This window comes from Metalysinibacillus jejuensis, assembly GCF_003057615.1.
Lineage (GTDB): Bacteria > Bacillota > Bacilli > Bacillales_A > Planococcaceae > Metalysinibacillus > Metalysinibacillus jejuensis.
In genome coordinates, this window is record NZ_QAFW01000016.1 from 1 (window position 1) to 48,781 (window position 48,781).

A 48,781-nucleotide genomic window follows, 5' to 3' on the forward strand; every position below is an offset into this window, starting at 1 on the left:
AATACCTGGTAAAGCTTTTAATGGAACTGCCGAATTTACCAATTCACCAGCAACCTGAATTATTACAAGAGTACATGCCTTGGTCGGCCAAAATTCAAGCAACATGCGCCAAGATCAAAGCAGCATACAAGCCAGCTTTCTGAAAAAATCGTCAGAAAGCTGGCCATTTGTCGTGCGTGCCGTCAGGTGCGCTTATTTTTTTGAATTCGGGCTTACAGTTAACGTCTAATAAGTAAAGGAGGTGCGAGGTGTGGAGAAAACCGTTATGCGAGCGATAGAAGGCAATGAAAAAGCCTTTCGCCAATTACTCTATCAACATGAGGACCAAATGTATCGCATGGCCTATATTTATGTGCAACATGAACAAGATGCCTTAGATGTCGTACAGGAATCGGCGTTGAAGGCGCATCAAAAATTAACAACGCTACAAGCACCAGCGCACTTTACGACATGGTTGACTCGGATTGTGATTAACACGGCTCATGATTTTTTACGCAAACGTGGACGTATGACATATGTTGACTATGATGACTTACCTGAGCCAGTACATATTGAGGAGCCTACGCAATTAATTTTAGCTGACGTTTTACGCGTGCTATCACCTCAAGAAAAAGACGTCATCATTTTACGCTTTTACTATGATTATACAATTAGTCAAACCGCCGAAATGTTAAGTTTAAAACTAGGCACAACAAAAACAATTTTGTACCGCGCATTGCAAAAATTACGCAACGAAATGGAGGCGAGCGAATGAAGGACTTTAAACGACAAGTAGATGAAATCCCTGTGCCAAGGGCTGTACGTGGACGTATTAATCAGAGTATCGCGCCAAATAAAATGGCTAATCCCTTATGGTTAGTTGTGGTTGCTGCCCTGTTTTTTAGTATGATTGCCCTGCCTACTGCGCCAACAAGTGCTAGTCATAACACAACAACTACATTACAAGGAGGTTTAGCAGTTATTGTGGCCATTGCTTTAGTAGTAGCGTGGTGGCGCAAGCGTATCGTTTATGCCATCGCCGGGTTACTTGTAGTCGTTATTATTTATAATGTGAGTGTGTTTCAAGCAGCCCAAATTAAGCCGACCTTACTCGCAGATAGCACATTACAAACGGCTTATGTAGAAGTAAATAAACAAGACCATTTTGATGTGTATAGCTTAAATATTGGTTTGCTGCCCATTGCCGAACGTGCCACAATCCGTCAAATAGAACAGCACGCCTATACTGTAGTATATGAAATTACATTTACGCAACCACCTGCTGTTAATAAAAAATATGTAGCGCTTGCTACATCACAAGGGTTACTACCTTTTACTAAACCTTATGCCAAAACAACCGTCAAGGCATTGACGATGCAAGGTTTATTTCAGCGGGAGCTTTCGCTAAAAGTAGATGAGCCTGTTACATTGACGGCTATTGCGAGCGATGCCCCGCTTTATATTGATGGTAAGCAAGTGGCGTTGCCATATACACTTCCTGTAGATCAGACCGTTGTGCTACGTCTTGCGCATACAAAGCAGGTAGACCGTATTGTGCTTACAACGGACCAAGGGAAAATTATTTGGGATTATTATGAGGAGGCAAATTATGAATAGCTTAACTATTGGTTTACTGCTAATGGCACTACCACATCCGCTTGCACAACTCATTGCCTGTTTTGTATTACTTCGAACTAATACGTTAGCGGTTTGGGTTGTGCTGATGTCTGTTAGTTTAAGCCTCGTGAGCTATGCATTGCCGAGCTATAGTGGTGGCTTTGTGCTACTCGGTGCGCTATGGCTACTGTATGCTAGTGCTGTTAAGATCAAATCTCAAAAAGTAGGGTGGCTCCACGGCTTATTTATCGTCAATATTGTGCTTTACAGTTTCACCCTTAATGGTGGGCTTGATATGCGCGCACTATTAATCATGATTACGCTCCTCATTATTATTTGGCAAGTAACAGTGCTACCACCGGTGTTCTTTACATTTATTTTACTGATGGGTATTGCTATTCAAACCTTCGCATTTTACAGAATATATACAAGCTTTCCTACGCCATATGTTTATGAAGTTACGTATATGACGAAAAGTGAGTTACCTGTTACTTTTGTGACGCAAGACGAAACACTTACTCAAGTTAGCTTGTCAGACAAGGCGCAAAGTGTTGACCAACAAGTAGTGGAGCATACGGTCTCTAAACCTTACTTATCACTCGATACGGTTTCATTTGATGCTGAGGCTACGGCTCCTGCATCGAGTGGCGGCGAAATTCTTTGGCAAAATAATGGCCAAGAAGTCATGCATTACATTGTATCGCCAACATTTTTACCAACAACAGCACGCTTAGCTTTTGACGATGGTAGTGTCCGTTATTTATCTTTTGACCATACAATAACGCAACTAGAGGACGAAAAATTTACGAAACAGGGGGCATCATTTGCGGATGGTGCAACAAATATAAGTGTGAAAACAACAGAGGCATTAACTTTAGGCAAATTTCAATCGTATCGTAATTTAGTTGCACTTGAGCGACTTGTCATAGATGGTGTGCCTTATGACGAAGCGGACCTACCGCTTGATGTACCAAAAGGGGCAAACTTGTTTATTACAACGCATATGAAGCCATTGCCAAAAACAATAGCACCACGCGCAAAATTGGCTTTTGGCTTTGGTAGTTACCAGTTTATCGTACTAGTACAAATTGAGGATGTGCTTGAGACGTTAAAGAAAGGTGTAAGTAAGCATAACAACGCACAGTATGATAAAATAAATGCAAACATTAAGCGAACTGTGAGTTGAAGTATAATGGGAAAAACTTATGCTGTAGTCGATATCGAGACGACGGGGCATTCCTCTAAAAATGGCGACCGCATGATGCAATTTGCGGTCGTTTTTGTGCGTGATTGGCAAGTAGTAGACCGGTTTACGACCTTTATCCACCCAGAGCGAAGTATTCCGCTCTTTATTCAAGATTTAACGCATATTACAGAAGAAGATATTAAAGATGCGCAGCCTTTTCATAAGCATGCTAAAGAAATTTATGCAATGCTAGAAGGTTGTGTTTTTGTAGCACATAACACGGATTTTGATTTGCCCTTTTTGCAAGCCGAGTTTAAACGTGTAGGTCTACCGCACTGGCAAGGTGAAAAAATTGATACAGTTGAGCTTGCTAAAATTTTGTATCCGAGCGCACTTAGCTATAAATTAGGGGATCTTGCACAGGAGCTAGGTATTACACTTCAACAAGCTCACCGGGCAGATGAGGATGCCTTAGCGACAGCTGAACTGCTCATTGCGTGCTATCGAAAATTAGAAAAATTACCCGCTGCTACCTTAGCAGCCATGCACCGCTTAAGCTTTGGCGCTAAAACAGCGATTGCCCAACTTTTTTTTGGTGTATTAGCTTGGAAACGCACACAGTTAGCTGATGAAGCATTCATGACTTATGGGAAATTAGCTGTAAAAAAACTTGTACCTGCTATCAAAAAGGCACAAATCATAGCCTATCCTAATACGGTAGAAGACAAGGAGCAATTATTACGCGCTACTTGGCCAAACTTTGAAAAGCGACCAGCGCAGTTTCAAATGATGGATGAAGTGTATGAAGCTTTGCAACAGCAACAGGAAGTAGTAATCGAAGCGTCTACCGGTATCGGAAAAACATTAGCCTATTTATTACCAGCTATTAATTATGCGGTAAGTCACGGTAAACAAGTGGCGATTAGCGTTTATACCTCCCATTTGTTAGAGCAATTGTTTACAGAAGAACTACCAAAAGTTGAACAAATTTTAGGCACAGAAGTCGCAGTGGCGATGGTGAAAGGTAAGCGCAATTATATCGACTTGCGAAAAGTAGATACTATGCTTACTTATACGAATCCAAGTTATGATGAAACGTTGACACTTCTCCAAGTACTCGTATGGTTAACGGAAACGATGACAGGTGACACGACCGAAATAAATGTTACCGGCGGCGGTCAACAAGTAGTAAATAAGCTCTGTAAAGACCAAGATAGTAAAGTAACAAAGCCATTTGATTATTATCACTATGCACTTGAGCAATGTGCGCACGCGACAATTATTGTTACGAATCATGCCATGGTACTGGCACATACGACGCATTCTGCAATTTTTTCCAATGTAGACGGTTGGATTTTTGATGAAGCGCATCAATTGATTCAGGCTGCCATGCATCGAGAGACACAGCTGTTTTCCTATACCCATAGTAAATATATTTTTGGACAAATTGGTAATTATGAAGATGAAGGGGTATTTCGGGCACTTTACGAAGCATCGCGTAAACATGAGCGTGTTTCCCCATTTTTGCTACACGAAACTGAGCGACTTTTCACACGTATGGTGACTCAGTTTGATGACGTTACGAATCGTTTAGCTAAGCAAGCGCTTGAGCAATTTATAAAAAAAGAGGCAAAACAGACGGTTTTTCTTGAACAAATCACGATGCCAGCGACGGATTATGAGCGTGTGGCAAGTACGATGTATGCATGGTTAAGCCGTGCGCATGAAGTGACAAAACAGTTTCGTAACGAGCTTGTGCAGTTAAATTCACGTGAACAGCAAATTTTAGCGAATTGGTGCTACTTTGTCGAACAAACTGAGCAGATGCTTAAGCAGTGGACAAGCTTATTTTTAACGCAAGTTCCAGCTAAAGCAGCTTGGCTAGAATTAGATCGTCGTAGCGTACCTAGCAGCTTACGTATTATGCAGTATCCGTTAGAAGTAGCGCCCGTGATTCAGCATGCCATGCAACAGCTCGGAAATTGTGCACGAATTTTCACATCAGGTACGATGACGGTGCCTAAGCAGCCGACCTTTATTACCGAACAACTGGGCTTGCCAGCAACGACTAAAATGTGTCAATTGCAAGCACCGAAAAGTTACTATGAAGGGGCAAGTACATTTATCGTCACTGATATGCCAGATATTCAACAAGTGTCTCAACAAGCGTATATTGAGATGGTCGCTTACGCTGTTACACGTACGGTACGAGCGACAGAAGGACGTTGCTTTGTGTTGTTTACTTCACAACAAATGTTGCGCGATACGGTAGAGTTGATACAAGAAAGTGAATTACTTCACGACTATATGTTATTTGCACAAGGCATGACGAGTGGCAGTCGGATGCGCATTTTAAAATCTTTCCAAAAATTTCAACGTGCTGTGCTATTTGGCACGAATAGTTTTTGGGAAGGTGTAGACGTACCTGGGGACGCTTTAGCTGCGGTTATTGTTGTACGTTTACCGTTTTCAGCACCGGAAGCTCCTCTTTTTAAAGCGCAAGCTAATCGTTTGACATCACAAGGGCGTAATGCATTTTATGAACTTTCTTTACCTGAAGCTATCCTACGCTTTAAGCAAGGCTTTGGCCGGTTAATTCGTTCTTCACAAGACAAAGGTGCTTTTATTGTGTTAGATCGCAGAATTGAAACGAAGGCATATGGCCAAGCATTTTTAGACGCATTACCAGCAATTACGGTGCATAAAGTTACATTAACGGATATGGTGTTACAGCTTGAAAATTGGTATAATAGTAACGATGAAAAATAGCGCTTACTTGCTGTTTGGCTAGGAAGGAGATCTACCATGAAAAAACGCGTAATCGTTACGCTAACAACTAGTATTATTGTAGTATTAGCTATCGGTACAATGCTTATCGTTAGTGCTCAATCTAGCTACCGCACGATGGAAAAGAAAGCGACGAACTTAGCATTACAACAAGGGTTAGTAAATGGTGTGACCAATGCCTATGTATATAATGGTTCCTTAGCTTATATTACCGTGCTTGGCATCGACGAAGAAAATGAGAGAAAAGCGGTATTTGTCCCAGCAAGCTTTAAGAAAAAAGCCATTCAAGAAGTGTGGCTCGCAGATGGTATTTCTAAAAGTGAAGCGATAATGCAGTTACAAGAGCAAGCTAAAGTAAAAAGTGTACTCCACACTAAGCTAGGCTACGAGGAGCCCGGCGCTGTTTGGGAGATTACATATATAGACAACAAAGATGATTTAAACTATATGTATTATGAACAGAAAAATGGAGAAGAATGGAAACACATTACAGTAACTAAGGAGAATGATGACTTGTGAAAAATGTATTAGCAGAGCGTGTTAAAACGTTAACACCATCAACAACTTTAGCGATTACAGCTAAAGCGAAAGCCTTAAAAGCAGAAGGTATTGATGTAATTGGATTAGGTGCAGGAGAGCCAGACTTTAATACACCACGCAATATTTTAGATGCGGCAATCGATTCAATGGAAAAAGGATTAACGAAATATACACCGGCAGGCGGTTTACCAGTCTTAAAACAAGCGATTATCGATAAATTACAACGCGATAATAATTTAACGTATGCCCAAAATGAAGTAATGGTTGGCGTAGGGGCTAAGCATGTTTTATACACATTATTCCAAGTTCTTTTAAATGAAGGTGACGAAGTAATTATTCCGATTCCTTATTGGGTATCTTACCCAGAGCAAGTAAAAATCGCAGGTGGTGTACCTGTATACGTAGAGGCAACAGCGGCACAAAATTATAAAATGACACCTGAGCAACTGCGCAATGCGATTACGCCAAAAACCAAAGCGGTTATTATTAACTCACCAAGTAACCCTACTGGTATGATTTACTCAAAAGAAGAGTTAACAGCGCTAGCAGCAGTCGCTGTCGAAAAAGATATTTTAATCGTCTCAGATGAAATTTATGAAAAATTAGTGTACGGTGGCGTTAAGCATTTTTCAATTGCTGAAGTTTCTGAAGAAGTGAAAGCACGTACAATCGTTGTCAATGGTGTAGCAAAATCACATTCTATGACAGGCTGGCGTATTGGTTATGGTGCAGGCGATGCAGCAATTATTAAAGCGATGACAGACTTAGCATCACACTCTACATCTAATGCAACAACAACGGCTCAATATGCAGCCATTGAAGCTTATAATGGCCCGCAAGATGCAGTAGAAGAAATGCGACAAGCATTCGAAGCACGCTTAGAGAAGGTATTTCCACAAGTAGAGGCAATCCCTGGCTTTAGCGTAATTCGTCCACAAGGGGCATTTTATTTATTACCTGATGTAACAGAAGCGGCACAAAAAACAGGCTTTGCTTCAGTGGATGAGTTTGCAAGTGCATTATTAGCAGAAGCAAATGTTGCGGTAATCCCAGGTTCAGGATTTGGTGCACCGCGTACAATTCGCTTGTCATATGCAACGTCTCTTGATTTAATTGAAGAGGCGATTCGTCGCATCGATACTTTTGTGAAAGCGAAATGGCAAGACTAACGTTTTCAAGCAACTTAGGAGGACAACATGAAAAAAATTATGATTCAAGATATGCCTAACCATATCGGCGAAACAGTTAAACTTGGCGCATGGTTAGCTAATAAACGTTCAAGTGGTAAAATTGCATTTTTACAATTACGTGATGGCTCAGGCTTTGTGCAAGGTATTGTAGTAAAAGCTGAAGCAGGCGAGGAGCTTTTTGCTAAGGCAAAAGGTTTAACGCAAGAAACATCAATGTATGTGATTGGTGAAGTAACAAAGGATGAGCGCTCAACATTTGGTTGTGAGCTACAAGTGAAGGATATCGAAATCATTCATGAAGCTGATAACTTCCCAATCACACCAAAAGAGCATGGTACAGAGTTTTTAATGGACAATCGTCACCTATGGTTACGTTCGCGTAAACAACATGCGATTATGAAAATCCGTAATGAAATTATCCGTGCAACGTACAACTTCTTTAACGAAAATCACTTTGTAAAAGTTGACCCACCAATCCTAACAGGCTCAGCGCCTGAAGGTACGTCGGAGTTATTCCATACAAAATATTTTGATGAAGATGCGTACTTATCACAATCAGGTCAACTGTATATGGAAGCAGCAGCAATGGCATTAGGTAAAGTATTCTCATTTGGGCCAACCTTCCGTGCAGAAAAATCAAAAACACGTCGTCACTTAATCGAGTTTTGGATGATTGAGCCAGAGATGGCGTTTGTTGAGCATGATGAAAGCTTAGAAGTACAAGAACAGTATGTATCCTACATCGTGCAATCTGTACTTAAAAATTGCCAAATCGAGCTAGAGCGCTTAGGTCGCGATACAGCGAAGCTTGAAAAAATTAAAGCACCATTCCCACGTATTTCATATGATGAGGCAATCGAGTTTTTACACAAAGAGGGCTTTGATGATATTAAGTGGGGCGATGACTTCGGCTCACCGCACGAAACAGCCATTGCTGAGCATTATGATATGCCTGTATTTATTATATGCTACCCAACAGCAATTAAACCATTTTATATGCAGCCGCACCCAGACCGTGATGATGTCGTGCTATGTGCCGACTTAATTGCGCCAGAAGGCTACGGCGAAATTATTGGTGGTTCAGAGCGTATTCATGATTATGAGTTAATGAAGCAACGCATTAAAGAGTATGATCTTGATGAAGATGCCTATGCTTGGTATTTAGATTTACGTAAACAAGGCTCAGTGCCTCACTCAGGCTTCGGCTTAGGGTTAGAGCGTACGGTAGCTTGGATTAGTGGTGCAGAGCATGTGCGTGAGAGTATTCCATTCCCACGCTTACTTAACCGCTTATATCCATAAATAAAAAGGATGTCGTCTTGTGCGGCATCCTCTTTTCATTAAAGGAGTTTTCGTATGGCAAATGAACAAACATTTCGGGTTTGGTTAGAGCAACAACATGTGCTAATTCCGCAACTGTTATTTCAACACTATAAAGCGATTGATATGACAGATGAAGAAGCGCTTATTATTATGCACTTGCTAGCATTTCAAACAGAGGGCAATAACTTTCCTACCCCGCAAGAATTAATGCATCGCTCTACGTTAACAACGAATGCGATTTCAACAATTTTACAGCGCTTAATGCAAAAAGGTTTGCTTGAAATTGCGCAGATGACAGACGCTAACGGTATTATTTATGAAACTTTTTCAGTATATCCTCTGTGGGAACGTTTAACAGAGCGTGTGCAACTTGATGCACATGAGGTCGTAAAACAACAAGAAAGCAATGAAGAAGGCATGTTATTTAGCATGTTTGAGACGGAATTTGGACGATTGTTTTCTCCAATTGAAATTGAAACGATTAGTAAGTGGTTAGATGAAGATGGCCATTCGGTGGCGCTCATTAAACAAGCTTTAAAAGAGGCAGTACTTGCAGGTAAAATGAGTTTAAAATATATTGATCGTATTTTGTATGAATGGCAAAAGAAAAACATTCAAACACCGCAACAAGCCCAAGCGCAAACCTCGCAGTTTAGAGAGAAAACACAAGCGCCAATGCATGCGTCATCTAGCGCATCAAACTTTAATGATGACGTGCCGTTTTATAATTGGTTAGAAGAGAGAGAGTGAGAGGGATAGTATGCTAACGCTTAAACAATGGCAATTTTGTTTAACAGAGATGGATAAGATGTTTCCGGAAGCTCATTGTGAACTTGTTCATCGTAATCCTTTTGAATTGACAATTGCTACTTTATTATCCGCACAGTGTACGGACAAGCTAGTGAACCGCGTGACTGCAACATTGTTTGAGAAGTATAAGACACCAGAAGATTATTTAGCTGTGTCGATTGAGGAGTTACAACAAGATATTCGTTCGATTGGGTTATATCGCAATAAAGCGAAAAACATTCAAGCACTGTCGCAAAAACTACTAGATGAATTTGATGGGCAAGTGCCGGCTACACGTGAAGGTTTAGAAAGTTTACCAGGTGTAGGGCGTAAAACAGCGAATGTAGTATTATCTGTCGCATTTGGTGTACCAGCATTAGCTGTGGATACTCATGTAGAGCGTGTATCTAAACGCTTAGGCATATGTCGCTGGAAGGATAGTGTGTTACAAGTAGAAGAAACTTTAATGAAAAAAACACCTATGGATGAATGGTCGAAAACGCATCATCAACTTATATTTTTTGGACGTTACCACTGTAAAGCACAAAACCCAGGCTGTGACCATTGTCCATTATTTACAGTGTGCCGTGAAGGACAAAAACGTTTTCGTAAAGGCTTGGTGAAGCGCAGTGAGTAATTTATCAGAGCACGCTGTAAACATATGGTATGACGAATGGCTTTCTTTACAAAAGGTCATTCATACCCTTCATAGCGCACGAGATAAAGGTGTAAAGGTGCCGATGGAAGAGGCGATTGCCCATTATGAATCATTTGTCACAGAGGAATTACTACCGACAAATGGCGCTGAACGTTTAGCTTTTATTAAAGCAAGACCCGCACAATACGCTTGCTATCGACAACTTGATGAGTTGTATAAGGAAACAAAAAAGCGTATTGCTCGCGTACGTATTCAGCGTAACAAGTAAAAATAGTTTACCTTTCGCGTGATTATTACTATAATCGAGAAGAGTTGAATTTGAGGAGGTCTTTTTTGTGAAAAAGCTAGTAGCTATCGGAGGCGTCGTAGTCGTCTTACTTATTGCGATTATCGTATTAACACAGATGTCTAATAAAGAGAAATTAGCAAGCGATGATAATCCATATGGCGATAAAAAATTGCAACAACCAACGATTGACTTATTAAAAGATGAAAACTATCAACATATTACATTACCAGAAGATTTAAAAGCTAAAATTGATAGTGGTGAAGAAGTAAATGCTTATTTCTTTAGCCCAACTTGTACGCATTGCCGTGCATTAACACCAAATTTAATGCCAATTTTAGATGAGTTAGGTATCGAAGTAAACCAAATTAACTTGCTTGAATATGATGAGTGGGATAATTATGGTATTACCGCTACACCGACATTTATTCACTTTGACGGTGGCGCAGAGGTCAATCGTTTCGAAGGGAATTTACCTGAGGAAGACTTGCGAGCTTTCTTAGCGCCTTATGCTAAAAAATAAGCGATACAATGCCGCCCAGTGCGGCATTTTTTTGTTATACTTACGTAAAAGGGGAGTGACATTGTGCACAAAATGAATGATTATTTTTATCAAGGTGCGATGATGGAGTGCTTTACTGAAGCAAAGCGAGTACTGGCTACATCAGAAGATTTAGACGAGCGTGCCTTAGCTGAAAAATACGTAGCATTATTTACCGAATATGAATATGAGAAGTACCCTAAAATTACACATTATTTAGAGCGTCAAGAAATTGAACGTGCAGATGAAAGCTATGAAGTATTAGACGAAGTACAAGAAATTCGTTCGCACAAAGAGGAAGCAGCGTTCACCGCGCGTGTTACAGCACTTGAACAACGTGCAAAGACAGGGAATAGTGAAGAGCGAGCGACGAGTTTTGCGGTGCAAGGTGAGTTATTTATTTTAGCGCATCATTACCGAGAAGCGGTTCATTGTTTTGAACAAGCGATAGCGGCTAATCCAAATAAAGGGCTTTACTGGGGATTGACAGGGCAAGCGATGCATCGTTTTGGCTTCATGCCATTTGACGCACTAGGTTTTTTAGAGCAAGCGATTAAATTAGATGCTACAAATGCACGTTGGCATTGGAATCAGGCGCTCGTATTGATGCAACTAGCAAAAGATTTGCAAGAACCAGCCTTTTTAGCGAATGCAGCAATAACGCTAGAGCATGCTTTAACGTTATGCCGCGAAGAACAATTATCGTTACGAGCGGCGATTCAAACAACATATGATGAAATGGAAAACTATGTGTTTTCGTAAATGAGCAAGGAAGTGACATAATGGAAGATCGTCAAAAACAAATTGCAGCATGGGTAGAGCAAGGCTTTTACCAGCTTGTGAAGGATGCTGAGGTTGAGAATTTCGAAAAAATTATTCAAGCAGCGATTGATGATAAACAGAAAGATGGTACTACAGAAATGTTTTGTGATCGACTGATGTTAAATTTAGCGTATTATGAACGCAACGCTGCTGTTTGGTATACTACATTTAAGATGGTATTAATAGGTCAACTTGATTTTTCTACTGCTGTAATTGAAACGGAGCTTTTAACAGGACAAATGCAAGCGCGCCAAGAGGTAGAAGAACAACGAGAAGTGCTTATTCCTATCTTTCATGAAGAGTATGAAAAAAAAGCATTAACACCAGAAATTATTATGTATGACTATGCGTACATGTCAATTGCGCACGCTTTACGCGTGGATTTTCTAACGGTTTGTACGATGCAAGAGCAACGTGAGCTATTGCGCGAAGGTGACGCTACAGAAACATTACGCGTAATTGATGGCTATGTTCAGTACTATGCGGATCAATTTGCACGTCAATTAACATTAACGATATAAGGGGAGTTATTTTGTGAATACACCATTTAGCTTTACACATTATCCACCAAAAAACGAACAAGCAAATAAACAATACCCAGCGCTATTTTTACTGCACGGTATGGGCAGTAATGAGCAAGATTTGCTACAACTAATTGATGATTATCCGGCGCATATTTTTGCGATACGTGGGCCAATTGCCCATGGTGATGGTTTTGCCTTTTTTGCCATTGGAGAAGAAGAACAACCTGTACGAGCGATTTTTGATAAAGTAATTATTGCATTTAGCCAATTTGTAGAACAAGCACTTCAGCACTATACTATTGACCCGATGCAAGTGTATGTTATTGGCTTTAATCAAGGGGCCGCATTAGCATTAACTTGTCCATTTGTCTTAGGTAATCAAGTGACAGCAGTAGCGGCATTAAGTGGCTTCTTACCAAAGTTTGTCCAAGAGGATTATGTGAAAAAAGATATTTCACAAGTAGCCTACTTTATTTCACATGGCATCTATGACTATATTTATCCATTAAAAGAAGCGCAAGAAGCTACGGTGTTTTTAGAAGCATGTGATGCTTCTGTGACGTTAATGACCTATGAAGATGGGCATGGTGTGACTGCTCAAAATCGTGAAGATTTAAATCGCTTCATAACACAAATTATGGCTTAACGACGTTAAATTTCACAAATAAAACACATCGTTTTCACAACTGTGAGCGGTTGCGTATTCATTTTCTCAACGAGCAATGTTATTATAGAAGACGTACGCTTTTCAAATCCAATGATTGAACATGAGCAGCGCATAATTTTACTTATTTGCATACAATGTGATAAAGAAAAGAGTAGAATAGGAAGGCAGCGATGGTTGCCTGAGAAAGTTGGATTGATGAAAACAAATGGAAAAGGAATTAACGTATATGCAAGAGAATGGAAAAACGACGATTGAGCCACAACTCCAACCAAAAATGACTGAAGTGTTAGCCCAAACGGTGAAAACAGGTATTATTAAGTCTAACTTAATTCCCATGTGGGCGGGTTTAGCGCTAGCACTTTATCATACGCAAGCTAACATTATGGATTATATCGTTTCTATTATTTTAGCGACGATTGGCAGTGCAGCAGTAATTGGCTCAGCAGGTGCATTTAATAATATTTATGACCGAGATATTGATGCCATTATGCCACGCACTCAATCCCGTCCTACTGTGACCGGACAAATGCCTGTAAAAACAACGGCGATTTTAGCTATTGTTTTGTTAATTGTCGGTGTACTTACCCTTTACTTTGCTTCACCACTTGCAGCATTTTTAGGTTTTTTAGGTGTATTTTTATATGTTGGTCCTTATACAATTTGGACAAAACGTTATACAGTTTATAATACAGAAATCGGTAGTTTGTCAGGTGCTATGCCACCTTTAATCGGCTGGGCCGTAGTTTCCACGAATTTAACACATCCCGCGATTTTAGGTTTATTCGGTGTAATGGTAATTTGGCAAATGCCACACTTTTACGCTATTGCGATTCGTAAGCATGCAGATTATAAAGCAGCAAGTATTCCGATGCTTCCTGTTGCAAAGGGTATGAAACGTACGTATTATCAGACTAACTTTTATTTAATTATTTTAATACTACTAAGTTTTTTATTCGGTTCATTGAGTATTGGCATTATGTTAGTGGCACTACTGCTTAGTATCGCATGGCTAATTATGAGTATTTATGGTTATCATACGAATACTGATCAAGTAAAGTGGGCAACTAAGATGTTTGTCTTTTCTTTGTTACACATGACTATTTTATTTTCAACGATTATTATTTATTGCCTTGTTGGTGTCATTTTTAAACTATATTAATAAAAAGCTGTGTGGCGTTGTTACGCTACACAGCTTTTTGCATGTATGGAGTAAATTTTTTTATTCGTCCAATCGAGCGCGTGCAATTGACCACCAAAGACCGCACCTCCATCAATACCAATAATATTATTGGTACCTTGATAAACGGTAGTGTTAGTCTTATCTTGATGCAGGCGGTACGTAGGAGTATGACCAAATACGATTGTTTTAGTACCTTGATAACCTTTATGAAAGTCGTCACGAATCCATAAAAGCGTAGCAATCGGTGTTTCTTCTATTGGTAAATGAGGATCAACACCAGCATGTACAAAAATAACATCATCAAAAGCTTTATAATAATGCATACGCTCAATAGCTTGTAAATGATGACGTAAAATATGGTCAGAAGGAAGTTGGTGGAGTAGAGGTAATTGTTCCGTGTTAAAATCTTCTACGCGTAAATTGTAGCTTTGCAATGTTTCCACGCCCCCACACACATCAATCCAATGATGCCAAGGTTTAGTATGGGTTGCCGTAAAGGCACGAAGCATGATGGCCTCATGGTTACCCATCAGTAATGTAGCTCGGTGTTGGTCTTGCATTGCAATGACGGCTTCTAACACTTGCTTTGATTTCGGACCACGGTCAACATAGTCGCCCATAAAAACAATATGGTCAGAGGGTTGGAGTTGCAGTTTATCTAATAATGCGACTAACATAGCATATTGCCCGTGAATATCACTAACCGCTAAAATACGTCCCATTTTATCAAATCCTTTAATTGTAATACTTATATTATAGAAGAAAAGAAGTGAAAAAGAAAAGAAATGCCACTGTTCAATCGTGACATTTCTTAACGTATTATTGATCTTTATTTTTTTTAGCTTCGAACTTTTGTTCTAACTCTTCCACTTTATTAGTTACTGCTTCTTTAGCGTCGGCTAATTTATGTTGTGCCGCACCTTTTAATTTGTCAAATTTGCCTTCAGCTTGTTTACTAACATCGCCAGTAGCTTTACCGTATTGTTCTTTTACTTCACCTTTTACTTCATTACCTGTACCTTTAAGATCATCTGTAAATTTGTTTGACATATTCATGTCCTCCTTTATTTCTTTGTCTAATTATCTATCCCCACCTGACAAAGTCTTAAACATCTTTTACTATAGTTAAAGGATTTTTTTTCGTAACGATACAACCCATCCACATAATCACGAGACCTAGGAAGACGATAGTTCCCGCAAATAATAATGCAGCATTATAACTATTATAATATGCAGCTAACTTGCCGGCAGCGATAGGACCAATAATTTGGCCGAATGCATAAAATGTAGTAAGCAATGAGACGACCGGTCCGCTTTTAGTAGGGAAAAGCTGACGAGCATAGCCAGTTGTCATCGTAACGATACCTACGAATGTCATACCGAATAAAAAGGCAGATAAAAAAACACTGAAAATGGATTGTGAGAAGACAGGCAATAAAATGCCGAAAACTTGTAATAAGTAAGCGATGGATAAAATTTTTATAGGAGAGTATTTAGTAATTAACATGCTCCATACAGGTGCTGAAGGAATAGCTGCTAAGCCAGCAATGACCCAACTTATTGAAGAGTACGACTGTAGAGCAGGTATCCCATGAATAATATCAACTAAAAATGTACCGGTAATAATATAGCCAAGACCTTCTAAGCCATAAGCCGCAATAAACCAAGGCATAAAGCCTTTTGTTAACTTAGGTGCTTGATCATCTGCAGGTGCTTTTTCGATATTATGAACGACTAACTTACGCCATAACACACCTGTAGTGACAACACAAAGTAGTGATAGCAGTCCTAATCCTAGCCATGCTCCTTTCCATGAGTAACTCGCCTCTAAAAAAGGTACAAACAAGCCAGAAAACGCAATGCCAAGACCTATGCCACCAAATAAGTAGCCTGACCAGCTAGCTAAAAAGTGTTGTGCTAAATAATCCATAACGATACTGGATGTTAAAACGAAAACTAAGCCTCCTGTCACCCCTGCCACGAAGCGAAGCAATAACCAAATACTGTAGTAGTCAATGATACCCATTAATACGATAGAGACTACATTTATTAACACCGTAATAAGCAGAAAACCTTTACGATTTTTTGTAATAAAGCCTGCCCAAAGTGCACCTACAAAATAACCGACATAGTTACTTGATGCTAAAAAACCTGCAGTTTCTACAGAAAAACCTACGTCTTTACGCATGAAAGGCAAAATAGGCGTAAAAGCAAACCGGCTAATGCCCATTGCTACAACGAGTAAAAGCACACCACCAACTACCACCCCAATGTGATTTTTTTTCATAACCATACCCCTTTGTTATTGTTAAAAAATATTTTATTTATTTATCATAGAGGTAATATTCGGAAAATTCAATACAAAACAAGAAATAGTCAACTTAAAACAGCATTTGAATGAATTAAAGACGAAAAAATAAAGAAAGTGATGAAAAGCTTTTCATAAAAGACACAATTTAGACATAATTATTACGGTATATGGTATTGTGTGAATAATTAATGAAATATTCAAACAAATGATTGCTAATTTAATAATGCAGTGCTAACGTAACTTCACGAGTATATGAGGGAGCGAGAACTATGACGACAATTGATACGAAATTAGTGCAACTAGGTAACCAGACAGATGTACGAACTGGAGCGGTCAGTTCGCCAATTTATTTATCGACAGCTTATAAGCATGATGGCTTAGGAGAATCAACGGGGTTTGATTATACACGTACAAAAAATCCAACTCGAACTGTTTTAGAGGAAGGTGTTGCTAATTTAGAAGAGGGGGATGCAGCATTTGCATGTAGTTCAGGAATGGCTGCCATTCAACTTGTTATGAGCTTGCTGAAGTCAGGAGAAGGTGTAATAGTACCTACTGACTTGTACGGCGGCACATATCGCCTCTTTGAACACCTTAAACAAAATTACGATATCACGGTAATTTATGATGATTTCTTAAATATTGACACAGTCGCTGCAAAAATTACGCCTACTGTTAAAATGATTTTTTTAGAAACGCCGACAAACCCACTTATGCATTGTTATAATATTGAAGATTTCGCCAAATTGGCAAAACAAAAAGGTTGTTTATTAGTAGTCGATAATACATTTTTAACACCTTATTTTCAACGTCCTTTAACACAAGGCGCGGATATTGTTATCCATAGTGCAACAAAATACTTAGGGGGGCATAACGATGTGTTAGCTGGTTTAGCCATAAGTAAAGGCCAAGCGCTAAGCGAGCGATTAGCTTTCTTACATAATACGAGCGGTTATGCGTTATCAGCACTAGATAGTTGGTTAGTAATGAGAGGTATGAAGACATTACATTTACGTATGCGTCAACATGATGCCAACGCTAAAGCGGTAGCGAACTATTTACAAAATCATCCTAAAGTGACAGATGTCTTGTATGCGGGGCAAGGTGGGATGCTGGCGTTTCGCTTGCAAGATGAGCAACAGATTGATCCATTTTTACGTCAATTAAAACTAATTATTTATGCGGAAAGCTTGGGCGGTGTTGAAAGTTTTATTACGTATCCCGCTACTCAAACACATGCCGATGTGCCTTATGAAGAGCGTGTTGCACGTGGTGTATGCAATCGTTTATTACGCTTTTCCGTAGGGGTAGAAGAAGTTAAAGATTTAATTACAGACATTGAACAAGCATTAGCGACGCTATAACATCATATAAAAAGGTCTTCAGAATATGCACATTCTGAAGACCTTTTGTATTAAAAGTTACGTTTAATCCATTCGTCTGCTTGTAGCCACGAATTAACGCGCACGACTTGCTTAGGCGTACTATCACGGTTGTACGGTGTGTCGAACAAAATCACTGGAATATCTAATGATTCAGCTAACATTACAGCATTATCATGCTTATCTTCAAAGAATACTTCGACCTTAGCATCTTTAGCAGCTTGAAGTTTATTGTGACTACCAATTAATTCAATGCGGTCATAAGGGACTTGCTGTTTCATAAACCATTCTGTCGTGACATCCACTAACACATCATGGCGAGCAGAAATATAAATTAATTCGTATTTTTTATACCAATGATTAAGTACTTGCTTAGCGTCGGGATAAATATCTGACACTTCGTACATATAACGTTCGTTTTGTAAAAACCAATTTGCAAACTCTTGACGGTCTACCGGGTGAGGGAAGGCTGAGAGAAAATCGTACTCTTTAATGTCTTCAAGCGTTAATGCTACATTATACGCTTTATTAATATGCGGCAATAACGTATCAGGTGTCGTTACGGTACCATCGATATCAATACCAAAACGCGGTTTACGCATTCGCTTGTTCCTCATCGCGCTTTGCTTCCATTTCAGCGGCAAGCTTATCGATTTCTTTTTTCAGTTCTTCTACCATTGTTTCCTCAGGCACTTTACGAACTGTTTTACCCTTCATGAATAATAGACCTTCGCCACGTGCACCTGCGATACCAATATCAGCTTCACGCGCTTCACCAGGACCGTTTACTGCACAACCAAGTACAGCTACTTTAAGAGGTACATTTAATTTTGAGATATATTCTTCAACTTCATTAGCAATAGCAATTAAATCAATTTCAATGCGACCACATGTTGGGCAAGAAATTAACGTTGCCATATTTGATGCTAAGCCGAATGATTTTAATAATTCACGTGCTACTTTAATTTCTTCTACTGGATCAGCAGATAATGAAATACGCAGTGTGTTACCGATACCTTTTGATAAAATTGCGCCAAGTCCTGCAGCAGATTTAATCGTACCTGCAAATAGTGTACCTGACTCCGTAATACCTAAGTGTAGTGGGTAATCAAATGCTTGTGCCGCTTTTTCATAGGCTTCAATCGCTAAGTTAACGTCAGAGGCTTTCATAGATACGATAATATCATGGAAGTCTAAATCCTCTAAAATTTTAATATGGTGTAGTGCTGACTCTACCATACCATCAGCAGTTGGGTAGCCATATTTATCTAAAATATGACGCTCTAGTGAACCAGCGTTAACGCCAATACGAATTGGTACACCTTTAGCTTTAGCCGCATTCACAACCGCTTCAACTTTTTCACGACGACCAATGTTACCTGGATTAATACGTACTTTATCAACGCCTGCTTCAATCGCTTTTAAAGCAAGCTTATAATCAAAATGAATATCTGCTACTAGTGGAATAGTAATGCGTTTTTTAATTTCTGCTAAGGCATCAGCCGCACGCTCATCAGGTACAGCAACGCGTACGATTTGACAGCCCGCTTCTTCTAAACGACGGATTTCCGCAACGGTAGCTTTTACGTCATGCGTTTTTGTCGTTGTCATACTTTGAATGAATAATTCATTACTACCACCAATCGTTAAATTACCAACACGTACAGGACGTGTTTTTGAACGGTGAACAATTTCACTCATTTTTAGTCTCTCCTTTTTCGACCATACATGGTCATCACTCAAACTATTTTAGCAGTGTCACAAATTTAGGACAAGGCAGAACCGCTAAAAGTTGCTATTTTGTCGCAGGCGGTAGCTGCGGGTATTTCGTTAAACCAATAATAATAAATAACATTGTAATAAAAATGGCGATACTTGTAGAAACGAGCGTTGGCAACGGTACAAATTCGAATACCATTGTGAGCAACGTAGCCCATGTGATGGCAAATGTTGCTGTACGCCAAACGTTACGGTATTCTCCTCTTCGCTTCATCGTATGCATGAATAGTGTACCTGCTAATGCATAGAGGCTAATGCGAGCAAACATCAATAATGTATTAACGATAAATAATAAGATGAAAGCTACAGGGTATAGCAAAAAGCGAATGTCCTCCACATATTCCATCAAACCACTCATATCGAGTGTGCTATCAGCTACGCCAGTAGTAAAACGTGCAAATGAAAAAACCGTTAGCAACGTTATTAATAGGAAAGCATATTGCAGTACTTTGCCGATTGGCATGAAGCGTACGGCTCCTAATTTTTTAGGGCTCGTTAAGCTCATAATAAAAAGTTGTGTATGGGTCATCTGATTCTCCTCCAACGGTCATTTTACCATGACTTTTCACGCATTTTGAAACCTTTTGCTTTAACGGGCGTAAAAAGAGGGAAAAGACTTCTAAGGAATGAGGGGGAAACGCTATGACAATCATCGTATGGACACTCATTATTGCGCTGTTTGTAATCGCTTATATTGGGCTAATATATCCGATTATTCCGTCGGTACTATTTATCTTTGCAGGGTTTATCGTATACGGCTTGTTTTTCACCTTTAGTGCGCTACCATGGTGGTTTTGGTTAGGGCAAGTGCTACTTGTTATCGTGCTCTTTGCTGCTGACACAATCGCTAGCCTAGTTGGTGTTAAAGCGTTTGGCGGAACAAAGGCAGGTATGTGGGGAAGTACGATTGGGCTAATAGTGGGTCCCTTTATCATTCCATTTTTCGGGATTTTAATCTTTCCGTTTGCCTTTGCAGTAGCGGCAGAGTTATTGGTTACAAAGAGTACTTTCAAAGAAGCGGTGTACAGTGGTTTTGGCTCACTTGTAGGCTTCTTTACATCTATTGTAACGAAGGGTATCATTCAAACGATTATGATCGTTATTTTTATAATTCTAGTCGTATAACTTCAGTCAAAAGGCTGAATTGTAACAGAATGATGCTTTTTCATTGAATGGTTTGACCAACTTTGATAATCTAAAGTTGTAGCAATTATTACTTACATTCCAAGGAGGAACTTAAACATGGCACATGAACTACCAAAATTAACTTATGCGTACGACGCATTAGAACCGCATATCGATGCGAAAACAATGGAAATTCACCACACTAAACACCATAACACGTATGTAACGAACTTAAATGCAGCAATCGAAGGAACTGAATTTGAAGGTAAAGAGCTTATCGCTTTAATCTCTGACATCGATGCACTTCCAGCAGATAAACAAACTGCAGTACGTAACAACGGTGGCGGTCATGCTAACCATACATTATTCTGGGAAGTTATCGCTCCAGGTGGCGCTAATGCACCAACAGGTGAACTAGCACAAGCAATTGATAAAAAATTCGGTAGCTTTGACGCTTTCAAAGAAGAGTTTGCTAAAGCAGCAACAACTCGCTTTGGTTCTGGTTGGGCATGGTTAGTAGTAGATAACGGCGAAATCGCTGTAATTTCTACACCAAACCAAGACTCTCCTTACATGGAAGGCAAAACACCAGTATTAGGTTTAGACGTTTGGGAACATGCTTATTACTTAAACTACCAAAACCGTCGCCCTGACTATATTGCAGCTTTCTGGAATATCGTAAACTGGGACGTTGTAGCAGAGAAATTCGCTGCAGCTAAATAATTTAGATGATATAACCGCCATTCTCTTCTTGAGAGTGGCGGTTTTTTTATGCAACTTTTTCAATAGGCGAGCCGTTATAATAGTGAAACTTCACTTTTAGGGTGGTATACTTACATGTATGTGTAGAAATGAAGTAGGAGGGCGTTTAATGCGTAGTAATGAGCCGAGCAGAAAAACAAAAGAACAGAAGGCAAAGCAACAATCCACAATTAACTTTCGCATGAACGTTATTTTTTTCTGTATTTTTTTAATTTTTTCCACGTTAATTTTCCGTTTAGGCTATTTGCAAATCGTCAAAGGTGAGTATTATGTCAATATGGTAGAGAGTACTGAAGAAGTACCTGTAAACACGAGTGTGCCACGCGGTAGAATTTTCGATCGTAACGGTCGCGTGCTCGTTGATAACGACCCACAAAATGCGATTACGTATACAAAGATGCAGACGACTAAGCAAGAAGAGATGCTAGAAGTCGCGGAGCAATTAGCCATGTTAATTGAACAGCCGACAAAAAAAGTAACGCTTCGTGATAAACAAGATTTTTGGATTTTACGCAATCCTGACGCAGCAGCGGAAAAAGTACCCGCGAAAGAGCGTGAAAAAATACGTGCACAGTTTGGAGATGCGGGTGAAAAAGAGTTTACAAAAGCAGTCGACGACTTAACACGTGAGCGTATTACCGATGAAGACTTAAAAAGTTTAGAGGGGCACGAAATGGAAGTGCTCGCGATTTATCGTGAAATGGTATCCGGTTATAATTTATCACCACAAATTATTAAAAGTGAAGATGTAACGGATGAGGAGTTTGCTCGTGTCTCAGAGCGACTTTCCGAACTACCTGGTGTCAACACCACAACAGATTGGAAGCGTGTCAAATTGTCCCCTCTAGCGATTTTAGGGCGTACAACAACACCAGAGCGCGGCATACCTAATGATCAACTTAACTACTTCTTAGCGCGAGATTATTCGCGTAATGATCGCGTTGGGGATAGTTTCGTTGAAGCCCAATATGAAGAACTACTGCAAGGTAAAAAAGCGGTTGTAAAAAACGTTACAGATAAATCTGGCAAAGTAGTAGATACCGCGACCGTTTACGAGGGCGAGCCAGGTAAAGACTTGGTTTTAACGATTGATAGTGAGTTAGAAGACCGCCTTGGTAAAATTGTTGAGACCGAACTACGCAAGCAAAAAACACGATATGGCTCACATTTATTAGACCGTACTTTCTTAGTAATGATGAATCCTAAAAATGGTGAGTTACTATCAGTTATTGGTCGTCAAATTGAAGATGGCGAAATGCAAGACATATCTTATGGTGCATATACCATGGCGTATGAAGCAGGTTCTACTATTAAAGGTGCTACTGTTTTAGGTGGCTATCAAGAAGGCGCTTTCCAAATTGGAGAAGGCATCGTTGACCAACCGCTTTTCATCGGTGGACAAAAACGTAGTTCTTTAGCTAATACTAACGGTTATAATAATCGTTGGATGAATGATATTGCAGCACTTGAAAGCTCATCAAACGTGTATATGTTCTATGTAGCAATGCGCATTGGTGGTATTCGTAACTATTATCCACGTATGAACTTTAACATTGCAGATGATACGTATCAAAAAATGCGTAATATTTATCATCAATTTGGCTTAGGTGTAAAAACAGGCATTGATTTACCAAATGAGCAAGTTGGTGTTAAGGGTAGTGATAACCTGCAAGAAAAAGGTAAGGCGATGGACTTTGCAATCGGTCAGTACGATACGTATACGCCAATGCAGTTAGCCCAGTATGTATCAGTCATTGCCAATGATGGCTACCGTGTAAAGCCACATATTCTGAAGGAAGTACGTGAACCTTCTCTTGATGGTAAAGTATTTGGCGAATTATTAGAAGAGCGTACACCGCAAGTTATTAATCGTGTTAATAATTCTTTGGCAGAAATCAATCAAGTTAAAGCGGGCTTCAGAGCGGTATATGCTGGTTCTCATGGTACAGCGCGTTCATTTTTTGCAGACGCTAAGTATCAAGCAGCAGGTAAAACGGGTACAGCTGAGACGCAGTACTATGGCAATAAAGAACAGTACCGTGGTTCATATACGCTAAACTTAACACATGTTGGTTTTGCGCCATATGATAATCCAGAGGTAGCGTATGCCGTTGTTATGCCATATATGACAACGAGCACGTATGGGTACGATCAAGCAGCGAGTGATATTGCACGTAAGGCGCTGGATGCTTACTTTGAGATTAAAGCAAAACATAATAAAGCAGGCGACTTTACACCTGATATAACGAAGAAAATTCAACCTGCTTGGTCAGAAGAAGTTATTCGTGAAGGTGAAGAGAAATAAGTGATAGAGGGATCATACGAGATGCGTATGATCCCTTTTTTATTTACAAAGCCCAACATTCATTTACATTCTCTTAACATTTTATTTATATGCTATCAATAATGCAGACGTATAGTGAGGATTGTAAGGTAAAACTTTAATTATATGTCATGGAGGCAATGAACAATGAAAAAATGGAAGTACTTAACGATGACAGCCGTATTAGGCTCAGCACTAATGCTAGGTGCATGTGGTGGCGGTAATACAGCAAATGAAGGCGGCACTACAGCAGATAAAGAAACAGAACAAACGGATACAGAGAAACAACTACAAGGCTCTGTAGCAGGGGATGGTTCTTCTACAGTAGCACCGATCGTAGAGGCAGTTGTTGAAGAGTATGCAGGCGCTCAACCTGATGTGAAAGTGTCTGTTGGTATTTCAGGTACAGGTGGCGGTTTTGAAAAATTCATCGCTGGGGAAACTGATTTTTCAAATGCTTCACGTAACATTAAAGATGAAGAAAAACAAAAATTAGATGATGCAGGAGTAGCTTTTACAGAGCTAGCATTAGCCTATGATGGCTTGTCTGTAGTAATTCACCCAGATAATGATTGGGCTAAAGATTTAACAGTAGAACAACTTAAAAAGTTATGGATTGAAGACGGCACCGAGAAAAAATGGTCTGATATTGATCCATCATGGCCTGAAGATAAAGTAATTTTCTATTCACCAGGTACAGATTCAGGTACTTATGATTACTTTGATGAAGTAATTTTAGATGGTGAAGATTTAGTGAAAACAGCTACATTATCAGAGGACGATAATATGTTAGTACAAGGTGTAGCGGGTGATAAAAATGCCATTGGCTTCTTCGGCTATGCGTACTACTTAGAAAATAAAGATAAGTTAGGTATTGTTAAAGTGAATGGTGTAGAACCAACGGCAGAAACAATTGAATCTCAAGAGTATTCACCATTATCACGTCCATTATTTACGTATGTAAAAAATGAAGCAATGAAAGATAATGAAGCAGCTTATGACTTCATTCATTACTTATTAGAAAATGCTGGCGAAATGGCTGGCGCTGTAGGCTATGTGAGCTTACCACAAGAAAAATATGATGAAGAAATCGCTAAGCTAGAAGCATTAAAATAAGCAACACTTAGATGGGGGTGTGATATTCACGCCCCTACTTATGTATGAAGTAGGAGGAGTTATTTATGAGTTTGCATAAACCTAGCGACCCTAGTGTGCAACAAATGATTGCCGATACGCAAGGTAAAGGTATGAAGCGATTAATTGAAAAGCTAATGCCAATTTTATTATTTACAGCTGCAACATTGTCAGTACTTACTACATTTGCTATCGTATTCACTTTAATTTTTGAGACATTTGAATTTTTTCAGAGAGTATCAATTACTGACTATTTATTCGGCACAGAGTGGTTACCTTTCTCTAGTAAAGAGCCAATGTTCGGCATATTGCCTCTAATTGTTGGTACGTTAAAAGTCACTTTCATCGCTATTATTGTAGCTGTACCTTTAGGTATTGCCTCAGCTGTTTATTTGAGTGAGTATGCGAGCGATAATGCGCGTCGTGTGATTAAACCTATTTTAGAAGTATTAGCAGGCGTACCTACAATTGTATATGGTTTCTTTGCACTTACTTTTGTTACACCCGTACTTCAACAATTGATACCGTCGCTGAAAGTATTCAACGCCTTAAGCCCAGGTATCGTCGTTGGTATTATGATTTTACCAATGATTACGTCACTCTCAGAAGATGCAATGTCGAGTGTGCCTCAGTCGATGCGTGAGGGGGCTTTAGGTTTAGGCTCTACAAAATTAGAAGTATCATTAAAGGTCGTATTACCTGCTGCTTTATCAGGTATTACTGCTTCGGTTGTATTAGCGGTATCACGTGCTATTGGAGAGACGATGATCGTATCACTTGCGGCAGGTTCTACACCGAAATTTGATTTTGGTGTGACAGATTCTGTGCAAACGATGACGGCTTATATCGTACAAGTTGCAACAGGTGACGCAGGTTATGGTACAACGATTTATTATTCAATTTATGCAGTTGGCTTTACCTTATTTATTTTTACACTCGTAATGAATTTATTAGCCCATTACATTTCAAAACGCTTTAGAGAGGAGTATTAACAATGAAATATATTGACGATACACTCGTAATGAAGCGTATGTCAAAGCGCTTATTATACAATAAGATTTGGAAATTTTTATTTTTTCTAGCTACTACATTTGCCTTAATTACACTAGCTGTACTTTTATACCGCATTGTAACGCAAGGTGCCGGGTATTTAACGGCAGATTTTTTAACTAATTTTGCATCGCGCTTTCCAGCGAAAGCAGGTATTAAAGCGGCATTAATAGGATCACTATGGCTAATGGCAGTAGTTGCCCCGGTATCTATCATTTTGGGTGTAGGTACAGCGATTTACTTAGAGGAATATGCAAAGAAAAATAAACTAAACGACTTTATTCGTATGAATATTTCAAACCTTGCAGGCGTACCATCTATCGTTTTTGGTTTATTAGGCTTAACAATTTTCGTGCGTACATTTGGCTTTGGTAAAAGTGTATTAGCAGCAGGTTTAACGATGAGCCTACTCATTCTCCCAGTTATTATTGTTGCTGCACAAGAAGCCATTCGTGCTGTCCCGAATGAACAACGTGAAGCTTCTTATGGCATGGGGGCTACAAAATGGCAGACGATTGTACGTGTTGTATTACCTGCGGCTATACCAGGCATTTTAACGGGTAGTATTTTAGCTCTTTCTCGCGCTATCGGTGAAACAGCGCCACTCGTTGTTATCGGTATTCCTGTTATTTTACAGTTCTTACCTACTAGCGTCTTTAGTGAGTTTACTGCGCTTCCTATGCAAATTTATGATTGGGCAAAGCGTCCGCAAGAGGAATTCCAGTATGTTGCAGCAGCAGGTATTATCGTTTTAATGGCTGTATTAATTTTTATGAACTCAATTGCCGTATTTATTCGAAATAAATTCCAAAAACGTTATTAAGAGGTGACCAAAATGGTTATAGCAAAAGAAGCACCTGTTAAAGAAACGATTGTCACAAGAGACAACGTCATTGCACCGGTGCAAAAAAACATTGTATATGAAACAAGAGGGTTAGATCTTTGGTATGGTGAACATCATGGTCTAAAAAATATTAATTTAGATATTTATGAAAATGAAGTAACAGCTATTATAGGTCCTTCAGGCTGTGGTAAATCTACGTACTTAAAAACATTGAATCGCATGGTAGAATTAGTGCCAATTGTGCGCACTTCAGGCGAAATTTTATACCGTGAGCGTAATATTTTATCAAAAGACTACGCAGTAGAAGAGTTGCGTACGCATGTGGGCATGGTGTTCCAAAAACCGAATCCGTTCCCGAAATCTATTTACGATAATATTGCCTATGGGCCACGTATTCACGGCATAAAAAACAAAAAAATATTAGATGAGATTGTAGAGAAGTCTTTACGTGGCGCAGCTATTTGGGATGAAGTAAAAGACCGCTTAAATCAAAATGCTTACGGGCTGTCAGGTGGGCAACAACAGCGTATTTGTATTGCACGCTGTTTAGCAATTGAACCGGATGTTATTTTAATGGATGAGCCAACAAGTGCGTTAGACCCTATTTCTACATTAAAAGTAGAAGAGCTCGTTCAAGAATTAAAAGAAAAATATTCGATTGTTATCGTAACGCACAATATGCAACAAGCGGCACGTATTTCTAATCGTACAGCCTTTTTCTTAAATGGTGAAGTTATTGAATATGACGAAACCGATAATATTTTCCAAAACCCTTCTGACCAACGTACAGAAGATTACATTTCAGGCCGATTCGGATAAGGAGCTGTTACTATGTCAGTGAGAGAAAGATTTGATTTAGATATTCAAGCGGTACAAGATCAGTTAGTGGCGTTATGCACGATGAGCATTGCAGCGTTAGAGCGTTCATTTCAAGCATTGCTAGATCAAGATTTAGATGTAGCGCTTGAAATAATTGAAGATGATAATGATATTAATCATTTAGAAGAAGAGATTAATGATCGTGTTATTTTATTAATTGCTAAGCAACAACCTGTTGCTACAGACTTACGACGTTTAATGGTCATTATTAAGGCTGCTTCAGATATGGAGCGAGTAGGCGATTATGCGGTTAATATTGCGAAAGAAACGATACGCATTGGACGAGAACCGATTATTTTCCCTATGACAAACTTTAAGTCGATGTGTCAAAAAGCCATAGAAATGTTACAAGGCATTGTGAAAGCATTTGTTGAAGAAAACACGATACTCGCAAAAGAAGTGGCGGATTTAGACGACTATGTGGATGACTTATACGGTGCAACCGTAGAACTATTAATTCGTGCTGGCGCAGAGCACCCTGATAAGACGAAGCAAATATCACATCTTAGCTTCATTTGTCGCTATTTAGAGCGTTCAGCTGATCATGCTACTAATATTGCAGAACATTTATTTTATTTAGTAAAAGGACGACATTATGAATTAAATACGTAAAAGCAAAAGGCTCTCTGAGACATTCCTTCTCAGAGAGCCTTTTTGATCTATGCGCGTCATAAAGTAGATTAGTTCGTAATCATAATAGCGATATCTTCTAGTGTCATTGTATCTGTAATATTATAGACACCGACTTGGATAGAACGTGCGTATTTTTCGCTAGCTAATAAAATGGCCATATCCTCTTTATTTTCAACGATGCCAGCACTTTGTAAATCCGCTGCAATAGAAGTGGGCGTAGCGCCGCTATAAACTTTAAGTTGATAAATTACATCACCTGTAGCTTGTGGCTTAGGCTCGCTTGGTTCGGGTTTTTTCTGTTCAACTTTGGGCTCAACTTCTTTTTTTGTAGGCGTTGCGACTTGGGCTTTGTCTGGTTTATCCGCTACCGGTGTTTTTTCTGCTTTAACCGGCGTTTCTTGTTGAGGTTTTGCTTTAGTATTTTGGTCATCACTTATCATAATTTGATCATAAAAAAAGGCAAATACGCCTGCTAGGAAGAGCCCAATACCAAATGCGCGTAAAGTGCTTTTTCTCATTTGTTACCTCCTGCAGCAAGTACATAACGTACTTGTTCTTCAGTTAATGTAGAGCGCGCACTAATTTCAGGTATGGATAGGCCTTGTTTATTCAACGCAATTACCTGGCTTTTTAAAATATCATGAATAGGTTTTTCTGGTGCTTTAGCAACCGGTGTTGTTTTAGTAGTAGGTTTTTTCACTTGAAATTGGGGTTCAAGAAATAACTCTTCCTCCACAATTTTTAAGCGCTTTTTTAAAGCATTCGTTTCTTGAAAAACACTGATAGATAACTCATCAAATTGCTTTTCAAGCTGTTTATTACTGTCTTTTATAAAGAAGGAAATAACAATTACACCTAGCCCTAAACTCATTAAAATAATAGGTAAGGTCATGCACGATCACCTCATAGATAATAGTATGTTATAGCTATTTTAGCATACGTCAACTTAATATGAAATGATACTAGATTTTTTTGCGGATTATGTTATAATTGAAAAGTCGTATGAAACATGCTCATAAAATTAAAATTTAACATATAGAGTGGGAGGGTTAATAATGCGCGTAAATATTACTTTAGCTTGCACAGACTGCGGCGAACGTAACTATATTTCAAAGAAAAACAAGCGTAACAATCCAGAGCGTCTTGAACTTAAAAAATATTGCTCTCGCGAGAAGAAATACACTCTTCACCGTGAAACAAAGTAATCGCTCTATTAGCCAAAGCCCTCGGTGGTTTTGGCTTTTATTTATTTTGGGGGTGTTTAAATGAAGCAACAACTACGTAAAGAAGTTTTAGCTAATCTACAAAAAATGACCTATCGTACTTATGTAAATGATTCACACGAGCTTGGGCATAAGTTGTTAAGCTTACCTATTATAATGGAAGCAACTACAATTGCGGTTACGGTATCGCGTCGTCCTGAAGTGGATACAATAGCAATCATTGAAGCACTTTGGCAACTCGGTAAAACGGTAGTTGTACCAAAATGTGAAACGCCTACTAAAACGATGAAATTTTACATATTAGAAGACTTTACGCAATTGGAGACGGTGTATATGGATTTACGTGAACCTAATCCTGTCGTTTGCGAGGAAATAACGCCAGACATTATCGATATTGTCATTGTACCAGGTGTCGTATTTTCCCCTCAAGGTTATCGGATTGGCTTTGGCGGAGGCTACTATGATCGGTTTTTAGCAATGTATCCACTACCTACTGTAGCATTAGCTTTTGATTGCCAGGTGCGTGACAAGGTGCCAAGAGATGTGTATGATATACCTATTGATACGCTAATAACCAACACCGCAGTAGTAAACTGTGTGCAAGAGAGGGATAGCCAATGAAAACGATGGCAGATATTTATGATTTGTTAAAAGAGTATGGTACGTTTATTTATACGCGTGACCCACTTGGAGATTTAGCATTAATGGAAGATGAAATTAAAGAATTATATAAAGCACAAGTGCTAGATATTAAGGACTATCAAATGGCGCTACTACTCATTCGTCAGCGTGAAACGAAAGAACGTAGTAAAATGCAACAAGACGATGCGTAAGACACCTTCACAATACGAGGTGTCTTTCTTTAATTTTGTGAAAAGCTACTCACTTTTACACAAATGAAACTTTACGCTTACAAAAACGTATACTATTAATATAGGCGATACATTTTCAATTTGACGTAAAGTTTGTTAAGCTGATAGATAATTATTGCGTATTTTTGTAAAAAAGTTTACGATAGATTTTGTTTCACATGATTGCACTCGCAAACAATAGAGAAAGGATGTCGAGAATGGAGTCAAAAAAATGGCCAAAGCATTCGCTTTTAATTCTTGCCATACTAGCAACGTGGATTAAAACGGTAGTGGTATACTACACGAGTTTTGATATGAAAATCGAAAACCCGATGCAGCACTTAATTTTAATTATCAATCCACTTAGCTTTTTATTATTTATTTATGGGATTTCATTATTTTTCAAAACAACTAAAGGACGAAATCGATATATTATAACTGTCGCTACTTTATTATCTGTTGTATTATACGGTAATGCAGCGTTTTACCGTTTCTTTAGCGATTTCGTAACGCTACCGGTACTTATGCAAACGAGCAACTTTGGTGACTTAGGTAATTCAGCGCTTGAGACGATTCAATTAACGGATATTTTCTTTTTTGCTGATGTCATCGTATTAATCGTTGCGATGAAGCTAGCACCAAAAATGCAAGAGAGCATGCTTAAAGTAAATGTAGAGTTCCGTCGCGCATACTTTGTGCTTGCTGTTGCGATGTTGTTTTTAAACTTAGGCTTAGCAGAAACCGAGCGTCCTCAACTATTAACACGTAGTTTTGACCGCGAATTATTAGTGAAAAACATTGGTACGTATAACTACCATTTATATGATATTTATATTCAGTCAAAATCTTCAGCACAGCGAGCACTCGCAGATGGTAGTGAATTAGTTGAAGTAAACAACTATATTCGTTCTAATCAGGCAGCTGTTAACCCTGAAATGTTTGGTAAATACCAAGGACGTAACGTGATTGCTGTATCATTAGAGTCATTGCAAAACTTTGTCATTAATAATGAAATGAACGGCGAAGTTGTTACACCATTTTTAAATTCATTAACACAAGATAAAGATACATTTTATTTTAATGAGTTTTACCATCAAACGGGATTAGGTAAAACGTCAGACTCTGAATTTATTTTCGAAAACTCATTATTCGGCTTAGGCCGCGGTGCCGTCTTCTTTACACATGGTGGTAATACGTACAACTCACTTGCTAACCGTTTAAATGAGAATGGTTACTTTACGAATGTACAACACCCTAATAATAAATCATTTTGGAACCGTGATATGATGTACAAGTCGTTAAATATTGATAAGTTTTATGATGTCAATTCTTATGAAATTGGCGAAGGAGAAGCGGTAAACTGGGGTATGAAAGATATTCCGTTTATGGAGCAGTCAGCGAAGCATATCGGTGAAATGCCACAACCGTTTTATTCACGCTTAATTACATTAACTAACCACTATCCATTTTATTTAGATGAAGAAGATAAAATGATTAACGAGTATGATTCCAACTCTGGCACATTAAATCGTTACTTCCAAACCGTGCGTTATATGGATGAAGCCGTTAAAGTATTTTTCGAACAATTAAAAGAACAAGGTGTTTATGACAATTCAATTATCGTCATGTATGGTGATCACTATGGTATTTCTGAGAACCATAATAAGGCAATGTCTATGTATTTAGATAAAGAGTCTATTACACCTTACGATAGTGCATTGTTACAAGCGGTGCCACTGTTTATTCATATTCCAGGTGCTGGTGATGGTAAGGTAATGGATGAGGTTGCAGGTCAAATTGATTTACGCCCAACTATCTTACATCTACTTGGTATTGAAACATCAAAAGATTTACAATTAGGTGCTGATTTATTCTCACCTGAGCATGAAGACTTTGTTATTTTCCGTGACGGTCGCTTTATTACAGACGAGTATGTCTATGCAGGGGAAGTTTGTTATGACCGTGCAACAGGTGAACCATTAGATAACATTGAATCTTGTCAGCCATTTATTGACCGTGCGTCTCTCGAATTAAAAAATTCAGATGCGATTATTAATGGCGACTTAATGCGTTTTTATGATGAAAAAACAGGTAACTTAAAAGAATCATCGGTACGACAGTAAAGTACAAAAATGCGAGACGATTATCACATCGTCTCGCATTTTTATTTGGCCATAATAAAAAGAGCGCCCACCGAAGCGGACACTCTTTTTATGCTGATTTTATAATGTTGGTGGGTAACCTTGTTCGATGATTGTCATTACTGTGAACCAACCGAACACAGCAGCACTTGCCAAGTTGAAAATAATGCTTAAAACATTTTTCTCTTTAATTGCTTGGAAAGTACCCACTACTGATAAAATCGCTACTAAACCAAAAATAACCATTAATAAGTTCATGAATAGCACTCCTTTCGACAATACTATGTATTATCGTAAAAAATATTCCTTCTTTATTGTAAATGGTAATATAGCTTTTGTCGAGAGCTAAAATATGGCATTGTATGAACATTTATGGTCAAATAGCGTATACTAATAAAGAGGTGATGAGATTGTTAAGTGTAAGAAGTTATGCATTAGGTCCAGTACAGACTAACTGTTACATCGTAGCAAATAAGGCGAAAGAGTGTTTAATATTTGATCCAGGAGAAGAAGCCGCTCAAGTAATTAAAGCCATACGGAGCAATGGTTTAAAACCTTTAGCTATTTTGTTAACACATGCACATTTTGATCATATCGGTGCCGTAGATGCTTTACGTGAGGCGTTTGAGTTACCTTTATGGTTACATCATAAAGAAGTGAGTTGGCTAAGTGATCCTGCTAAAAATGGCTCTGGAAAATATGCGATGTTGCCTAACTATACGGTAGCACCACCAGCTTCAGAAACAATTATTGATGAGGAAGGTGAGATGAAGATTGGCGATTTTACTTTCCGTGTCGCATTTACACCGGGGCACTCACCAGGGAGCATCAGTTATATTTTTGAAGAAGACGGCTTTGCGATTGTCGGTGATACATTGTTTGAGCAAAGCATAGGTCGCACTGACTTATACGGGGGCTCTGCGGAGGTATTGTTAGCTTCTATCCATGATAAATTATTAACGCTACCAGAGGCTACCGTCATTTACCCAGGGCATGGTAGACCTACAACACCCCAAGATGAAATGGAGAGCAATCCATTTTTAAATGGTTTTTAAACGCAAAAAAACTGCTGTCATACGTGACAGCAGTTTTTTTATCAGTGACCTCCACCAGGTACGTGAAGGAAAGTTGTGTAGTACGTGAAGCCTGCGAAGAAAATCGTTAAATATGCTCCGAAAATGTACATATACATACGCTCTGATAATTTTAAGAAACCTAATAAAATAAATAGACCAGTATTACCTAAGAATAATAGCGAAATTTCATTCATACCACCAAGGTAGAACATAACTGCAAAGATCCCTGTCCAGAAACCTAGCATTTTATACACGTTATCCATTCATAATTCCCTCCTTTTACAAAAAGACAAAATAATCTCTACTTCATTATAAGTGAATAGAGCTATAGATGTAAACCGCAACTTCAATTAACTTGTGACAAACAGAAGGATTTTGCTTGAAAATCTACTGAAAAACAAATTATCTTAAAGCAAAATGAAGCAAAATTGTATTTTCGATATGAAAAACCTAGCAAAATGCAACTTTACTCAACCCTCTTTTCAATTGCACGAGTACCGTTTATACTGCAAATAAGTTCAAAAAGAAAGGAGTTTATACAATGGTAGTTGAGTCAGTCATTGAAAAGAAGTGTGATCAATTATTACAAAAAGCAATTTCATTTCGAGCATCTGATATACAGCTCACACCGTTAGAATCAAGTTATTATTTGTACTTTAAACGGAATAATTACCGCATTGAAGTAGGAGAAATTACGGTTGACTTAGGAGATCGTATGATTTCATATTTTAAATTTCTATCCTCTTTAGACATTAGTGAGAAAAGAAAGCCTCAAAGCGGTGCATTTAAGCAGCAGTTTAACGATCAAACCTATGCATTTCGTGTCTCCACTTTACCCGCGATTCAAATGAAAGAAAGTTTAATTATCCGCTTATTACTCCAAAACCAATCCACAGCACTTCAACAACTTAGCTATTTCTCTCACAGCGCTGAAACACTCTTACAACTTACCCAGATCGAGCAAGGTATTATTATTTTAACAGGAGCTACAGGCTCCGGAAAAACGACCTCCCTCTATGCTTTAATTCATCATAGCGCGCACCAATTAAAGCGCAATGTTATTTCACTTGAAGATCCTGTTGAGAGTGATCAACAAAACATTTTGCAAATTCAAGTGAATGAACGAGCAGGTGTAACATATGCTACAGGGCTGAAAGCGATTTTGCGTCACTCACCAGATGTTATTATGGTCGGTGAAATTCGCGATGCAGAAACAGCGAAAGTAGCGATAGAGGCGGCACTTACGGGGCACTTAGTATTAACGACAGTACACGCTAAAGATACAGTAGGGTGTTTGTATCGTATGCTTTCTTTAGGTATCTCTTTTGAAGACTTACGTCAAAGTGTTGCGGGTATCGTAGCCCAACAACTTGTTTCGGTAGGCGAGAGCCGCAGTGCCATCTATGAAATTTTACAAGGTGATCATCTTGCTGACGCTTTTCGTGCGATACGAACAGGGGACTGGTATAGTTTGCCGGCGGAATACTCGTTAGCCCGACAAAAGTTGATGATAGCACAACGAGAGTCACGCAAATGAAGAAGTGGCTAGCCCAGCAAAAGTTTAATCATGCCGTCCGTGTCCGGGATAAAGTTAATTTTATGAAAAAGTTAAGTGAATTAGTAGCGGAAGGCTATCAATTTTCGGAAGCCGTTATTTTACTATTACCTCATCATGTGCAAGATGTGCAGTTAGCGACAACACAAGTGATGGAGCAGCTGCGAGAAGGACACGGCGTAGTAACCATTATGGCAATTTTTCAAGTGCCAGCGCATCACTTGATCACATTAACGATAGCGGAAGAAAATGGAGAAATGATTGCAGCTTTTGCCCGAATTGCAGAACGTATGGCTATTGAAGAGCATTTAAAGCGTAAGTTTCAACAAGCTTTACTTTACCCCGTGACATTACTTACTTTATTGTTTCTTATGTTTCTTGTTTTTCGTACAGCTTTTTTTCCTCGCATTACGGCTATTACCGCTCAGCGTCAAAGTAATACGAGCTCCCCCGTGTATGAATACCTTCTGTATTTACCTGACTTCTTCCTTTTCCTTTTTCTTACTATAATCATTGCCATTACAGTAGCGAAAATTTATATTAGAAAACAACCTATAGCACGTCAGTTATCTTTGCAACGTAAAATTTTTGTTTGGCGCACCGTGCAACAAACCCATCTAACGAAGCAGTTTGCTCATCATTTAGGTAGCTTGTTACATGCAGGTATTGCTTTACAGGACAGTTTACAAATTTTAAGTCAACAAAAGTATCATCCATATATTCAACATATAGCGACGACGATACACGCTCACGTATTACAAGGAACCCCGCTTATTACAATATTGCAATTAAATGATGAGTTATTACCGCAACTCGTTAAGTTCGTGACGCACGGTGAGCAAAGCGGTTTTTTAAGTAAAGAATTATTAATTTATAGCGAGTTATTAGAGGAGAAGACGACTAAAGGCATGGAGCGCATTATTTTTGCTATGCAGCCTTTATTGTTTGTCATTATAGCGTTATGTATTGTAGCTGCTTATATAAGTTTACTCGTGCCGATTTATAATATGATGAAATTTTAAGGAGGTTTATGATGAAAAGTGAAAAAGGTTTTACGCTTGTAGAAATGTTAGTTGTTTTGTTTATTATCGCGATTTTAATTTTAGTAATGTTGCCCAATATCGCTCAACATTTCAAAATGATTGATGACAAAGGTTGCGAAGCACATGTGTCAATGGTGCAAACGCAGGTCGAGGCCTATCGTATTGACCACATGGACTATCCTACAATTGACCAATTAATAACAAATGAGTACATTACAACAGAGCAAGAAAAATGTCCAGATAAAAAGACGTTAATCGAAATCAAAGATGGTCAAGTTTATCGTGTTAAATGAACGCGGCTTTACATTGCTTGAAATGTTACTTGTCCTACTCGTAGTTGCTATCGTAACGTTGATTTCGAGCCGTATCATTCTCTATGAGATGACAAATTACCAAGAACGAGATTTTTTTGAAAAAATGCATGCAGATTTATATTATGCTCAAAGTTATGCTATGGGCAATCGTACGAGAGTCAGGGTGAACTTTAATGCAGCAGGTGGCGGGTATGCAGTTACGGCTAACGGTAAAGTATTGAAGCAAACCGCCTATCCTAAAACAGTAAGCTACCAAATGACAATTCACCAAGTAAGTTATATTGAATACACAAACCTCGGTTCGATTAGTCAAATTATGCGTCATAAGTTTAATAGGCAAGGTAAAACCGATTATGAAATTATATTTTATATAGGAAAGGGGAGACAGGGCATATCAATGTAAAAGAGCGAGGATTTTCTATGATAGAGGCATTGCTAGGTGTTGTCGTGTTAAGTTTAATTGTTACGTTATTTATTCCGCTACATTATCAAATGTATAATCAGCAACTTAATCGTAAGCAAGCATTGCATGCTTCAGCGGCGATGTTAGAAGCGGTTAAACATCAAGGTATTGCTACAACAGGAACGTATCGTGTAGATGGCATTTCTTATCATTGGCAATATGACGATGGACGTGTGTGCGTGGTTTATCAGACGACAAAGAGGCATGAGCGATGTTTATAAAAAATGAGCGCGGCTTTACTTTTATAGAAGCTATGTTGCAATTGTTTATTATCATTGTATTTTCAGGTGCGATTTTATACAGCATGCAATATTTAATGAAATTCACCCATGCTGCCTACAATAAAGAAGAAACAGAATTTGAGTTATTCGTGCAATATTTTGAAAGCTATTTATATGATCTCGTCTCTGTAACACCTACTTATGATAAACGTGCAGTTTATCTTGAACAAGCAAATGCCATTGTTATTTTTGAGCAATACGGGTATTTGATGCGAAAGCGAATTGATAATAAAGGACATGAGCCTGTATTAATGCGAATTGAAAATGTCCAGTATACGTATAATGGTGAAGAAGTAAAAGTGTATGTAAAGTTTTTAAATGGCTTAGAAAAGGAGCGATCTTTTTATGTGCCGAAATGAGCAAGGCGCTATCTTATTATTGGCATTAACATTATTATTTTTAATAAGCTCTGCTGTAACGGTTTACGCCACCCTTTATATGACGCAAATGTCTACCTATGAAATGTTGGAAAAAGCTAACATTCGTGCTACGATAAATTTAATGAGACAAAATCCTGTGTAACGTGTACAATCGTAGTTATAAAGAAGGTGAAGGCATGCAAAAAATATATTTAGTAGGTTTTATGGGGTGTGGAAAAAGTTTAATCGGGCGCAGATTAAGCTATTTTTTAAAAATGCCTTATTATGACATGGACCAAGAAATTGTTAGAAGACAAGGGATGTCAATTCCCGAAATATTTGAACGATATGGCGAAGCGCATTTTCGCAAAATTGAAACAGACTTTTTACGTGAGTTTAGAGATGAAGCATGTATTATTTCAACGGGTGGTGGCGTAGCTATGAATGCCGAAAACCGTAAAATTATGCGACAAACTGGTCTCGTATTTTTTCTAGACGCTGCATTTGAGGATATCTATAAACGTATCCGCAATGATAAAAACCGTCCTATTGTGCAAAGCTCCACAAAAGAACAACTTTATGAGCTGTATCAATACAGACGTCCTTTTTATCGTCAAGCAGGACATATTCGGGTACTCACTGAAAATCGGTCGGTACGCCAAATTTTAGACTACATTGCATTCCAAGTAAGACGATTAAAAGGCGGACAATAAATCGTTTTTCTAATTCAATTATTCGCCTTCTGTGCCAATTGCTAAAAAAAGATTGCCTTTTTAGTAGTTTCAAGGTAGGATAAACTCAAATGAGTGATTGAATAGAACCAAGAGTTTCTCTTGGGCGGATGAATGTACGGGGAGAGAGCGCTAGAAGCGCCGCCGAAGGAGCAAGTAAACTTACGAATCTCTCAGGCAAAAGGACTCGTACGCGACGCAACTCTGGAGAGTGTTACGTGTCATAGTACAGCGTAGCCACCAAAGGGGAAAGCCGCTTGACTTAGTCGCGGTGTAACTTTCAGGTGCAAGGACAGAGAATCCTAATTAAGGGGTTCTTCTGTCTTTTTTTATGTAAAAAATAGAATAACCCGTCACTACTCAAGGAGGAATGACCATGTCAAACTTAAAACGTACCCCATTATACGATTCGTATGCAACACACGGCGCTAAAACGATTGATTTTGGAGGTTGGGATTTACCTGTGCAATTTTCATCGATTAAAGAGGAGCATGATGCTGTGCGTAATCGTGCAGGCTTATTCGATGTTTCGCATATGGGCGAGATTGTTGTTACAGGTAAAGATGCGCTACCTTATTTGCAATATTTACTAACGAATGATATTGCTAAAATTGCGGTAAACCAAGCGCAATATACAGCGATGTGTTATGAAGACGGCGGTGTGGTTGATGATTTATTAACGTATAAACTAGGCGAAGATCATTATTTACTCGTAGTAAACGCAGCTAACACAGCAAAAGACTTCGATTGGATGTTAGAAGCTAAAGGGAACTTTGCTGTAGATATTCAAAATGTTTCGGCAAATTACGGTCAAATTGCATTGCAAGGTCCTTTAGCTGAACAAGTTTTGCAACGTTTAACAGCACAGGATTTAAGCGCAATTAAATTTTTCCGCTTTGCTCAAGACGTTGAAGTAGCAGGCTATCCTGTGTTAGTTTCACGTAGTGGTTATACAGGAGAAGACGGTTTTGAAATTTACGGCGCTCCCGAAGCAATTGTTGCGCTATGGGATAAAATTTTAGCTGAAGAAGAAGTTGTACCAGCAGGTTTAGGTGCGCGTGATACACTACGCTTTGAGTCAGGCTTACCTTTATATGGTCAAGAGATGTCAGCTGATATTTCCCCATTAGAAGCGGGTATTGGTTTTGCTGTAAAACTTACGAAAGAAGCCGACTTTATCGGTAAAGATGCGCTTATCGCTATTAAGGAAAACCAGCCGCGCAAAATTATAGGTATTGAGATGATTGATAAAGGTATTCCACGTACAGGTTATAAATTATTTAAAGATGACAAGGAAATTGGTGTCGTAACAACAGGTACGCAATCGCCGATGACAAAACGTAATATTGGTAATGCGCTTGTTGACACGGCGTATGCAGTATTAGATGAAGTATATGAAATTGAAATTCGCAATAAACGCCTGCAGGTCAAAACTGTAGCTACGCCTTTCTATACACGAAAAAAATAAGCGAAAAGAGGGTTATTCTATTATGAAGCATCGTTATTTACCAATGACAGAACAAGATAAACAAGAAATGTTAGATGTGATTGGTGTATCTTCAATAGATGCATTATTTGAAGATATTCCAGAACAAGTGCGTTTTAAAGGAATGTATGATATTAAACCCGCAAAATCAGAAGCGGCTTTAATGAAAGAACTCGCACAAATGGCTGCGAAAAATAAAGATACTGCAGCGAATGTTTCATTTTTAGGCGCTGGTGTTTACAATCACTACAAACCAATTATTGTTGATCATGTTATTTCACGTTCAGAATTTTATACGGCCTATACGCCGTACCAACCTGAAATTTCTCAAGGTGAATTACAAGCGATTTTTGAGTTCCAAACGATGATTGCTGAATTAACAGGTATGGATTTAGCAAACTCTTCTTTATATGATGGCGGTACCGCTTTAGCAGAAGCTGGCATGTTAGCAGCAGGTCATACGCGCCGTAAAAAGATTATTATTTCTGAGACGGTACACCCTGAATACCGCGATGTAGTACGCACATATGCGCACGGTCAATCAATTGAAGTCGTGGTGGCACCGCAAAAAAATGGTGTAACAGACGTACAAGCATTAGAAGAAATGATTGACGATACTACAGCAGCTGTAATGGTGCAGTACCCTAACTTCTTTGGTCAAGTAGAAGATATTAAAACAATTGGTGAGGTAGCGCATGCTAACAAAGCATTATTTGTAGTATCAGCTAACCCACTAGCGTTAGGTATTTTAACACCACCAGGTAAATTAGGTGCAGACATTACAGTAGGTGATGCACAACCATTTGGTATTGCTGAGAGCTTTGGCGGACCACACTGTGGCTACTTTGCGGTAACGAAAAAGTTAATGCGTAAAGTGCCGGGTCGTTTAGTTGGTGAAACTATCGATGAGGAAGGTCGCCGTGGTTATGTATTAACATTACAAGCGCGCGAGCAACATATTCGTCGTGACAAAGCGACATCAAATATTTGTTCAAACCAAGCGTTATTAGCATTAGCAGCATCAGTAGCTATGACAGCACTAGGTAAAGAAGGCGTACGTGAGATGGCTACACAAAACATCGTAAAAACGCGCTATGCAAAAGAAGCCTTTGAAAAAGCAGGTTTCGAAGTAGCTTATCAAGGTGCACACTTTAATGAGATTGTAGTAAAAGCACAAAAAGATATTACAACAATTAACAAAGGGTTAATTGAAAAAGGTATTATCGGTGGTTTTGACTTAGGTCGTGTAGATGAAAAATTACAAAACCACGCATTAATTGCGGTAACAGAAATTCGTACGAAAGAAGAAATCGATGCATTCGTTGCGGAAATGGGGGCTCTTCATGCATAAGGATAATCAACCACTTATTTTTGAACTGACGAAAGAAGGCCGTGTTGGCTATAACCTAGAGGCGCTTGATGTACCTGCATATGATCTAGCTGATTTACTACCAACAGGTTATGTACGCGAGGAAAAAGCAGCTTTACCTGAAGTAGCCGAACTTGATATTATGCGTCACTATACAGCACTATCACGTCGTAATCACGGGGTAGATTCAGGTTTTTACCCATTAGGTTCTTGTACAATGAAATACAACCCAAAAGTGAACGAAACGGTTGCGCGTTATTCAGGTTTTGCTAATGTTCACCCGCTACAAGACGAATCAACGGTACAAGGTGCAATGGAATTACTTTATGACTTGCAAACGTCTTTAATGGAAATCACTGGTATGGACGAAGTTACACTTCAGCCAGCGGCAGGTGCACATGGTGAGTGGACAGCACTTATGATGATTCGTGCATTCCATGAGGCAAATGGTGAGGGTCACCGTAATAAAGTAATTGTTCCTGACACAGCGCATGGTACTAACCCAGCATCAGCGACAGTAGCAGGTTTCGAAACTGTAACTGTACAATCAGACGAAAATGGCTTAGTGGATATTGAGGATTTACGTAAAGTAGTAGGTGAGGATACAGCTGCACTTATGTTAACGAACCCAAATACACTTGGTCTATTTGAAGAAAATATTATTGAAATGACAGAGCTGATTCATAGTGTAGGTGGTAAAGTATACTATGACGGCGCTAACTTAAATGCGGTAATGTCTAAGGCACGTCCTGGTGATATGGGCTTTGACTGCGTGCATTTAAATTTACACAAAACGTTTACAGGCCCACACGGTGGCGGTGGTCCAGGTTCAGGTCCGGTTGGTGTGAAGGCTGACTTAATCCCATTCCTACCAAAACCAGTGTTAGTAAAATTAGATGATGGTACGTATCACTTTGATTACAATCGCCCACAAGCTATCGGTCGCGTGAAGCCTTACTACGGTAACTTTGGTATTAACGTACGTGCTTATACGTATATTCGTACAATGGGACCAGATGGCTTAAAAGCTGTAACTGAGTATGCCGTATTAAACGCTAACTATATGATGCGTCGTCTGCAAGAATACTTTGATTTACCATTTGATCGTCATTGTAAGCATGAGTTTGTTTTATCAGGACGTCGTCAAAAGAAACTTGGCGTGCGCACACTTGATATTGCGAAACGCCTGCTAGACTTTGGCTATCACCCACCAACAACGTACTTCCCGTTAAATGTAGAGGAAGCGTTAATGATTGAGCCAACAGAAACAGAGTCAAAAGAAACATTAGATGCTTTTTGCGATGCGATGATTCAAATTGCGAAAGAAGCGGAAGAAAATCCAGAAATCGTACAAGAAGCACCACATACAACGGTTGTTTCGCGCTTAGATGAAACACGTGCAGCGCGTACGCCAGTATTACGCTACCAACCAACCGAAGCATAAAATAGCTGCGTTATGCCTTAATGGTGTAACGCAGTTTTTTTATGCTACAATAGGCGTAGTTAATAAGGCGGTGGATAGGATGAAGGAAATTAAAGCATTCATAACAACTATTGCGGATGGAACGAGTGATGCGCTGCAAGAAGAGGAAGTATTACAGGCTTTTGTAGCGCAACAAGCAAATGTAGTAACCTTAACGAACCTTGCTTATTACTATGCGGAAGAAGCTGAAGATTTTAGCAAAGCCCTTCATTATATTGAACGAGCTATCTTACAAAAGCCCGTTACGCCGCAACCTTTTATGATTTATAGCTATGTCTTGGTAAAACTTGAGCGCTATGAGGAAGCCTTGTCACTAGTAGAGTATGTGTATAAGCATGCGCCAAGCCAAGCAGCGTATTATAATGTAGCAGGGGCGTATTACCGAAATGAACGCTATTTAGAAGCAGGGCGTGCTTATGAGCTAGCTGGCGCAAATTATACCTATCAAGCAGCAATGGCTTATAGTAAGGCAGGAGATACAACAAAAGCCACTCAGCTACTTGCTATGATACCCCAAGATGAGCCATTAGCGCGTGCAGATGTTTATGTGCTACTTGAGCGTTACGATGATGCCCTAGTAGAGATGGATAAAGCATTACCGGGCTATACGTTAGATACATGGTGCTTTGTGCATTTACAATTAGCGAAACGTGTAGCCCCTGAACGTTATACAGCTCTTTATGCGCACTATGAGCAACTATTACAAGCTGAGCTTTGCGAGGCACAACAACAAAACATAGATGAATGGACAACGGAGCAGGATATTGAACAAGCTATTACACAAGCTAAGCAGGTCCTAGCGAAATTAGCTGCACTTGAACCTTTAGCCGCCATTATGATTGACGAAGATTTTGCGAATGATGCTATGCTACCGTGCTGTTATTATTTTTGTCCTATGCATGATACCGCGTGTGATGGTGACAAGGAATGGGAGAGCTGTCAGACAACTACTATATAATAGAAGAAACGCATAATAAAAAGGACTTACCCACTACGGGTGAAGTCCTTTTTGATTAGTTTTTACGTTTAATTTTACCTGTCCATTTACTAAATCCACCGTCTAGCATATAAAGTTGATCGTAACCACGTTTTTTTAAGAATAACGCAGTACGTGCGCTACGACCAGAGTTTTGGTCGTACATATAGACCGGTAAATCTGGACGAATTTCTTTATAGCGTTGACGCAACATCGTCATTGGGATATTACGTGCACCTAAGATATGACCGGCTTCATAGTCTTTAGCCTCACGTAAATCAATGAGCTGGGCTTTACGATAGCCTTTAATAAATTCTTCTTGCGTTAATGTGATAACAGCTTTTTTTAGACGTGCGCCACTCACTAAGAAATAAATGATGGCTACGACTGCAACAATCGCAATCGTAATTAAAATAGATTTTAACAAAACGATGTGACCCCTTTCTTTCTTCTCTCCTATTATAAATTACCAACTAGCGATAGTCCAATGAGTTTGTTACAATACGAAAGAAAATGAATTTAGGAGGAATAATTGTGACAACGTGGTATTTTTTACATTCAGGTAAATGTAGTCCGTCCTATAATATGGCTTTAGATGAAGCGCTACTAGATTGGCATAGCGAAGGGTTGATTCCACCTGTTATTCGTTTTTATGAGTGGGAACCAGCAACACTATCCATCGGTTACTTTCAACAAGCAGCGCGTGATATTAATTTAGCAACTGTGCGTGACCAAGGCTTAGGCTTCGTACGCCGTCCCACAGGAGGACGTGCGGTGTTGCATGAGCATGAATTAACGTATAGTATTATCGTGACAGAAAGCTACCCTAATATGCCTAAAACGGTAACAGAAGCGTACCGTGTATTAAGTGAAGGATTGTTATTAGGCTTCCAAAATCTCGGCATGGAAGCGTATTTTAGCGTGCCGAAAACAGAAGCACAGCAGCAAGATTTAAAAAAACCGAAGAGCGCTGTATGTTTTGATGCGCCGAGTTGGTATGAGCTCGTTGTGGAAGGAAAAAAAGTTGCAGGAAGTGCGCAAACAAGACAAAAAGGTGTTATACTTCAACATGGTGCCATTTTACTGAAACTCGATTTAGAGAAGTTATTATCTGTGTTTAACTTTTCATCTGAAGAGGTAAAGCAAAAAATGCGTGAAAAATTGCCGCATAAAGCAGTAGCCATGAATACGTTAATTGACAGAGATGTGACAATTGACGAATGTGTGACAGCTTTTAAAGAAGGATTTGCAACGGCCCTTGATATTACATTTGAACCGATGGTCTTAACAACTGAACAACTAAAGTATGTTGAAGATATCGAAAAGCGTAAATATGCTAATGATGATTGGAATTTTAAAAAATAATTTTCCCTTGTTATTGCTCGTTTTTTTCGACTAAGCTCAAAATAGTTAGAAATACAATAGTTGAAATGAAAAACTATATATAGTATGTTTATATACGTCCAAATACAAGATGTAGTGTTTACGAACACTGCATCTTGTGTATTTATATAAGTAAAAACGGGGAGGCGACTTTGCGTGGCGTTCACACAAACCGAGCAAGCGACAAGTTATCAGCAATTAAACGAAGATATTAAACAATTTAAACAAGTACATCCGATTACAGCGGATATGCATATTACTCATAAGGGCGTTTCACGTCTTGTAATGATTGATCGTTATTCTTTTAAGGATACGGAAAAAAAGACGTTAAAAGAAGGCGACTTTGTCGTATTAACAATTAAAGCGGATCCACGTTTTCCTGCACGTGGTTTAGGAACGATTGTTGAACTAAATTGGCAAGCGAATGAGGCTACAATTTTAATTGAGGAAGATTATCGTTCATCTCTCGATAATAGTGAAGAACAAGCAACAGGCAAAATTACACGAGCGATTGATTTAATTGAAAAACCACTTGAAATCTTTTATGAGCAAATTGCTAAGCGTAATGCAACAGGACTAGCTGCTGTTGAAAAAACAGAGGAAAAACGTAAAGAATGGTTTGAAAAATTTTATCATCAGCTCGTTAACCTTAACTTTATTCCTGCAGGGCGTGTCATTTACGGTGCGGGTTCAGAAACAGATGTGACATTTTTCAACTGTTACGTAATGCCGTTTGTAGCCGATTCGCGCGAGGGTATTAGCGATCACCGTAAGCAAGTAATGGAAATTATGAGCCGTGGTGGCGGTGTTGGTACAAACGGTTCAACACTACGCCCGCGTAATACATTAGCACGTGGTGTTAATGGTAAATCTTCAGGCTCAGTGAGCTGGTTAGATGATATTGCGAAGCTTACACATTTAGTTGAGCAAGGCGGTAGCCGACGCGGTGCACAAATGATTATGCTCGCTGATTGGCACCCTGATATTGTAGAATTTATTATTTCTAAAATGCAAAATCCACGTATTTTACGCTACTTAATTGAAAATACAACGGATGATTCAATTATTCGTTTAGCAAAAGAAAAACTTGATTTTAAACCACTGACACAACAAGAAGAAGCGATGTATCAAGGGATTGTTAATTATAAAAATATTCCAGGTTACGGTGGCTTCGATGAGGCAATTATTCGCGATGCAGAGAGCAAGCTGCGTGATGGCGGTACGTATAGCGTACACAACTTAGAATTTTTAACAGGTGCTAACATTTCTGTAACGTTAACAGATGACTTTATGGAAGCAGTTGAAGCGGATGAAGATTTTGCGCTTCGCTTCCCTGCGGTCGAAGAGTATTCGCCTGAAGAAATGAAAGTCTATAACGAAACATGGCATGAAGTTGGCGATGTGCGTAAATGGGAAGCACTTGGTCACAAAGTGCGCACGTACCGCAAAATTAAAGCACGTGAGTTATGGAATTTAATTAATATTTGTGCAACGTATTCGGCAGAACCTGGTATTTTCTTTATTGATAATGCCAATGACAAAACGAATGCTAAGGCATACGGTCAGCAAGTTGTAGCGACTAATCCTTGCGGCGAGCAGCCGTTAGCACCTTACTCAGTATGTAACCTTGCTGCAGTAAATCTTGCACAATTCGCTAATAAAGAAACAAAAACAGTAGACTATGCTGCACTTAGAGAAACCGTACGTGTTGGTGTACGCATGCAAGATAACGTAATTGATGCCACACCTTACTTCCTTGAAGACAACCGCATTCAAGCGCTTGGTGAGCGCCGTGTAGGTCTTGGTGTGATGGGGCTCGCTGATTTATTAATTTACTGTGAGCAAGAGTATGGCTCAGATGGCGGTAATGAATTAGTCAATGAAATCTTTAAAACGATTGCCGAAACAGCTTACGAGGCATCAATTGAGTTAGCAAAAGAGCGTGGTAGCTTCCCATTTTTACAAGGTGAAGACGAAGCAGCAACGCAAGCATTGCGTCAAGCGTTTACAGAAACGGGCTTTATGCAAGGTATGAATGAAGATATTCGCCGTGGCGTACTAGAGCATGGTATTCGTAACTCGCATTTATTAACCGTTGCACCAACAGGCTCTACTGGCACGATGGTAGGCGTAGCAACAGGTCTTGAGCCGTACTTCTCATTTACGTACTACCGTTCAGGTCGTTTAGGTAAATTTATTGAAGTTAAAGCTGAAATTGTACAAGAATATTTAGACCGTCATCCAGAAGCGGACGGGGAAAACTTGCCAGCGTGGTTTGTGACAGCTATGAGCTTAGCACCAGAGGCACATGCGGATGTGCAGTGTATCATTCAGCGTTGGATTGACTCGTCGATTTCTAAAACAGTGAACGCACCAAAAGGCTATACTGTAGAACAAGTTGAACAAGTGTATGAGCGCCTTTATAAAGGTGGTGCTAAAGGTGGTACGGTATACGTTGATGGTAGCCGTGACTCACAAGTATTAACGCTAAAGGCAGAAGAAAATGATATGGACCAATTATCATTTGGTGGCGACTTTGAGGAAGTAGAAGTCGAACGCCCTGTCGTATTAGTAGATACAATCCAAGCATTAGAATCAACAACCGTTGTTGGTTCAGATGTTGGCAATACATGTCCTGTTTGTCGTAAAGGTACTGTCCAAGAAATTGGCGGTTGCAATACATGTACGAATTGTAATGCACAATTAAAATGTGGTTTATAATTAGCAACTCTCTTACAATTTTGGAGGGCACTGAAAAAGTCCAGTAAATGAATAAAAGCGATTGGGCGAACGGATTTCCGTTTGCCCAATCGCTTTTTACTATTCGTTGAATTTCTTTTCCATAGTATAATGAACGTAACTAATAAGAGGTGGTGCGACCATGATTTCTAAACAAGAAACATTAAATTTAAGCCCGTATATGCCGTTGTACGATTTAATTATCCCAAAAGACAATATGCTTCGCCAAATCTAGCCGGTTTTGAACCTACTGATTTTGTGGATGTCCAAAAAAATAATGCCTATTATAAAGATGTGAGTACACTTAGCGCGTTAAATATTACAAAAGGTTCGTATCGTAATGGTAATGCCTATTTTGATCCAAATAAAGCCGTTTCACGTGCGCATTTTACCGCTTTTTTAGCGCGTGCCTCAACACTGACAATAGCTGATGTTGATATGGATACGGATGCTGTTTATACCTACCGTATTACTACGGCAGATGGTGATACATATTTACGCTCTTATCATCACCTCGGCAATGATGGTAAAAATGAGGTGTGGGAAAATATCGAGGGTGACTTCCCTAATATTTTAACGTATTACGGCATATCTGAGATGGGCTATTCAGCAATAAGTGAGGAACCCCATTATGAACTATATGCGCATTTGCCGTTGGCGATTGGCGTAAATCAAATCGAAGGCCCTGTTCATAACGAACGTACGTCTGTTATTGCGACAGATGCTACGGTCCAAGTGAATAACGTTACGTATAAAAATGTTGTAGTAATTGAGCTACAAGGCTTTGACTTTGGTGGTTATAAAATGCGTTACTACATCAAGTCAGGTATTGGCGTTAGTGAACTACCCACCACTTATTGACCTTGCGGTCTAATTGAAGTGGGGGCTTCTCGACTTATCGTTGCTTTTACTAGCCAACGAAAACTGACCGAGCTAACCCTCTTGTTCCAAGAGTTTTTGTTTCTATGCTAATGCCAATAGGCGAATGCCTTCATTT

General features: G+C 39.1%; 55 protein-coding genes and 1 riboswitch. Of the genes, 44 read left to right on the forward strand and 11 right to left on the reverse strand.

What is annotated here, in order from left to right; all coding sequences use genetic code 11:
- Positions 1-250 precede the first annotated feature (250 nt).
- The 15 genes from DDE80_RS07090 (at position 251) to cyoE (ending at position 14,068) form a co-directional block, all read left to right on the forward strand.
- Entirely contained in the window at positions 251-754 is a 504-nt protein-coding gene (locus DDE80_RS07090; RefSeq protein WP_108306972.1) for a sigma-70 family RNA polymerase sigma factor, read from the forward strand.
- Positions 751-1,596 carry a hypothetical protein gene (locus DDE80_RS07095; RefSeq protein WP_108306973.1) on the forward strand — a complete coding sequence of 282 codons (846 nt, stop codon included), beginning with the start codon at positions 751-753 and terminating at the stop codon, positions 1,594-1,596. Before DDE80_RS07090 ends, DDE80_RS07095 begins: the two co-directional genes overlap by 4 nt.
- Positions 1,589-2,782, forward strand: coding sequence for a hypothetical protein (locus DDE80_RS07100; RefSeq protein ID WP_108306974.1), 1,194 nt, complete (start codon positions 1,589-1,591; stop codon positions 2,780-2,782). Before DDE80_RS07095 ends, DDE80_RS07100 begins: the two co-directional genes overlap by 8 nt.
- Before the next feature lie 6 nt (positions 2,783-2,788).
- Complete coding sequence (gene dinG / locus DDE80_RS07105; RefSeq protein WP_108306975.1) at positions 2,789-5,551, forward strand: ATP-dependent DNA helicase DinG; 2,763 nt, start codon at positions 2,789-2,791, stop codon at positions 5,549-5,551.
- Between the two features lie 36 nt (positions 5,552-5,587).
- A complete protein-coding gene (locus tag DDE80_RS07110; protein ID WP_108306976.1) occupies positions 5,588-6,088 on the forward strand; it encodes a cell wall elongation regulator TseB-like domain-containing protein in 501 nt (166 codons plus the stop codon).
- Positions 6,085-7,278: a pyridoxal phosphate-dependent aminotransferase gene (locus tag DDE80_RS07115; protein ID WP_108306977.1), complete on the forward strand. Its 1,194-nt coding sequence runs from the start codon at positions 6,085-6,087 to the stop codon at positions 7,276-7,278. The genes DDE80_RS07110 and DDE80_RS07115 overlap by 4 nt, the downstream gene beginning before the upstream one ends.
- 27 nt (positions 7,279-7,305) lie before the next feature.
- On the forward strand, positions 7,306-8,601 hold the full coding sequence (gene asnS, locus DDE80_RS07120; protein ID WP_108306978.1) for an asparagine--tRNA ligase: 1,296 nt from the start codon (positions 7,306-7,308) through the stop codon (positions 8,599-8,601).
- Positions 8,602-8,655: 54 nt separating this feature from the next.
- Complete coding sequence (locus tag DDE80_RS07125; protein ID WP_108306979.1) at positions 8,656-9,372, forward strand: DnaD domain-containing protein; 717 nt, start codon at positions 8,656-8,658, stop codon at positions 9,370-9,372.
- 10 nt (positions 9,373-9,382) lie between these two features.
- Positions 9,383-10,048, forward strand: a complete 666-nt coding sequence (nth, locus tag DDE80_RS07130) for an endonuclease III (protein WP_108306980.1) — start codon at positions 9,383-9,385, stop codon at positions 10,046-10,048.
- Positions 10,041-10,337, forward strand: coding sequence for a YpoC family protein (locus DDE80_RS07135; protein ID WP_108306981.1), 297 nt, complete (start codon positions 10,041-10,043; stop codon positions 10,335-10,337). Before nth ends, DDE80_RS07135 begins: the two co-directional genes overlap by 8 nt.
- A 67-nt stretch (positions 10,338-10,404) precedes the next feature.
- The gene (locus DDE80_RS07140) at positions 10,405-10,878 is read left to right on the forward strand and encodes a thioredoxin family protein (protein WP_108306982.1); all 474 of its coding nucleotides are present in this window, start codon (positions 10,405-10,407) and stop codon (positions 10,876-10,878) included.
- 72 nt (positions 10,879-10,950) lie between these two features.
- A complete protein-coding gene (locus DDE80_RS07145; protein WP_108307022.1) occupies positions 10,951-11,658 on the forward strand; it encodes a tetratricopeptide repeat protein in 708 nt (235 codons plus the stop codon).
- Between the two features lie 20 nt (positions 11,659-11,678).
- A complete protein-coding gene (locus tag DDE80_RS07150) occupies positions 11,679-12,239 on the forward strand; it encodes a DNA helicase (RefSeq protein WP_108306983.1) in 561 nt (186 codons plus the stop codon).
- A gap of 13 nt (positions 12,240-12,252) precedes the next feature.
- The gene (locus DDE80_RS07155) at positions 12,253-12,888 is read left to right on the forward strand and encodes an alpha/beta hydrolase (RefSeq protein WP_108306984.1); all 636 of its coding nucleotides are present in this window, start codon (positions 12,253-12,255) and stop codon (positions 12,886-12,888) included.
- Between the two features lie 247 nt (positions 12,889-13,135).
- Positions 13,136-14,068, forward strand: a complete 933-nt coding sequence (cyoE, locus tag DDE80_RS07160; protein ID WP_108306985.1) for a heme o synthase — start codon at positions 13,136-13,138, stop codon at positions 14,066-14,068.
- Positions 14,069-14,088: 20 nt separating this feature from the next.
- Here the strand turns inward: cyoE and DDE80_RS07165 are convergent, their stop codons facing one another.
- The 3 genes from DDE80_RS07165 to DDE80_RS07175 all read right to left on the reverse strand — a co-directional run bounded on the left by DDE80_RS07165 (position 14,089) and on the right by DDE80_RS07175 (position 16,376).
- Complete coding sequence (locus tag DDE80_RS07165) at positions 14,089-14,811, reverse strand: metallophosphoesterase family protein (RefSeq protein ID WP_108306986.1); 723 nt, start codon at positions 14,809-14,811, stop codon at positions 14,089-14,091.
- A 97-nt stretch (positions 14,812-14,908) separates the two neighbouring features.
- A complete protein-coding gene (locus DDE80_RS07170) occupies positions 14,909-15,139 on the reverse strand; it encodes a CsbD family protein (protein ID WP_108306987.1) in 231 nt (76 codons plus the stop codon).
- Between the two features lie 55 nt (positions 15,140-15,194).
- Positions 15,195-16,376 carry a YbfB/YjiJ family MFS transporter gene (locus DDE80_RS07175; protein ID WP_108306988.1) on the reverse strand — a complete coding sequence of 394 codons (1,182 nt, stop codon included), beginning with the start codon at positions 16,374-16,376 and terminating at the stop codon, positions 15,195-15,197.
- A 293-nt stretch (positions 16,377-16,669) separates the two neighbouring features.
- On the opposite strand from DDE80_RS07175, the gene DDE80_RS07180 reads away from it, so the two are divergent.
- The gene (locus tag DDE80_RS07180; protein WP_108306989.1) at positions 16,670-17,764 is read left to right on the forward strand and encodes a methionine biosynthesis PLP-dependent protein; all 1,095 of its coding nucleotides are present in this window, start codon (positions 16,670-16,672) and stop codon (positions 17,762-17,764) included.
- Between the two features lie 50 nt (positions 17,765-17,814).
- On the opposite strand, the gene DDE80_RS07185 is transcribed toward DDE80_RS07180, so the two are convergent.
- From DDE80_RS07185 to DDE80_RS07195, 3 genes are all read right to left on the reverse strand, one after another.
- Positions 17,815-18,384 carry an LNS2 domain-containing protein gene (locus tag DDE80_RS07185; protein WP_108306990.1) on the reverse strand — a complete coding sequence of 190 codons (570 nt, stop codon included), beginning with the start codon at positions 18,382-18,384 and terminating at the stop codon, positions 17,815-17,817.
- Entirely contained in the window at positions 18,377-19,483 is a 1,107-nt protein-coding gene (gene ispG, locus DDE80_RS07190) for a flavodoxin-dependent (E)-4-hydroxy-3-methylbut-2-enyl-diphosphate synthase (protein ID WP_108306991.1), read from the reverse strand. Before ispG ends, DDE80_RS07185 begins: the two co-directional genes overlap by 8 nt.
- A gap of 94 nt (positions 19,484-19,577) precedes the next feature.
- Positions 19,578-20,090, reverse strand: coding sequence for a DUF1189 family protein (locus DDE80_RS07195; RefSeq protein WP_108306992.1), 513 nt, complete (start codon positions 20,088-20,090; stop codon positions 19,578-19,580).
- Between the two features lie 113 nt (positions 20,091-20,203).
- On the opposite strand from DDE80_RS07195, the gene DDE80_RS07200 reads away from it, so the two are divergent.
- From DDE80_RS07200 to phoU, 8 genes are all read left to right on the forward strand, one after another.
- Positions 20,204-20,686, forward strand: a complete 483-nt coding sequence (locus DDE80_RS07200; protein ID WP_108306993.1) for a DUF456 domain-containing protein — start codon at positions 20,204-20,206, stop codon at positions 20,684-20,686.
- Between the two features lie 117 nt (positions 20,687-20,803).
- Positions 20,804-21,409 (forward strand): superoxide dismutase, encoded by a 606-nt coding sequence (locus DDE80_RS07205; protein ID WP_108306994.1) that lies wholly within the window; start codon positions 20,804-20,806, stop codon positions 21,407-21,409.
- A 148-nt stretch (positions 21,410-21,557) separates the two neighbouring features.
- Positions 21,558-23,753, forward strand: coding sequence for a peptidoglycan D,D-transpeptidase FtsI family protein (locus tag DDE80_RS07210; RefSeq protein ID WP_108306995.1), 2,196 nt, complete (start codon positions 21,558-21,560; stop codon positions 23,751-23,753).
- A gap of 165 nt (positions 23,754-23,918) precedes the next feature.
- Positions 23,919-24,887 (forward strand): PstS family phosphate ABC transporter substrate-binding protein, encoded by a 969-nt coding sequence (locus tag DDE80_RS07215; RefSeq protein WP_108306996.1) that lies wholly within the window; start codon positions 23,919-23,921, stop codon positions 24,885-24,887.
- A gap of 65 nt (positions 24,888-24,952) precedes the next feature.
- The gene (gene pstC, locus DDE80_RS07220) at positions 24,953-25,897 is read left to right on the forward strand and encodes a phosphate ABC transporter permease subunit PstC (protein ID WP_108306997.1); all 945 of its coding nucleotides are present in this window, start codon (positions 24,953-24,955) and stop codon (positions 25,895-25,897) included.
- Positions 25,898-25,899: 2 nt separating this feature from the next.
- On the forward strand, positions 25,900-26,778 hold the full coding sequence (pstA, locus tag DDE80_RS07225) for a phosphate ABC transporter permease PstA (protein ID WP_108306998.1): 879 nt from the start codon (positions 25,900-25,902) through the stop codon (positions 26,776-26,778).
- Positions 26,779-26,790: 12 nt separating this feature from the next.
- Positions 26,791-27,618, forward strand: coding sequence for a phosphate ABC transporter ATP-binding protein PstB (gene pstB / locus DDE80_RS07230; RefSeq protein WP_235612297.1), 828 nt, complete (start codon positions 26,791-26,793; stop codon positions 27,616-27,618).
- A gap of 12 nt (positions 27,619-27,630) precedes the next feature.
- Positions 27,631-28,290: a phosphate signaling complex protein PhoU gene (gene phoU, locus DDE80_RS07235; RefSeq protein ID WP_108306999.1), complete on the forward strand. Its 660-nt coding sequence runs from the start codon at positions 27,631-27,633 to the stop codon at positions 28,288-28,290.
- A 68-nt stretch (positions 28,291-28,358) separates the two neighbouring features.
- On the opposite strand, the gene DDE80_RS07240 is transcribed toward phoU, so the two are convergent.
- Positions 28,359-28,829, reverse strand: coding sequence for a hypothetical protein (locus tag DDE80_RS07240; protein ID WP_108307000.1), 471 nt, complete (start codon positions 28,827-28,829; stop codon positions 28,359-28,361).
- Positions 28,826-29,203, reverse strand: a complete 378-nt coding sequence (locus DDE80_RS07245) for a hypothetical protein (RefSeq protein WP_108307001.1) — start codon at positions 29,201-29,203, stop codon at positions 28,826-28,828. The genes DDE80_RS07240 and DDE80_RS07245 overlap by 4 nt, the downstream gene beginning before the upstream one ends.
- 163 nt (positions 29,204-29,366) lie before the next feature.
- Between DDE80_RS07245 and rpmG the strand changes: the two genes are divergently transcribed.
- From rpmG to DDE80_RS07265, 4 genes are all read left to right on the forward strand, one after another.
- Positions 29,367-29,516, forward strand: coding sequence for a 50S ribosomal protein L33 (gene rpmG, locus DDE80_RS07250; RefSeq protein ID WP_008408521.1), 150 nt, complete (start codon positions 29,367-29,369; stop codon positions 29,514-29,516).
- A gap of 60 nt (positions 29,517-29,576) precedes the next feature.
- Positions 29,577-30,155 carry a 5-formyltetrahydrofolate cyclo-ligase gene (locus tag DDE80_RS07255; RefSeq protein ID WP_108307002.1) on the forward strand — a complete coding sequence of 193 codons (579 nt, stop codon included), beginning with the start codon at positions 29,577-29,579 and terminating at the stop codon, positions 30,153-30,155.
- A complete protein-coding gene (locus DDE80_RS07260) occupies positions 30,152-30,367 on the forward strand; it encodes a YqgQ family protein (RefSeq protein WP_108307003.1) in 216 nt (71 codons plus the stop codon). Before DDE80_RS07255 ends, DDE80_RS07260 begins: the two co-directional genes overlap by 4 nt.
- A 236-nt stretch (positions 30,368-30,603) precedes the next feature.
- Positions 30,604-32,508 (forward strand): LTA synthase family protein, encoded by a 1,905-nt coding sequence (locus tag DDE80_RS07265; RefSeq protein WP_108307004.1) that lies wholly within the window; start codon positions 30,604-30,606, stop codon positions 32,506-32,508.
- Between the two features lie 99 nt (positions 32,509-32,607).
- Here DDE80_RS07265 and DDE80_RS07270 read toward each other — a convergent pair whose 3' ends face one another.
- Positions 32,608-32,784: a DUF2759 domain-containing protein gene (locus DDE80_RS07270; protein WP_108307005.1), complete on the reverse strand. Its 177-nt coding sequence runs from the start codon at positions 32,782-32,784 to the stop codon at positions 32,608-32,610.
- Positions 32,785-32,936: 152 nt separating this feature from the next.
- Between DDE80_RS07270 and DDE80_RS07275 the strand changes: the two genes are divergently transcribed.
- A complete protein-coding gene (locus tag DDE80_RS07275; RefSeq protein WP_108307006.1) occupies positions 32,937-33,581 on the forward strand; it encodes an MBL fold metallo-hydrolase in 645 nt (214 codons plus the stop codon).
- A gap of 41 nt (positions 33,582-33,622) precedes the next feature.
- On the opposite strand, the gene DDE80_RS07280 is transcribed toward DDE80_RS07275, so the two are convergent.
- The gene (locus tag DDE80_RS07280; protein ID WP_108307007.1) at positions 33,623-33,865 is read right to left on the reverse strand and encodes a DUF2626 domain-containing protein; all 243 of its coding nucleotides are present in this window, start codon (positions 33,863-33,865) and stop codon (positions 33,623-33,625) included.
- A gap of 278 nt (positions 33,866-34,143) precedes the next feature.
- Between DDE80_RS07280 and comGA the strand changes: the two genes are divergently transcribed.
- From comGA to DDE80_RS07335, 12 genes are all read left to right on the forward strand, one after another.
- The gene (comGA, locus tag DDE80_RS07285; protein ID WP_108307008.1) at positions 34,144-35,139 is read left to right on the forward strand and encodes a competence type IV pilus ATPase ComGA; all 996 of its coding nucleotides are present in this window, start codon (positions 34,144-34,146) and stop codon (positions 35,137-35,139) included.
- On the forward strand, positions 35,136-36,179 hold the full coding sequence (comGB, locus tag DDE80_RS07290; RefSeq protein WP_108307009.1) for a competence type IV pilus assembly protein ComGB: 1,044 nt from the start codon (positions 35,136-35,138) through the stop codon (positions 36,177-36,179). Before comGA ends, comGB begins: the two co-directional genes overlap by 4 nt.
- 11 nt (positions 36,180-36,190) lie before the next feature.
- Complete coding sequence (gene comGC, locus DDE80_RS07295) at positions 36,191-36,493, forward strand: competence type IV pilus major pilin ComGC (RefSeq protein ID WP_108307010.1); 303 nt, start codon at positions 36,191-36,193, stop codon at positions 36,491-36,493.
- Positions 36,483-36,917 (forward strand): competence type IV pilus minor pilin ComGD, encoded by a 435-nt coding sequence (gene comGD, locus DDE80_RS07300; RefSeq protein ID WP_161952290.1) that lies wholly within the window; start codon positions 36,483-36,485, stop codon positions 36,915-36,917. Before comGC ends, comGD begins: the two co-directional genes overlap by 11 nt.
- Positions 36,918-36,934: 17 nt before the next feature.
- A complete protein-coding gene (locus tag DDE80_RS07305) occupies positions 36,935-37,198 on the forward strand; it encodes a hypothetical protein (RefSeq protein WP_108307012.1) in 264 nt (87 codons plus the stop codon).
- Positions 37,189-37,617 carry a competence type IV pilus minor pilin ComGF gene (gene comGF, locus DDE80_RS07310; protein ID WP_108307013.1) on the forward strand — a complete coding sequence of 143 codons (429 nt, stop codon included), beginning with the start codon at positions 37,189-37,191 and terminating at the stop codon, positions 37,615-37,617. The genes DDE80_RS07305 and comGF overlap by 10 nt, the downstream gene beginning before the upstream one ends.
- Positions 37,604-37,780 (forward strand): hypothetical protein, encoded by a 177-nt coding sequence (locus DDE80_RS15290; RefSeq protein WP_201261506.1) that lies wholly within the window; start codon positions 37,604-37,606, stop codon positions 37,778-37,780. The genes comGF and DDE80_RS15290 overlap by 14 nt, the downstream gene beginning before the upstream one ends.
- A gap of 34 nt (positions 37,781-37,814) precedes the next feature.
- A complete protein-coding gene (locus DDE80_RS07315) occupies positions 37,815-38,330 on the forward strand; it encodes a shikimate kinase (RefSeq protein WP_108307014.1) in 516 nt (171 codons plus the stop codon).
- Between the two features lie 128 nt (positions 38,331-38,458).
- Positions 38,459-38,547, forward strand: a riboswitch (glycine riboswitch).
- A 177-nt stretch (positions 38,548-38,724) separates the two neighbouring features.
- Positions 38,725-39,816, forward strand: a complete 1,092-nt coding sequence (gcvT, locus tag DDE80_RS07320) for a glycine cleavage system aminomethyltransferase GcvT (RefSeq protein WP_108307015.1) — start codon at positions 38,725-38,727, stop codon at positions 39,814-39,816.
- Between the two features lie 22 nt (positions 39,817-39,838).
- Positions 39,839-41,185, forward strand: coding sequence for an aminomethyl-transferring glycine dehydrogenase subunit GcvPA (gene gcvPA, locus DDE80_RS07325; protein ID WP_108307016.1), 1,347 nt, complete (start codon positions 39,839-39,841; stop codon positions 41,183-41,185).
- Positions 41,178-42,647 carry an aminomethyl-transferring glycine dehydrogenase subunit GcvPB gene (gene gcvPB, locus DDE80_RS07330; protein ID WP_108307017.1) on the forward strand — a complete coding sequence of 490 codons (1,470 nt, stop codon included), beginning with the start codon at positions 41,178-41,180 and terminating at the stop codon, positions 42,645-42,647. Before gcvPA ends, gcvPB begins: the two co-directional genes overlap by 8 nt.
- Before the next feature lie 79 nt (positions 42,648-42,726).
- Entirely contained in the window at positions 42,727-43,644 is a 918-nt protein-coding gene (locus DDE80_RS07335) for a tetratricopeptide repeat protein (protein ID WP_108307018.1), read from the forward strand.
- A 55-nt stretch (positions 43,645-43,699) separates the two neighbouring features.
- Here DDE80_RS07335 and DDE80_RS07340 read toward each other — a convergent pair whose 3' ends face one another.
- A complete protein-coding gene (locus tag DDE80_RS07340) occupies positions 43,700-44,089 on the reverse strand; it encodes a rhodanese-like domain-containing protein (protein ID WP_108307019.1) in 390 nt (129 codons plus the stop codon).
- Between the two features lie 86 nt (positions 44,090-44,175).
- Between DDE80_RS07340 and DDE80_RS07345 the strand changes: the two genes are divergently transcribed.
- The 3 genes from DDE80_RS07345 (at position 44,176) to DDE80_RS07355 (ending at position 48,645) form a co-directional block, all read left to right on the forward strand.
- Positions 44,176-45,027 carry a lipoate--protein ligase family protein gene (locus DDE80_RS07345; RefSeq protein WP_486624546.1) on the forward strand — a complete coding sequence of 284 codons (852 nt, stop codon included), beginning with the start codon at positions 44,176-44,178 and terminating at the stop codon, positions 45,025-45,027.
- A gap of 174 nt (positions 45,028-45,201) precedes the next feature.
- Complete coding sequence (locus DDE80_RS07350) at positions 45,202-47,766, forward strand: vitamin B12-dependent ribonucleotide reductase (RefSeq protein WP_108307020.1); 2,565 nt, start codon at positions 45,202-45,204, stop codon at positions 47,764-47,766.
- A gap of 276 nt (positions 47,767-48,042) precedes the next feature.
- Positions 48,043-48,645 (forward strand): S-layer homology domain-containing protein, encoded by a 603-nt coding sequence (locus tag DDE80_RS07355; protein ID WP_161952291.1) that lies wholly within the window; start codon positions 48,043-48,045, stop codon positions 48,643-48,645.
- Positions 48,646-48,781 lie beyond the last annotated feature (136 nt).

Excerpts from the sequence above, each read along its gene's own strand:
- DDE80_RS07095 (WP_108306973.1), top strand. The coding sequence starts at position 751 with ATGAAGGACTTTAAACGACAAGTAGATGAAATCCCTGTGCCAAGGGCT.
- DDE80_RS07100 (WP_108306974.1), top strand. The coding sequence starts at position 1,589 with ATGAATAGCTTAACTATTGGTTTACTGCTAATGGCACTACCACATCCG.
- dinG (WP_108306975.1), top strand. The coding sequence starts at position 2,789 with ATGGGAAAAACTTATGCTGTAGTCGATATCGAGACGACGGGGCATTCC.
- DDE80_RS07110 (WP_108306976.1), top strand. The coding sequence starts at position 5,588 with ATGAAAAAACGCGTAATCGTTACGCTAACAACTAGTATTATTGTAGTA.
- asnS (WP_108306978.1), top strand. The coding sequence starts at position 7,306 with ATGAAAAAAATTATGATTCAAGATATGCCTAACCATATCGGCGAAACA.
- DDE80_RS07125 (WP_108306979.1), top strand. The coding sequence starts at position 8,656 with ATGGCAAATGAACAAACATTTCGGGTTTGGTTAGAGCAACAACATGTG.
- nth (WP_108306980.1), top strand. The coding sequence starts at position 9,383 with ATGCTAACGCTTAAACAATGGCAATTTTGTTTAACAGAGATGGATAAG.
- DDE80_RS07145 (WP_108307022.1), top strand. The coding sequence starts at position 10,951 with ATGAATGATTATTTTTATCAAGGTGCGATGATGGAGTGCTTTACTGAA.
- DDE80_RS07150 (WP_108306983.1), top strand. The coding sequence starts at position 11,679 with ATGGAAGATCGTCAAAAACAAATTGCAGCATGGGTAGAGCAAGGCTTT.
- cyoE (WP_108306985.1), top strand. The coding sequence starts at position 13,136 with ATGCAAGAGAATGGAAAAACGACGATTGAGCCACAACTCCAACCAAAA.
- DDE80_RS07165 (WP_108306986.1), bottom strand. The coding sequence starts at position 14,811 with ATGGGACGTATTTTAGCGGTTAGTGATATTCACGGGCAATATGCTATG.
- DDE80_RS07170 (WP_108306987.1), bottom strand. The coding sequence starts at position 15,139 with ATGTCAAACAAATTTACAGATGATCTTAAAGGTACAGGTAATGAAGTA.
- DDE80_RS07175 (WP_108306988.1), bottom strand. The coding sequence starts at position 16,376 with ATGAAAAAAAATCACATTGGGGTGGTAGTTGGTGGTGTGCTTTTACTC.
- DDE80_RS07180 (WP_108306989.1), top strand. The coding sequence starts at position 16,670 with ATGACGACAATTGATACGAAATTAGTGCAACTAGGTAACCAGACAGAT.
- DDE80_RS07185 (WP_108306990.1), bottom strand. The coding sequence starts at position 18,384 with ATGCGTAAACCGCGTTTTGGTATTGATATCGATGGTACCGTAACGACA.
- ispG (WP_108306991.1), bottom strand. The coding sequence starts at position 19,483 with ATGAGTGAAATTGTTCACCGTTCAAAAACACGTCCTGTACGTGTTGGT.
- DDE80_RS07195 (WP_108306992.1), bottom strand. The coding sequence starts at position 20,090 with ATGACCCATACACAACTTTTTATTATGAGCTTAACGAGCCCTAAAAAA.
- DDE80_RS07200 (WP_108306993.1), top strand. The coding sequence starts at position 20,204 with ATGACAATCATCGTATGGACACTCATTATTGCGCTGTTTGTAATCGCT.
- DDE80_RS07205 (WP_108306994.1), top strand. The coding sequence starts at position 20,804 with ATGGCACATGAACTACCAAAATTAACTTATGCGTACGACGCATTAGAA.
- DDE80_RS07210 (WP_108306995.1), top strand. The coding sequence starts at position 21,558 with ATGCGTAGTAATGAGCCGAGCAGAAAAACAAAAGAACAGAAGGCAAAG.
- DDE80_RS07215 (WP_108306996.1), top strand. The coding sequence starts at position 23,919 with ATGAAAAAATGGAAGTACTTAACGATGACAGCCGTATTAGGCTCAGCA.
- pstC (WP_108306997.1), top strand. The coding sequence starts at position 24,953 with ATGAGTTTGCATAAACCTAGCGACCCTAGTGTGCAACAAATGATTGCC.
- pstA (WP_108306998.1), top strand. The coding sequence starts at position 25,900 with ATGAAATATATTGACGATACACTCGTAATGAAGCGTATGTCAAAGCGC.
- pstB (WP_235612297.1), top strand. The coding sequence starts at position 26,791 with ATGGTTATAGCAAAAGAAGCACCTGTTAAAGAAACGATTGTCACAAGA.
- phoU (WP_108306999.1), top strand. The coding sequence starts at position 27,631 with ATGTCAGTGAGAGAAAGATTTGATTTAGATATTCAAGCGGTACAAGAT.
- DDE80_RS07240 (WP_108307000.1), bottom strand. The coding sequence starts at position 28,829 with ATGAGAAAAAGCACTTTACGCGCATTTGGTATTGGGCTCTTCCTAGCA.
- DDE80_RS07245 (WP_108307001.1), bottom strand. The coding sequence starts at position 29,203 with ATGACCTTACCTATTATTTTAATGAGTTTAGGGCTAGGTGTAATTGTT.
- rpmG (WP_008408521.1), top strand. The coding sequence starts at position 29,367 with ATGCGCGTAAATATTACTTTAGCTTGCACAGACTGCGGCGAACGTAAC.
- DDE80_RS07255 (WP_108307002.1), top strand. The coding sequence starts at position 29,577 with ATGAAGCAACAACTACGTAAAGAAGTTTTAGCTAATCTACAAAAAATG.
- DDE80_RS07260 (WP_108307003.1), top strand. The coding sequence starts at position 30,152 with ATGAAAACGATGGCAGATATTTATGATTTGTTAAAAGAGTATGGTACG.
- DDE80_RS07265 (WP_108307004.1), top strand. The coding sequence starts at position 30,604 with ATGGAGTCAAAAAAATGGCCAAAGCATTCGCTTTTAATTCTTGCCATA.
- DDE80_RS07270 (WP_108307005.1), bottom strand. The coding sequence starts at position 32,784 with ATGAACTTATTAATGGTTATTTTTGGTTTAGTAGCGATTTTATCAGTA.
- DDE80_RS07280 (WP_108307007.1), bottom strand. The coding sequence starts at position 33,865 with ATGGATAACGTGTATAAAATGCTAGGTTTCTGGACAGGGATCTTTGCA.
- comGA (WP_108307008.1), top strand. The coding sequence starts at position 34,144 with ATGGTAGTTGAGTCAGTCATTGAAAAGAAGTGTGATCAATTATTACAA.
- comGB (WP_108307009.1), top strand. The coding sequence starts at position 35,136 with ATGAAGAAGTGGCTAGCCCAGCAAAAGTTTAATCATGCCGTCCGTGTC.
- comGC (WP_108307010.1), top strand. The coding sequence starts at position 36,191 with ATGAAAAGTGAAAAAGGTTTTACGCTTGTAGAAATGTTAGTTGTTTTG.
- DDE80_RS07305 (WP_108307012.1), top strand. The coding sequence starts at position 36,935 with ATGATAGAGGCATTGCTAGGTGTTGTCGTGTTAAGTTTAATTGTTACG.
- comGF (WP_108307013.1), top strand. The coding sequence starts at position 37,189 with ATGTTTATAAAAAATGAGCGCGGCTTTACTTTTATAGAAGCTATGTTG.
- DDE80_RS15290 (WP_201261506.1), top strand. The coding sequence starts at position 37,604 with ATGTGCCGAAATGAGCAAGGCGCTATCTTATTATTGGCATTAACATTA.
- DDE80_RS07315 (WP_108307014.1), top strand. The coding sequence starts at position 37,815 with ATGCAAAAAATATATTTAGTAGGTTTTATGGGGTGTGGAAAAAGTTTA.
- gcvT (WP_108307015.1), top strand. The coding sequence starts at position 38,725 with ATGTCAAACTTAAAACGTACCCCATTATACGATTCGTATGCAACACAC.
- gcvPA (WP_108307016.1), top strand. The coding sequence starts at position 39,839 with ATGAAGCATCGTTATTTACCAATGACAGAACAAGATAAACAAGAAATG.
- gcvPB (WP_108307017.1), top strand. The coding sequence starts at position 41,178 with ATGCATAAGGATAATCAACCACTTATTTTTGAACTGACGAAAGAAGGC.
- DDE80_RS07335 (WP_108307018.1), top strand. The coding sequence starts at position 42,727 with ATGAAGGAAATTAAAGCATTCATAACAACTATTGCGGATGGAACGAGT.
- DDE80_RS07345 (WP_486624546.1), top strand. The coding sequence starts at position 44,176 with ATGAATTTAGGAGGAATAATTGTGACAACGTGGTATTTTTTACATTCA.